Here is a 54,817-nt window from a genome sequence, read left to right on the forward strand (position 1 = left end):
CGCGTGGCAATACACCGTCACCACATTGACCGATATCACCACCAGCAAGATGCATGAGGTGCTGCAACGCCGTGTGCTGGAAGCCATGGCCCGCGATTGCCCGCTGGTGGAAGTGCTGGAGATGGTGTGCGAAGAGGTGGAGCGCATGGCGCCCGAGGTCACGGCCTCCGTGCTGGAGGTGGATGCGGACGGTAAGTTGCACCCCTTGGCCAGCCCCTGTCTGCCCGCGTCCTATTCCATGCAGCTGGACGGGGTGCCAATAGGCCCTTGTGTCGGGTCTTGCGGCACCGCCGCATGGCGCAACGAGCCTGTGGTGGTGCATGACATTGCCAGCGACCCTTTGTGGCAGGATTTCAAGCACCTGATTTTGCCGCTGGGCTACACCGCGTGCTGGTCGACCCCGATTGCGGGGGCCGAAGGCAAGCCGATTGGCACTTTCGCGTTCTATTACCGAGACCCAAGTACCGTAGTCGCCTCTGCTTACCACCAGCGTTTGGTGGATACCTGCATTGATTTGTGTGCTTTGGCCTTGGAGCGTGAAAAAGCGCGCTCGCGCATTCGCCAGTTGGCGTTCTACGATGGCTTGACAGGCCTGCCCAACCGCAGTTTGCTGCTGGCGCGGGCCGAGCAGGTGCTGGCCAGCGCGACCACGAACCAAGAGCGGGTGGCGGTGCTGTTTGTGGATTTGGATCGTTTCAAGCAGGTCAATGATTCTATGGGTCATCCTGTGGGTGACGAGTTGCTGTGTGCGGTGGCTGAGCGCATCAAGCTGGTGCTGCGCCATGCCGATACCGCAGGGCGCTTGTCCGGGGATGAATTTGTCCTCGTGCTGTCCGAGGGCGAGGCGGAGCAGGTCGGCCAAGTGATTGAGCGCTTGCAAGAGCAGTTGTCGGCACCGCTGACGCTGGGCGACACGTCGATGGTGATTTCCGCCAGCATCGGGGTGGCCATGTTCCCCGACGACGGGCGCGATATGGAAACCTTGCTGCACCGCGCTGACATGGCCATGTACCAGGCCAAGAGCGCCGGGCGCGGGCGTGTGAGCTTTTTCAGCAGCGAGATGAACCGCTTGGCCCAAGAACGCTTGGCGCTGGAAAAAGCCCTGCGCGAAGCCTTGCACAGCGAGCGCGGATGCCTGCATTTGCACTACCAGCCCCAGGTGGATTTGAAGACGGGCAGCTTGTATGGCGTGGAAGCCTTGGCGCGCTGGACGCATCCCACACTGGGCATGATTGCTCCCGCGCGCTTTATCCCGCTGGCGGAAGAATGCGGCCTGATTTCTGATTTGGGCCGCTGGGCCCTCAAAGAGGCATGCAGCCAATTGGCACAGTGGCGAGCGCAGGGGCTGGATGTGCCTGCTGTGGCGGTGAACCTGTCGCCCTCCAGCTTTCACAATCTGGATCTGCCGCGCATGATTTCTGCCACCCTGGACAGCAACGCCCTGCAGCCCCAGGACCTGACGCTGGAGCTGACGGAAAGCATCTTGCTGGACACCAATCCCAGCACCATGCAGACGATTCATGCGGTGCATGCCAGCGGTGTGCGCCTGTCCATGGACGACTTTGGTACCGGTTATTCCAGCTTGAGTTATCTGCGCCGCCTGCCGGTGAGTGAGCTCAAGCTCGATCGCAGCTTTGTCTCTGATCTGGAGCATGACGAAGCCGCGCAAGCGCTCAGTCGTGCGATTTTGGGTATTGGCCAGAGCCTGGACCTGACAGTGGTGGCCGAAGGCGTGGAAACCCAGGTGCAGCATGTCATGCTGCGCGACCAGGGCTACCCCGTGGCACAGGGCTACTTGTTTGCCCAGCCGATGGCGCCGCAAGATCTGGCACAGTGGCTGCAAACCCAGTCCCATATTGCCCCGCAAACGGCTGAAAAAGATGCAGCATAAAAATAGCTATGGGCGCATACTGAGTGTGCGCCCATAGCTATAAAAATTATTGGTTGCGCTGTCTGGCGTGCAGTATGCGGTGCGCGGCTTAAAGCAGCTGTGCCGCAATCGCTTTGCCGACTTCGGGGGTGGTGGCGCTGCCGCCCAGGTCCGGTGTTTTGGGCCCGGTTTTGATCACCTGCTCAATGGCCGCCACGATGGCATCGTGCGCGGCGCGCCACTGGCCTTGGCTGTGGCCCAGAAAGTCCAGCATCAGCGCACCCGACCAGACCATGGCGATGGGGTTGGCAATGTTCTTGCCGTAGATGTCGGGGGCCGAGCCGTGCACCGGCTCAAACAGCGATGGGAAGGTGCGTTCGGGGTTCAGATTGGCAGAAGGTGCCAGGCCGATGGTTCCGGTGGTGGCAGGGCCCAGGTCGGAGAGGATGTCGCCAAACAAATTGGTGGCAGCCACCACATCGAAGCGGCCGGGTTGCAGCACAAAGCGCGCGGTCAGGATGTCAATGTGCTGCTTGTCCAGCGTGACTTCGGGGTAGTGCTGGTGCATGGCGTCGGCCTGCTTGTCCCACCACGGCATGCTGATGGCAATCCCGTTGCTCTTGGTGGCCAGCGTCACATGCTTTTTGCTGCGGCTTTGCGCCAGGTCGAACGCGTATTTCAGCAGGCGCTGGGCGCCGTGCTTGCTGTAGACCGATTCCTGGATGCAGATTTCGCGGTCTGTGCCTTCAAACATGATGCCGCCCAGCGCGGTGTATTCGCCCTCGGTGTTCTCGCGCACCACGTAGTAGTCGATATCGCCGGGCTTGCGGCCCGCCAGGGGGCAGGGCACGCCTTCAAACAGGCGCACGGGGCGCAGGTTGATGTACTGGTCAAACTCACGGCGAAATTTCAGCAGCGAGCCCCACAGTGAGATGTGGTCGGGAACGGTGGCGGGCCAGCCCACCGCACCGAAAAAGATGGCGTCCATGCCCGCGAGCTGGGCCTTCCAGTCGTCGGGCATCATCTGGCCGTGTTCGGCATAGTAGTCGCAGTGCGCCCAGTCAAAGTGGTGGAACTCCAGCGGCAGGTTGAACTTTGCCGCCGCTGCCTCTAAAGCGCGCAGGCCTTCGGGCATGACTTCTTTGCCAATGCCGTCACCGGCGATCACTGCAATTTTTTTAGGGTGAGACATGGTGCAATCCAGTACAGAAATGAACAGAAGTGGGCGTGGTGTGGCGATTGTGCGCAAGAACGCTCTGCATACAATCAACGCTTTGTAGTTTGATTATTCACACAGCGTGAACAAAATGCCCTCTCCGGACGACTTGCGCGTCTTCATCACCGTGGTGCGTAAATCCAGTTTTGCGGCTGCCGCGCAGGCGCTGGATGCATCGCCAGCTTATGTCAGCAAGCGCCTTCGGTTGCTGGAGCAGGAGTTGGGCGTGAAGCTGCTGCACCGCACCACCCGCCGCGTGGTGGTGACCGAGGAGGGGGAGCGCATTTTTCACTGGGCGCAGCGCATCCTGGACGATATGGAGCACCTGCTGCAAGAAGTGGGGGTGACGCGCAAAGAGCCGCGCGGCCTGCTGCGCGTGTGCAGCAGCTTTGGCTTTGGGCGCAACGTGGTGGCACCTGCGTTTTCGCAGCTGGTGGCACGCCATCCGGCGCTGCAGGTGCGGCTGGAGGTGCTGGATCGGCTGGTGGACGTGGTGGCCGAAGGGTTTGACCTGGATGTGCGCGTGGGCGATGAGATTGCTCCGCAGCTGATTGCACGCAAGCTGGCAGACAACCACCGCCTGCTGTGCGCTGCGCCCCATTACCTGCAGCGCCGCGGTGTGCCCCGCAGCCTGGAAGAATTGGCGGCGCACGACTGTCTGGTCATCAAGGAGCGCGATCACCCGTTTGGCGTCTGGAAGCTACGTGCAGGCGGGCTGGAGCGCAGCGTGAAGGTGACGGGCCCGCTGTCGACCAACCACGGGGAAATGGCCGTGCAATGGGCGGTCGATGGGCATGGGGTGGTGCTGCGTTCGCACTGGGATGTGGCCGCGCAGCTGGCCGATGGCCGTTTGGTGCAGGTGCTGCCGGAGTGGCGCCAGGAAGCCAATATTTGGGCGGTCTACCCCACTCGGCTAGAACGCTCTGCCAAGGTGCGGGTGTGCGTGGAGTTTTTGCAGACCTTCCTGCAAGCGCAGCCGCTGGCGGCGAATGCCGCCGCGCTGCGCCACAAGGACTAAATAAGGCCACAGGCCACAAAGCCAAGGGCAAGAAGTCGAAGCCCAAGGCGCAGGTTTATGTCACCCAGTCAAAGCCGTCGCTGCGCGTATGGATGTGGCCAAAGCCCGGCAGCGGGAAGTGAAAACCGCCCACCCAGCCGCCTTCTTTGGCCAGCTGTGCCAGCAGGGCCTGGCGGGTAGCAGCGGCTTGCTCTGGGTTCATGTCGAACATGACATGCCAGCTGGGGTGGCGCACAAACAGGTAGGGGTAGTTGGTGGTGTCGGCAATGAAGGTAAAGCGATCTTTGCCGCTACCAATCGCAATCGCGGTATGCCCGGGCGTGTGGCCTACAGCGGGCAGGGTGTCGATCACGCCATCAATGCGGGTGCCGGGCGTAAACAGCTTGAGTTTGTCTTGAGGATAGCCGTTGAAGACGCGGCGTACATTCTGAAAACCGCCGCGTGCAGCCTCTGGCGCAGCTTGCATGCGTGCATCATCCCCCCAGAACGCCATCTCGGGCTGTGCCACGTACACGGTGGCCTGGGGGTAGACCAGCTCGCCGCTCTTACGGCGCAGGCCGTTGATGTGGTCGCCATGCAGATGGCTCAAGATGATGGTGTCAATCGATTCAGGGGGGATTCCGGCCGCCCGCAGGTGCGTGTGCAGCAGGCCGGTGCCTGCGCCGCCGTTGTCGGCAAAACCGGTGTCCAGCAAATAGCGCTTGCCTTGGGTTTCGATGACGTAGCAGGTGTAGGGCACGTCGATGTGGGTGGTGGGCAGCTTTTGCGCAGCCAATGTGGCTTGCACTTGCGCCAGCGGTGCGTTGCGCACAAAGCTGGCATCAAGCGGGCGGCGCGACACGCCATCGCTAACAGCGGTGATGGTGGCTGGGCCCAGGCGCTTGCGCTGAAAGCCTGTGCCGGCGGCATCTGCCGTACGGGCGCTACTGGCCGTGGTGGTGTGGGTGGCGCAGGCGCTCAAACCTGCGGTGGCAAGGGCAGCGCTGCCCCAGCGAAAACAATCACGACGGGTGAGGTGCATGTCTTCTCCTGAATGTGGAGCGCACATTGTGAAGAAACTGTCCGCCGCAGGCTAGAGAGGTGGCCGCAGTGTGTGGATATTAAAAAAAGAAGCTGCTAGCGCTTATGGAATGGGCATTTCAGATGGTTTTGTATCTGAAACGCTTGCTCAACCAGCGCTGGCAGCTTCTTTTTTATTAGGACTGGCAGCCATGAGAGGCTGCATCACCCCGTGCTTACTGGCTCAAGGCGGCCTTCACGGCGGCGGACACCAAGCCCATATCGGCCTTGCCAGCCAAGGTGCTCTTGACTTTGCCCATCACTTTGCCCATGTCGCCGGGGCCGGTGGCACCCACTTCGGCCACGATGGCTTGCACGGCGGCGGTGATTTCAGCTTCTGACATGCGCTCGGGCAGGTACACCTTGAGCACTTCGATTTCGGCCTTTTCCACGTCGGCCAGATCCTGGCGGTTGGCGGTTTCGTAGGCGGCGATCGAGTCTTTGCGCTGCTTGATCAGCTTGTCGACGATGGCGATGATGGCGGCATCATCCAGCTCTACGCGCTCGTCCACTTCCTTTTGCTTCATCGCTGCCTGCAGCAGGCGGATGGTGCCCAGGCGTACGCTGTCCTTGGCACGCATGGCGGTTTTCATATCTTCGGTGATCTGGGCTTTCAAGCTCATAGCTCTCTCCTGAGGGAATACCGTGGCGGTATGGATGCGGGCTTGGCCCATCGCGCGCTGGTCAGTACCTTACTGCCTGTGCGCGGGCCGCGTGTCCGCTCTATGGCGCCGTGGCTGTGGAGGTCACTGCAGCAGTGCAGTGGCCAGAAAACAAAAAACCCGCGCCTGGCGTCCCGAGCGCGGGTTGCGGCTTTTTTAAGGCCGGCTAGTCCTAATCAACGATTAGTACAGCTTCTTAGGCAGTTGCATGCTGCGAACGCGCTTGTAGTGACGCTTCACGGCAGCAGCCTTCTTGCGCTTGCGCTCGGCTGTAGGCTTTTCGTAGAACTCACGAGCACGCAGGTCTGTCAGCAGGCCCAGTTTTTCGATCGTGCGCTTGAAGCGGCGCAGGGCAACTTCATAGGGTTCGTTTTCTTTGACGCGGATAGTAGTCATTCAATTTCCAGATATATCTGTGCTGACAGCGGGTTCTCGGGAAGATCGGGCCTAAGAGCCATGTACAGCGGTTGTTCCCCGTCTCTATTAACTAGTATGGCCGACGGGGATTTGCCAGCAAAGTCGAGCATTATAGCGAGTTTTCAGCGCGTGTCTGAAGTTGGCGTATTCCCAACCCCGATAGTGGCGCTATGCGGCAGTGGCTGCGTGCTGCTGGGCCATGGCCTGTGCGCAGGCAAAGGCGCTGGCCCAGGCCCACTGAAAGTTGTAGCCGCCCAGCCAGCCGGTGATGTCCACCACCTCGCCAATCGCGTACAGGCCGGGTTGGGCTTTGCATTCCATGGTTTGCTGTGACAGCGCCTTGGTGTCAATGCCGCCCAGGGTCACTTCGGCTTTTTTGTAGCCTTCGGAGCCCGTGGGGGTGATCTCCCAGCGCTGGAGCTGCTCGGCCAGCTTGGTCAGCGCTTTGTCGCTGGCTTCGTTGATGGGGCGCTGCAACTCGGGTTGCTGGCTGGCCCAGGCATCGGCCAAGCGGGTCGGCAGGTGCGCGGCCAGCTCGTTGGCCACCAGTTTGCGCGAGTGGGTTTTGGCCGTTTGCAGCAGCGCCGCCATGTCGGTGCCGGGCAGCAGGTTGATGTGCAGCGGCGCGCCGTCTTTCCAGTAGCTGGAGATTTGCAGCACGGCCGGGCCTGACAGGCCACGGTGAGTGAACAGCAGGTCTTCATGGAACGTCATGCGTTCTTTTTTGCTGCCGGTGCTGATTTCCACTGGCAGGGCCAGGCCTGCCAGCTGAGCATAAGGCTGCCACGCAGCGCCATCAAACGTCAGCGGCACCAAACCGGCGCGGCGCTCCACCAGGGGCAGCTTGAATTGCTGGGCCAGTCGATAGCCAAAATCTGTGGCGCCAATCTTTGGGATGGACAGGCCCCCCGTGGCCAGCACCAGGCGCGGAGCGTGTACAACGCCACGGTCAGTATGAACTTCATAGCTGCCTGCGCTTGATGTGTCTGCGCTAGATGGCAAAAACACTACTTTTTTCACGGTGCAGGGCTGCCAGCGTGTGACGCCGCCGTCTGCGCATTCGGCCAGCAGCATGCGGATGATGTCTTCCGCACTGGTGGTGGCAAACAGCTGGCCTTTGTGCTTTTCTTCGTAGGGAATGCCGTGCTTGTCCATCAACGCGATGAAGTCGGCCGGGGTGTAGCGCGACAGGGCTGAGCGGCAAAACTGCGGGTTCTGGCCCACGTAGTGCTTGTGCGGCGCGCGCACATCCAGATCGCGGTTGGTGAAATTGCAGCGCCCGCCGCCGGAGATGCGGATCTTCTCGGCCACTTTCTCGGCATGGTCGATCAGCAGCACGTTTAGCCCCAACTGGCCTGCTTGCGCCGCACAAAACAGGCCCGCAGCGCCCGCGCCGATGATGATGGCGTCAAACGCTGTGGGAGAGTCAGTGGCAGTGGGTACAGGCATGGCGGAAGGTTGGGAATGTCAAAAAACAGGGGGCTGGCAGCGCGCAGCAAAAACAGAGCCGGCAGTGTAGCCAAGGGTGGAAGCCCCGCCATGGCCGTAGGTTGCATGCAAAGCTTTGCGCTCGATCAAAGTGCGGTTCTTACAATTGCGGCCCATGAATTTGCCTGAACACCAACTCAGCATGACCGTGCTGATGACCCCTGACATGGCCAACTTCTCGGGCAATGTCCACGGGGGTGCCATTTTGAAAAAGCTTGATGAAGTGGCGTATGCCTGTGCCAGCCGCTATGCGGGGCGCTACTGCGTGACCTTGAGCGTGGACCAGGTGATGTTTTTGCAGCCCATCCATGTGGGCGAGCTGGTGACTTTTCTGGCCAGCGTGAACTACACCGGCCACTCTTCCATGGAAATTGGCATCAAGGTGGTGGCCGAGCAAATCCAGGACAAGGTGGTGCGCCACGTCAACAGCTGCTTTTTCACCATGGTGGCGGTGGATGCCGATCGCAAGCCGGTGTCCGTGCCTGCGCTGCAGCCCTCTACCGAGGAAGAAAAGCGCCGCTGGAATGCGGCTTTGGTCCGCAAGGACATGCGCAAAGAAGTCGCGCAGCGTTTTGCCCTGACACGCACCCCCGCTGCAAAGCAGTAATCGCCGCATTTTTTGGCCGACGCAACAAAAAGCCGTGCAGGAGCGCACGGCTTTTTTGATGGTCTGGCTGCTGGGGCCGCCGGATTGGGCGGGGGCGCAGACCCGCGAACACCACCTTGCATACATCGTTGCTGCGCCTTGTCGTGCGCTTGTGCGGCCTGCGGCTCCGTGCTGCGCGTCTCCAGCGCACATCTGCGATTTGCTGGGCGGTGGGTGGTATCGGCGGTTAGAAAGTTTCCCAATCGTCTTCTGCGCCCCCAGCGGTGGCCGGTGGTGTGGCCGCCCGGGCAGAAGGGCTGGCCAAGCGCGCGGGCGCCACTGGTTGGGCTGGCGCCACCTTGGCAGGTGTTGCCACAGTCTGAGGCTTCGCTTTCGCGGCAGGTTCGGAGCGCAATGCGCTGGCCGTGCGGGCAGGCGCGCTGCGCGGTAGCTGGGCGGCGGACGCAGCGATGGCGCTGGTGGTTTTGAAGTGCGAGACCGCTTGCACCAGCTCTTGCGCCTGGCGTTTGAGGCTTTCTGCCGCTGCGGCGCTTTCTTCGACCAAGGCCGCATTTTGCTGGGTGGTGCTGTCCATCTGGGTAATGGCTTCACCCACTTGGCTGACCCCCTGGCTTTGCTCGGAGCTGGCAGCGCTGATCTCTCCCACCAAGTCCGTCACGCGGCGGATGGAGCTGACCACTTCTGTCATGGTGTGGCCCGCGCGATCCACCAAGGCGGTGCCGGCGGTGATGCTGTCTACGCTGTTTTTGATGAGCAGCTTGATTTCTTTGGCCGCCTCTGCACTGCGCTGGGCCAGGGTGCGCACTTCACCGGCGACCACGGCAAAACCACGGCCTTGCTCGCCCGCGCGGGCCGCTTCCACTGCGGCGTTCAGCGCCAAGATGTTGGTCTGAAAGGCGATGGAATCAATCACCCCAATGATGTCGGCAATCTTGCGGCTGCTTTCCGTGATGCCACGCATATTGGTCACCACCTCGCCGACCACGTCCCCGCCTTGCGCTGCGACCTGGGATGCACCCAGTGCCAGTTGATTGGCTTGCAAAGCGCTGTCGGCGTTTTGGCGCACGGTGGAGGAGAGCTGCTCCATCGACGCTGCAGTTTGCTGCAGCGCACTGGCTTGCTCTTCGGTGCGCGAAGACAAATCGGTGGTGCCGCTGGCGATCTCTTCACTGGCCATGGCCACCGATTCAGCGTTGTGGCGCACATGCTGCACCACGCTGTCGAGCTTGCTGCGCATTTGCTCCAGTGCCGCCATCAGCTGCCCCATTTCATCGTTGCCAGCAGGGGGGATGGCCTGGGTGAGGTCACCACTGGCAATTTGGCTGGCGGCCTGCACAGCTTGCTGCGCCGGGCGTGCCACAGAGCGGGTGACCAGCACGGCAAACAGTACGGACAGCAGCGCGCTCACGCCCATGCCCATGATGACCCACCATTGGGCAGAGCTGCGTACGGCATCGCCTTGCTGGCTCAGTGTGCGCGCATCGCTTTGGGTCATGGCCGCGAGTTTGCCCACGGTTTCTGCCAAGGCAGCAAAGCTGGGCTCGGCTTCTTCGCTGTACATGCGCTGCAGCAACTGCAAGCGGGTTTCATCGCTGCTGCCGCTTTGGTGCACGTCCAGGGCGGCCTGCACGAACTTGCGGTGCGCGCCCAGGTACGTGTCGCGGTGCTGCTGGTAAGCGCGCATGAGCTGCAACTCTTGCTCGGAATGGGGCAAGGTTTCGTAATTTTTTTCAGACTGCGTGATGGAAGTCAGTACCCCTTGCGCTTGCTGCAGCAGTGCTTGTGCGTTGCTGCTGGCTTGTGCTGGCAGCAAATGGCTTTCTAGCCGCCGAAAACGGTTCCACTGCGAGCGGATGTTGCCCGCTTCTGCCACGCTGGGCAGGGCACTGTTGCCCATGGTTTGCATGGCAAGGTGCATGCGCTCGAGTTGGGCCAAGGCAATGCCGCCAAGGCCGAGGGTGAGAACCAAGAGCAAGGCAAAAGCCAGGCCTAGTTTGGTGCCAATTTTGAGATTTGTAATGCGCATGAAATTGCATCCTGGTGTATGTGTGTGCAGGCTTGCTGGGGTGTGCCAGCCGCACAGATATTTTCATTCTTTCCAATGCGGTGGCATTTTCAGCGACACCAAAAAAATCAGGGAATGCTGGAGGGGTGCGCACAAGGCTTCATGTGCGTCGTCATACGAATGACTTGATAGCTTCATGCGCCTGTCACAAAGCTTGTCGACACTGCGCAGGCATTGATCTTTATGGGAAGAAAGCCAAGCCATGATGAATAGCCAGACCGCCGTTTTGGACAGTGAAGACCTGCCCACCAATCTGAGTGACAACCCGGAGTTTCAGACCGTGGTGGACAGCGCTGTGTCGCGCCGTGGTTTTTTACGCAGTGGCACTGGCCTGACAGCCGCCATGTTTTTGGGCCTGGGCGGGGGGCTGGCCGGGTGTGCCACCTCAGGTGGCCATACCAGCCAGCCTTTGTTGGGGTTCAAACCAATTGCGATTTCTACGGCAGATACGGTGCAAGTGGCTCCTGGCTACAGCGCCAAGGTGCTGGCACCGTGGGGCACACCTTTGGTGGATGGTGCAGCGAACTTCAAGGGCGATGGCAGCGAAGATGCTGCGGCGCAAGCCTTGCAGGTGGGAGATAACCACGACGGTATTCACTTTTTCGCGCTGGATGGCAAGAGCCACGAAGGCTTGCTGGTGATGAACCACGAGTACTGCACCGTGAACGAAAAAACCGGTGCCTACACGTGGCTGTTTGGCCGCAAGGGTGCCGATGCCCAGAAAAAGTGGAGCAAAGACCATGTGCACAAATCCATGAATGCACATGGGGTGTCGGTCATCCACATTCAAAAAAATGCCAAGGGGCAGTGGGACATCGTCAAGGGCAGTGTGTACAACCGCCGGATCACCGCTTTTTCTGCCATGGAAATGACAGGGCCGGCAGCGGGTGATGTGCTGCTGCAAACCAAGGGCGATCCTTCAGGCCGCCGTGCGCAGGGCACATTCAACAACTGTGGTAACGGCTTTACCCCTTGGGGCACTTACCTGGCCTGTGAAGAAAACTTCAACAACTACTTTGGCACCGGCGCTGGGGAAGACCGCCGCAACGCAGCGCAAAAGCGTTATGGCATCTCGGCCAAGGCCAGTCTGTTCCAGTGGGAAAGGCACGAAGCACGCTTTGACTATGTGCAAGAGCCCAATGAAGCCAATCGCTTTGGCTGGATTGTGGAAATTGACCCCTTCAATCCCGGCAGCATTCCCCAAAAGCGCACAGCGCTGGGGCGCTTCAAGCATGAGAACGCGGCGTTTGCGTTGACCAAAGACGGCCGTCCTGTGGTCTACATGGGCGATGACCAAGCCAACGACTACATCTACAAATTTGTCTCCAAGCACCCTTATGTGCCCGGCGGGAAAACCAGCCACCTGCTGGATGAAGGTGATCTGTACGTTGCCCGCTTTGACGCAGGCAAGGCCTCGGGCGACTTTGCGGGCACGGGCCAATGGCTGCTGCTGGACAAACAGCGCAACGGCAAGCTCCAGGCCGATGCGCAGTTTGCCAACCAGGCGGCCGTGCTGGTGCATGCGCGCATGGCCGGTGATGTGGTGGGCGCCACCAAGATGGATCGCCCCGAGTGGGTGGCGGTGCACCCTCGCACGGGTGAGGTGTATGTCACGCTGACCAACAACACCAGCCGCACGGTGGCGGATGCGGCCAACCCGCGCCCCAAGAATGTGTATGGCCAGATCGTGCGCTGGCGCGAAGCCGGTGGCGACGCCGCCGCCACCCAGTTTGAGTGGGATGTTTTTGTACTGGCGGGCAACCCCACCGTGCATACCGACCGCAAGAACTTGATGTCAGGCTCGGCCAATATCACGGCAGACAACACCTTCAACAGCCCCGATGGTCTGGCATTTGATGCCGAGGGCCGCTTGTGGATCCAGACGGATGGCAAGTACAGCAACAAGGGCGACTACGCGGCCCAGGGCAACAACCAGATGCTGTGTGCCGACCCTGTGACCAAAGAGATTCGTCGCTTTTTGGTAGGCCCCAAGGAGTGCGAGGTGACCGGCATTACCTTCACGCCAGACCACAAAACCATGTTTATCAACATCCAGCACCCCGGTGAAGAGGGTGACAGCCACTGGCCCGATGGTGGCACCAGCATTCCTCGCTCGGCCACTGTGGTGATCACCAAGGATGACGGCGGTGTGATCGGTTCCTAAGACATAACGGTTGGGACATGTGCACAGGGCTTAGGCGCTGTGCAGATGGCAAAGGCTGCAACGGTGGTGGACGTTGCAGCCTTTGTTTTTCATGGGGTTTATGCATGAAATTGGCCTCTGGCGCTTACGTGGCAAGCGCTAGAAGCTATCAATTGTTGTGATTTTCCATGATGGATGGCGTTAGCAGGCTGCTTGCAAGGGCGGAGTGGTACTTGCTTGCAAGGCCCATGCCGTAACGCCCTGCACCACATTGCCAATCACCAGCACGCTGGGGCTGGCCAGGTTTTGTGCATGCAGCGTATCAGCCAAATTTTGCAAATTGGTAATGGCATGGCGCTGCTGCGGCAAGCTGGCGTGTTGAATGATGGCCGCCGGGGTGAGGGCAGGCAGGCCGCCGGCTTGCAGCTCTGCGCTGATGTGATCGGCCGCGCTGACGCCCATGTAGATCACGAGGGTGAGTTTGGCCGCATGTGCCGTGCTGGCCAGAGCGCGCCAGTCAGTGCCGCTGTCTCCGGGCTTGGCATGGCCCGTAATAAACACCACCCCATGAGCGTGCTCTCGGTGGGTCAGAGGAGCGCCCAAGCTGCTTAACCCGGCCAAGCCTGCGGTGATGCCATTGATAACTTGCACCGCTATACCGGCGCGGCGCAGGTGCTCCACCTCTTCACCGCCCCGGCCAAAGATGAAGGGGTCCCCGCCTTTGAGCCGTACCACCCGCTCGCCCTGACGCACCTCGGCTTCCATCAGCTTTTCGATGAACGCCTGGGGCGTGCTTTTGCAGCCGCCGCGCTTGCCCACATAGACAATGCGCGCGGTGGGCGAGGCAAAGTTGACGATTTCTGGCGAGACCAGGTCATCCACCAGCAGCACGCTGGCGTTCTGGATGGCCTTGAGTGCTTTGAGGGTGAGCAATTCCGGGTCGCCCGGGCCTGCACCGACCAAGGTGCATGTGCCGGCGGTGTGCGTGGCGCTGGCGTTCATGCTTGCGCTCCTTGTGGGGCCGGTAAAGCGGCCAGTTGACGGTGTAAATCGCAAATGGCTTGCACCTGCGTGGTGATCGGTGCGGGCACTGGGCGCTGCCCTTGCAGCACCTCGCACGTCCATGTGGCAGTGGCAGTCACATCCAGCCCATTGGGTAGTTCGGGCATGACGGGCACAGCCCCAGTTTCTGCCTGCAAATCCAGTACCTTGCGCCCTTGGATGATGCCGCGCAGCGCAGGTTGGCGGCGCGGGTCTGCTACGGGCTCACCTTCCATACCGCGCAGCAGCAGGGCATGGCTGCCTGCTTCGGCATGGGTTTGCTCCATGCTGAGACGGTATTCCGGGTGGGTGTAGCAGCCAACCACCAAACTCTGTGTGCCACTGGCAGCCAGTGGGTTCAGGTGTTTGACCAGGCTGTGCGCTGGGTTGCGCAGCCCAATGGCAGCGCGGGCGTCGAGCAAATCAGCCAGGCCAGGCTGCAAAGTGCGGGCGTGCAGGTGCAGCAATTGCCCGGGCTGCGGGGTCTGCAAGGCAAGCGCAGTGGGGTAGCCCATGTGTTCCAGCACTTGTGCGGCAGTGATCCGTGTGCTTTCCGTGGTGCAGCCATGCAGCAGTACCGGTAAACCTTGGCGTACCAGCAGCAAAGCCAGCAAAGGGGTGAGCACCGGCAGGCGGCGTGCGCCGTTGTAGCTGGGCAAGATGATGGCCGGAGTTGCCGCGCTGGCGGTGACTGGCAAGCGTGCATGCACCGCATCCATGAAACCCGCCATCTCTTGCGCTGTTTCGCCTTTGATGCGCATGGCCAAACAAAAGGCGCCCACTTGCAAGGGTAGGGCTTGCCCATCGAGTATCCATCCCAGCAGCTCACAGGCCTGGGCACGCGAGAGCGCACGGGCACCATCTTTGCCGCGACCAATTTCTTTGAGGTATTGCTGGATATGCATGACTGATATGTGAATTTATTGTTATTTTCACAGGTCTTATATATAAATTCGATATATTGAAATGCAGGTCTAAAGCGGTGATGGGCTTTCGCTGGCAAATCGTGCAAAAAACACTGCCTCAGTCTGTGAAAGAGAGGGCGATGGCTCTGGCGTGCACAAAAAAACCTTCAAGGTGGCGCCTTGATGTGCAACAGCCGCCGTGGTCTACTTTCGAGGCAGGGTGGTTTTTTACCCGGAGGCTTTGCCAGCGTGCAAAGTAGGCGCTGGACTGCCGTTTGGGGCAAATTTTGGTTGAGGAGAATGGGCAATGAATACTTCGCCATCGATCGTGAATGAACTGCAGGCGCAACTGCAGGGAGCACCTATGCAGCACATGGCGCAGCAATTGGGGGCAAACAGCGAGCAAATCCAAACAGCGGTCAGTGCGGCTTTGCCACTGTTGTTGGGCGCACTGGGGAAAAATGCCGCTCAGCCCCAAGGCGCCGCAGATTTATTGGGTGCGCTGCAGCGTGACCACAGCCAAGCCCTGCCCCAAGGCTTGGGTGGGCTGGGGGGCCTGCTGGGCTCCATCCTTGGTGGCAGCACAGCCGATAGCGCGCAAAACCCGCTGGGCAATGGTGCAGCCATCTTGGGCCATATCTTGGGTGGCAGCCAGCAAAAAGCAGAGGCCAGCCTGGGGCAGGCCACGGGTTTGGGCGGCCAAGGCGCTGCGCAACTGCTGTCTATGCTGGCGCCCATCGTGATGGCTTTTTTAGCCAATCGCGCGAAATCTGCGCACTGGGATGCAGGCAGTCTGAGCCAGACGCTGGAGCAAGAGCGCGCCCAAGCGCAGCAGCAAGGCGGGCTTGGTGGTGATTTACTGGGAAGCCTGCTGGACCAAAACGGCGATGGCAAGCTGGATGTGGGCGACCTATTCAAGCTGGGCAGCAGCTTGTGGAGTGGCCGCCGCTAAGCCGCGAGCAACACCCACGGAAAAGCACCGGCTGGTGCTTTTTTCTTGCCTCGCATGCAAGGCTTTTTGGACGCCTGACGTTGCTGGTGCTACCACAGACCTACACTTGCAGGCTATGAGTCAGCTGATTTTGGGTATTGAATCGTCGTGTGATGAAACGGGCGTTGCTTTGGTGCAAGTGCCCGCAGATGGCCGCGTGCCTGTGCTGCTGTCACATGCCTTGCACAGCCAAATTGATATGCACCGTGCGTATGGCGGTGTGGTGCCTGAGCTGGCCAGTCGTGACCATATTCGCCGCGTGTTGCCTTTGACGAAACAGGTTATGCAAGATGCGGGCAAAACTTTGCAAGATGTGGATGTGGTGGCATTTACACGCGGGCCAGGCTTGGCGGGCGCGTTGCTGGTTGGCGCAGGTGTGGCATGTGCGCTGGGTGCGGCGCTGGACAAACCGGTACTGGGCGTGCACCACCTGGAAGGGCATTTGCTTTCTCCCTTTCTGAGTGAAGACCCGCCTGAGTTTCCGTTCATCGCCTTGCTGGTTTCAGGGGGGCATACACAGCTGATGCGGGTCGATGGTGTGGGCCGCTACGAAATCCTGGGCGAAACGATTGATGATGCTGCTGGCGAAGCTTTTGATAAGTCTGCCAAGGTGATGGGCTTGCCCTATCCGGGGGGGCCTATCCTGTCGAAGCTGGCGGAGAGTGGAGATCCTGAAGCGTTCAAGCTGCCTCGCCCTTTGCTGCACAGCGGAGACTTGGATTTTTCGTTTGCAGGCCTGAAAACAGCCGTGCTGACGCAGGCCAAAAAGCTCGGCGGTGAGATGGAGATGCGCAAGGCAGACTTGGCAGCAAGTACCCAGGCGGCCATCGTCGATGTGCTGGTGAAAAAAACCATCAATGCCCTAAAGCAAACGGGCATGCACCGTGTCGTGGTTGCGGGCGGCGTGGGGGCTAACCGACTGCTGCGCGACCAGTTGAACAAAGAATGCGCCAAACGCAAAATTCGCGTGCATTACCCGGAATTGCATTTGTGCACCGACAACGGGGCCATGATTGCCATGGCAGCGGCCATGCGTATCCAGGCCGGGCAGCAGATGCCCCATAAGACCTATGCATTTGACGTGAAGCCGCGCTGGCCGCTGGATGCGATTGTGGAAACCATCGTCTGAGCATGCTGCGCACGGACTGACCAAGCCCTCGAAAGAGGGCTTTTTTGATGGATTTCCTAGCAGTCCGGCCATCGGGCTTTACCAAAGCTTCACGTGGCTTTTGCTGTGGCCCTACATGGGGTCTGCACAATCTGGGGGTAGAAACAGGCTATTGCGATTTTTCGTCCCCAGCATGTACCAGAACTCCAGCACCATTTTTTTGCGACCTTTGCCGCGTTTTTGGGCGATGCCCATTGCTGTGGCATGTAGCGTATTTATTGCAGGTTGTACGCACACCTCTCGTTTTGATGGGCAAAGCACGACTGTGGCTGTGCCAACGCAGTGGAGCAGTACGGCGGCCCAGCCTCAGCAGCGCACGCCGGAAGACCTCAGTCGCTGGTGGCAGCGGTTTGGTGATGCACAGATGACAGCGTTGATTGAGCAGTCACTGCATGCCAACCCCAGTGTGCAATCGGCCCAATCATCATTGCGCCAAGCGCGGGCGCAGCTGGATGTACAAGCAGCCTCTCGCATCCCCAGCGCAAGTGCTGGCTTTGACCGAGGGCGTAGCTGGGAAGGTGGAGACAATGGCAGCAATAGCTATGCAGCACGTGTCAGCGCCAGCTGGGAGGCTGATTTGTGGGGACGCCAGGCGAATGCGGTGCAGGCTGGGGAGGCCAATGTCCAAGCAGCCGTGGCGGCGCTGGAAGGCGCGCATGTGTCACTGGCGGCAGAAGTCGCGCTCAACTACATTCAATTGCGTAGCCTGCAAAACCGGCTAAGGATTGCCCAGGACAACGTGGGCATTCAGCGGGAGAACCAGCAAATCACCGAATGGCGTGTGCAGGCAGGGTTGGCCACTTCGCTGGACGCGGAGCAGGCGCGCTCTTTGACGGCGCAAACGGCTGCACAAATTCCGGCGCTGGAATCTTCGCTGGCCCAAACACGCCATGCCTTGGCCATTTTGACGGGCCAACCACCTTCGGCCTTGGATGCGCAGCTGCTGGCAGCGCAACCCTTGCCAGTGGCGCCTGACAGTCTGGCCATGACGCTGCCTGCAGACACCCTGCGTCAGCGCCCGGACGTTCGCGCACAGGAGCAAAAAGTGATAGCAGCTGTGGCTAATCTGTCATCGCAAGAGCGTGCCAATTTCCCGACGCTGCGCCTGTCGGGTTCGCTGGGGCTGAATGCTTTGACATTGGGGGCTCTGAGCGGAGCCACAGTGGCCCAAAACATTGCCGCAGGACTGGCTGCGCCTTTGTTTGATGCCGGGGCGAATCGTGCTCAGATTCGTGTGCAACAAGCGTTGGTGGAACAGGCGCGGATCAGCTACCGCTCGACGGTGCTGACTGCCTTGCAAGAGGTCGAAGATGCCTTGGTGCAGTTGCAAGGCGATAAAGACCGCTTGGTGCAACTGAAGATTGCCGAAGAGGCCGCACGTTATGCCCAACTGCTTGCCAACCAGCGCTACAGCAGCGGCCTGGTGGATTTTCAGACTGTGCTGGATACCCAGCGCACTTTGCTGTCATCCCAAGACAGTGTGGCCACGGCACAAGCCTCTATCAGCACGGATTACGTGCGCCTGTACAAAGCGTTGGGGGGCGGCTGGCAACCCCTGAATGCCGAGGGCCAGGTCATCGACACTGCTGCGGCACAGCCTTAAAGATTCAACGGAAAACAAACAATGCGTAAAAAAACATCCGCCAGTACCGCCCAAGACGTGCACGAACTTTTAGGTGATGGCCTTGCCCGCAAGTGGTGGCAGAACCCCACCATTTGGATTGGCGCTGTGGCGGTAGCAGGTGCCATTGGTGGCTATTTCATGTGGCAAAACCATCAGGCTGCGAATGCCAAGCCCGTGTATGTTTCCCAAGAGGTCAAGCGCGGCAATCTATCAATCACGGTGGCGGCTAACGGTACCTTGCAGCCTACGCGTACGGTGAATGTGGGGTCTGAATTGTCCGGTACCGTGCGCAATGTGCTGGTTGACGTGAACGACACGGTGAAAAAAGGCCAGGTGCTCGTGGAGCTGGATACCGACAAGCTCAACGCACAGCTCAACCGCTCCAAAGCATCGGTTGCTTCCGCGCAAGCACGCTTGCAGCAATCCCAAGCGACGCTGAAAGAGGCGCGTTCCAATTTGGCCCGGCTGGAAGAAGTGCACCGAATTTCGGGGGGGAAAGTACCTTCTGCAGCAGAAATGGATACGGGGCGTGCCGTGGTTGACCGAGCAATTGCAGATGAGGCCGCGTCTCGTGCTGCGGTAGATGATGCCCGGGCTGCGCTAAAGAACGACGAAACCAACTTGTCCAAGGCCTCGATCAAATCGCCCATTGATGGCGTGATCCTCACGCGCAGCGTAGACCCGGGCAATGCGGTGGCAGCTTCATTGCAAGCCGTGACCTTGTTCACCGTTGCCGAAGACCTGAAGCAATTGCGACTGGAAGTCTCGGTGGATGAGGCTGATATTGGCCAGGTCAAAGAGGGCCAGCGCGCCAGCTTTACGGTCAGTGCCCATCCCTCACGCATCTATCCTGCCAAAGTGACGCGTGTGGACTACGGCTCTACCAAGACCGATAACGTGGTGACTTATTTGGCGCGCCTGGAAGTGCGCAATGAAGACTTATCACTGCGCCCCGGCATGACGGCCTCTTCGACCATTCGCTCCAATGAGCGCACAGATGTGCTGCTGATCCCGAATGCGGCGTTGCGCTTTACCCCGGTGGGAATGACAGCCCCCGTTGCAGCAGATGCAGCAGCACCCGATGGGCGTCCTTCAGGTGCTGCGGGCGAGCGGGGCACGCGCCCCCAAGGTGCTGGCAGCGCAGGCAATAGCGGCATCATGGGGCAACTCTTGCCACAACGCCCTCGCATGAGCCGTGGTGGTGCCGGCGGCAGCCAAGCGCTGGGTGCGGGTCAAACCCGTTATGTATGGGTGCTGGAAGCGGGCACGCCCGTGGCGGTGCAAGTCAAGACGGGCCTGAGCGATGGCCGCATGACTGAGGTGGAGAGCGAAAAGCTCAAGGAAGGCGCGCAAATCATTACCGACCAGCGCAGTGGAGCCGTGCGATGAGCGATGCCGCCCCACAAGCCAGCAGCCCTGTGCCCCTGATTAGGCTGCGCAACATCGTCAAGGTATATGGCGAGGGTGGGCTGGCATTCAAGGCGCTCAAAGGCTTTGATCTTGATATCGAGCAAGGGGACTTTGTGGCCATCATGGGCCCCAGCGGCTCGGGCAAGTCCACGGCCATGAATACCTTGGGGTGCCTCGATCGCCCCACGTCTGGCGAGTATTTGTTCAAAGGCGTGCACGTCGAAGACCTGGCCCGTGATGAGCGCGCGCGTTTGCGCCGTCGCTATTTCGGGTTTGTGTTCCAGGGGTTTCACCTGCTGCCACGCACCACAGCACAGGAAAACGTGGAGCTGCCGCTGCTGTACCGTGGAGAGACCAACGCAGCGCGTCGCGAAGCGGCTGCCAAGGCTTTGGAGGCCGTGGGCTTGAAAGGCTGGGAGCACCACACGCCCGCAGAGCTATCGGGGGGGCAGCAGCAGCGCGTGGCGATTGCACGGGCGATTGTCAGCAATCCGGTGGTGCTGCTGGCGGATGAGCCCACGGGCAATTTGGATACCCAGCGCAGCGAAGAAATCATGGAGTTACTCTGGAAGCTCAACAGCGAGCAAGGCATTACGGTGCTGATGGTGACCCATGAGCCGGAGATGGCTGCCTATGCACGGCGCATTGTGCGTTTCAAGGATGGTTTGCTCGACAGTGATACGCGCAACGAACCCTTTATGCTGCGCCGAGCCGCCCGCAGTGCGCCAGTGCAGCCGCAGGAGGGGCATTGATGTTTTTGAACACCATTCTTTTGGCACTGCGCTCCATTCGCCGCAATTTGCTGCGTTCATTCCTGACCATTTTGGGCATTGTGATTGGCGTGAGCGCCGTGATCACCATGGTCACTTTGGGCAATGGCGCCACCATGGCCGTGCAGTCGCAAATTCAAGGGCTGGGCACCAACTTGCTGCAAATCCGTGCGGGGCAACGCATGGGGCCGGGCGCTGCACCGGCACCAGCGTTCAAGGATACGGATGCGAATGTCATTGAGCAGCAAATCGGAGGCATTGCCGCCGTGGCACCCGAGGCGCGCTCCAGCGTGACGCTGGTGGCTGATGGCCGCAACTGGTCTTCCAGCGTGATTGGCAGCACCAATGCTTGGTTGCAAACCGGCAACTGGACGCTGGCGCAAGGCCGTGCATTCTCGGACGAAGAGCTGCGTGCTGGTGCGCCGGTGTGTGTGATTGGCTCAACCTTGCTGCGTGAGTTGTACCAAAACAGCGCCGATGTTCTGGGGCAGCAGCTGCGGGTGAAGGCATTTTCCTGCACCATCATTGGTGTGCTGGAATCCAAAGGCCAAGGTGCGTTTGGTAACGACCAGGACGATATGGTGCTGATCCCGCTGAAAACTTTGCAGCGCCGCGTGACGGGCAATACGCGGGTGAATACCTTGCTGGTTTCGATGGCAGACGATAGCGACCCAGAGCGTGTGAAAAGCAGCTTGCGAGACCTGCTGCGCGAGCTGCGCAAGCTGGCGCCGATGGACGAGGACAACTTCAACGTGCTCGACACCAAACAGCTGGCTGACACCATGGCAGGTACCACCAAGGTGATGACCACCTTGCTGGGCGCGGTGGCTGCCGTGAGTTTGCTGGTGGGCGGCATCGGCATCATGAACATCATGCTGGTGAGTGTCACGGAGCGCACGCGCGAAATTGGCTTGCGCCTGGCGATTGGGGCGCTGGAGCGCGAAGTGCTGCTTCAGTTTTTGATTGAAGCGGTGGTACTGGCAGCGCTGGGTGGTTTGATTGGGATTGCAATTGCGGCGGCTGCATCGGTGGGCTTGGCGCAGGTGATGCAGGTGCCTTTCATATTCAATCCCACGGTGAATGTGCTGTCCTTTGTGTTCTCGGCTGCGATTGGTGTGGTGTTTGGCTATTTTCCAGCGCGCCGGGCGGCGCAGCTGGATCCCATTGAGGCGCTGCGCCACGAGTAAGCACAAGGTTGCCGCAACTGAAAAAAAGCCGGAGCGCACCAGCGACTCCGGCTTTTTGATGGGCGAGTGGCTGGGGTTTAGGCCGCAGCACCCAAGCGCTTGCGCATTACAAAGCCATAGGACAAGCCTGCGATGGCTGCCGCAGCAGAGGCGCCCAGAATGCCCATCTTGGCAGCGGCCAGCAATTGCGGATCGGTAAAGGCCAGTCCGCCGACAAAAATGGCCATGGTGAAACCGATGCCAGCCAGCAAGCCCACCAGCAGTACGCCTGGCCAAGTCACCCCTTGGGGCAGTTGGCACAGGCCGGTTTTGACCGCCAAAAACGTGGCAAGGAACACGCCCACAGGCTTGCCCAGCAGCAGTGCCAGCATGATGCCCGAGGCCACCGTCGCGGGGCCCACGGCACTCAAGTCCACGCCACCAAACTGCACGCCGGCATTGGCCAACGCAAAGACCGGCATGACGGCAAAAGCCACCCAAGGGTGCAGCATCATTGGCAAGCGAAAGACAGGGGGGAGCAGATCACGCTGGGCACGGGTGGCAATATGCAGTTCTTCATACAGCACATGCGCATCAAAACTGCCGCTACGGGCATGCACTTGCACGCGCGAGAGGGCTTGTTGTGCGGCTTCCAAATGGTGGCGGGGTGCGGGGCGCATGGCGACAGGAGTCATCAGCCCCAGCACCACGCCCGCGAGCGTGGGGTGGGCCCCCGTTTGCAGCAGGCCGAACCACAGCACGGCACCGGGGAAGACGTACAGCCATGCTGAGGCCACGCCCATGCGGTTGAACAGCAGCACCAGCAGCAGACCGACAAAGGCAATCCCAAAGCCGCTGTAGTCCAGGCCGCCGGAGTAAAAGAAGGCGATGATGAGCACCGCCACAATGTCATCGATGATGGCCAAGGCCAGCAAGAAGATGCGCAAGGGGCCGGGAATGGATTTGCCCAGCAGTGCCAGCACGCCCACGGCAAATGCAATGTCGGTGGCCGTAGGGATGGCCCAGCCGTTGAGCAGTTCGGTATCGCCCGCCGCAATCGCCACATAAATCAAAGCGGGCACCACCACGCCGCCCACGGCGGCAACCACGGGCAGGCTTGCCTGGCTGAGGCTGGAGAGCGCGCCGTTGTGCATCTCGCGGCGAATCTCCATGCCCACGACCAGAAAGAAGATGGTCATCAGCACATCGTTGACGACAAAGTGCAGATCGGTATTGACCGTCCATGGGCCCAGGGTGAGGGACAGCGGGGCATGCCATGTGTCGAAGTAGCTTTGTGCCCACGGAGAGTTGGCCCAGAGCAGGGCCACGGCTGCGGCGATGAGCAGCACGATGCCACTCATGGACTCGATATGCAGCATCCGGCTAAAGCCAGCGCTGGCACGCTCGGCCGCAGTTTGCAGCGCAGGAATGTGGTTGCTGGGGGCTGGAAACTGCGGGTGAAGGGGAAATTGCTTGGGTGAATCCACGTATGCGCTTTCTCTTGGTTGGGAAAGTGCCGCAGCGATCGCTTTGGCAAGCATACGCCCAGGCTCAAGCAAGCACGGGAGCGCCTGTGTCAGCGCGGGCTGAAAGCAGGCGTGGGTGGTATGGCAAAACGGGTGCGTACGGCACGATTGTGTGCAGGCGGCCCGACCTGCACGAAACACCTGCCATCACCACTGCATGTGGTGGGCACCCGGCACCAAGTGTACCGAAACACGGCTGATCTCCTGCGTGCTAAATCGGAAGAGGCACAAGGATATTTAAAAATAAGAGCGGTTAGCGCTTTATTTGCATGGGTTTGAGATTGAAAAGAGTATTAAAGCCATGTTTATTGAGCGCTAGGTGCTCATTTTTTAAAGTGCATCAGCACAAAAAAAAGCCCCTGAGGCTTTCGGCACTCAGGGGCTGGGAGGGGGCTGTTGGACAGGCTTATTTGGCCATGGAGTCTTGCAAAGCCTTCATGGGATCTTCGTCGGCCGTGTCAGCGCTGGGAGCGTTTTGTTGTTGCTGCTGTTCCATGAACGGATTGTCAAAATCCACCGGCGCAGGCATTTCGGCTTCCATTTGCTCGCGAATGGCATCCAAGTCGTACACGACCTTTTCATCCAGGCCGCTGGACACGATGCCGGGGAAGGCAATGATCAGGCCCACCATCAGCAACTGAATGCACAGGAACGGAATGGCGCCCATGTAGATCTGGTTGGTGGTCACCGGGGCAATGCGCTTTTTGGTGAGCTTGTCGGTGTATTCCTTGTCCGGGGCGACCGAGCGCAGGAAGAACAGCGCAAAGCCGAACGGTGGGTGCATGAAGGAGGTCTGCATGTTCACTGCCAGCAACACGCCAAACCAGATCAGGTCAATGCCCAGCTTGTCGGCCACGGGGGCCAGCAGCGGCACGACGATGAAGGACAGCTCAAAGAAGTCCAGGAAGAACGCCAGGAAGAACACCATGATGTTCACCAGGATCAGGAAGCCCAGCTGGCCGCCCGGCAGGTCCGACAGCAAGTGCTCCACCCACAGTGGGCCGTCTACGCCCTGGAAGGTCAGGCCGAACACGGTGGCGCCAATCAGGATGAACAGCACAAAGCACGACAGCTTGGTGGTGCCGACCAGGGCCTGGCGCAGCAACTGATAGCTCAGGCGCTTGCGGCTGACGGCCAGGATCATGGCACCCAGGGCACCCATGGCGCCGCCTTCGGTTGGCGTGGCAATGCCCAGGAAGATGGTGCCCAGCACCAAGAAGATCAGTAGCAGCGGGGGAATCAGCACAAAGGTGACTTTTTCCGCCACGTGCGACAGCAGGCCCATGCCCGTGATGCGGTTGATCGACGCGGCCACGAAGGCCAGCGCCACGCCAAAGCACATCGCGAAGACGATGGTCTCGTCCTTTGCCACTTTTTCCACCACTTCACCGGTCAGCCAGCTGTGGATGGTCGTCATGTTGTGGGCAGCAAACACCGATACGCCCACGCACAGGATGGTCAGCACCAGCAGCGACATCAGTCCGCTGGAGCCGTCCTTTTCCTTCAGGCTGCGCGCTTCAGGCGGTAGGGCCGGCACCATGGCTGGCTTGAAGATGGCGATGGCGAAAACCATCAGCATGTAAAAGCCCACCAGCATGAAGCCTGGCAGGAAAGCACCCTTGTACAGGTCGCCCACGCTGCGGCCCAACTGGTCGGCCAAGATGATCAGCACCAGCGATGGCGGAATGATCTGCGCCAGCGTGCCGGAGGCGGCAATCACGCCCGAGGCGATGCGGCGGTCATAGCCGTAGCGCAGCATGATGGGCAGCGAAATCAAACCCATCGAGATCACGGAAGCCGCCACCACACCGGTGGTGGCCGCCAGCATGGCACCCACCAAAATCACCGCGATGGCCACGCCACCACGGATGGGGCCAAACAACTGGCCCACGGTGTCCAGCAGGTCTTCCGCCATACCGCTGCGCTCCAGGATCAACCCCATGAGCGTGAAAAACGGAATGGCGAGCAGGGTTTCGTTTTGCATGATGCCGTAGATGCGCAGCGGTAAGGCCTGCATCAGGGCTTCGGGCAGCACGCCCAGCTCAATCCCCACGACGGCGAAGAACAGGCCGCAGGCACCGAGGCTGAATGCCACCGGGAAGCCCAGCAGCAAGAAGCAGATCAGACCCGCGAACATGATCGGGGCCATATTGTTTGCAATGAATTCCATAGCTATGTCTCCCTGTGCACTCAGGCGCTTTTAGCGGCGTTGCGCGCGGCTTCTTCTTCGGCCTTGCGGATGACTTCGGCCAACTCTTCTTCCGGTGTTTTTTCCAGAATCTTGACGGTTGGGTCGTCGATCAAGCCCATCAGGAATGCAATGCGTTTGATGAGCTCGGACAGGCCTTGCAGCATCAGCAGACCAAAGCCCAGGGGCATCATCAGGTACACGGGCCAGCGGATCAGGCCACCAGCATTGCTGGACATTTCGCTGGTGTTCCAGGCCTGCAGGAAGAAGGGCACGCCGTGATACAGCACGATCAAGCACATGGGCGTGAGGAACAGGGCGAAGCCCACTACATCAATCCAGACGCGGGTGCGCAGGCTGAGTTTGGCGTTGATCACGTCCACTTTGACGTGTTCTTTTTCCAGCAGCGTGTAGCCGGCGGCCAGCAGAAAGGAGGCGGCAAACAAGTACCACTGCACTTCCAGAAAAGCGTTCGAGCTGGTGTGTAGCACCTTGCGCACCACGGCGTTCACGCCGCTGATGACGGTGGCCGCAAGAATGAGCCAGATGACGTATTTACCGACCCAGGCGTTGAGCTGGTCGATACCCCGTGAGAGTCGTAGAAGTGCTTGCATGGTGTCTCCAAAAAGCGCGATATCTGCCGCAGGTACAGCGTATGGCGTGTGGCCACACGGCCCTGCAGGCTTGTAAGAATGCACAGTCGCGCGATTCTACGGAGCGCCCTAAGTACTTGCTGACGGCTTTGTGACGGAGGTGTAAAAATTCAGCACTTTTGATGTGTTTTTGGGTGTCAATAAAGGGTTTTTACTAGGTGATGTCGATGCTGTGGGGTTGATCTTGCGCATGGTGCGAACAGTTTTTTGACCACCAAGGCAGACGCTCATGCAGCAAGCCGACGTCGCCGCTGCCCGTACAGTCATGGCCGCCCAGGGCCTGCATGCTCTGGCGCCAAGCCACAGAGCGCAGCATGCTGCACAGCGCCTGCATCGCAGGGTGCTGTAGCAAGTTGGCGTGACAGACCAGCAGATCATGCTCTTGGCATAGCGCCACAAAATCCAAGCCCTTGGCCAAGGCTGCGGAGGCAATGCCGAGTCCCACATCTGCTTGCCCTTGTGCGACCGCTTGGGCGACAGCGTTGTGGCTGGGTTCTTCGTCATCAAAACCTACGATGTCCTCCGGGTGCAGATGCGATTGCGCCATCAAGTCGGCCAATACAACGCGGGTGCCCGTGCCTAAAGGGCGATTGACAAACTGTGCCTTGCGCTGGGCCACGTCTTGCAAGCTGCGTAGCTGTAAAGGGTTGCCCGCAGCAACGATCAGGCCTTGCGCGCGGCGCCCCAAACTGATGCAGCGGTGCTGTACCACATCCAGCAGGGGTTGATAGATGTGGGCAGACATCGAGTGTTTGCCAGCCGCCTCCAGCACATGAAAACCTGCCAGTGCTGCCCGGCCTTCATTCAGGGCGCGCAAGGCATCAACACTCACACAAGGAGTCAGGTCGAGATGCACGGCCAGAGGGCCTTGCATGCTGGCAAATTGACGCAGCACGCTATAGGCACTGTCATAGCTGGCATGCAGCGAAAGGACGGGGGTGCGCTCGTCATAACTCAGTGCAAAACTGCGCTCCAGCTCCGCTTGAATGGCTTCGATATGCGGTGCCAAGCGTGCTTGGGCTTGGCGCTCAGTGAGCAGCAGGCGCTGGCCAAAAGGGCTGAGCTGGGCGGTATGACCCTTGCCCCACAGAATGACTTCGCGGCCCAGTTGGTCCTCCCACTTTTTCAGGGAGCCCCACACATGGCGGTAGGAAAGCTGTAATGCGCGTGCTGCGCCAGAAATAGAGCCTTCCTGTGCGATGGATTCCAGCAATGCCAGCAAGGGGTGGTGAATGACACTGCTTGATGGTGCTTCTTGCAGCGTGTAGTGAAGTTGGATGCGTTGCACGGAGGAAAGGCTGCTGAAAACTCGAAGAAGGGGCTGCCACCATAGCGGCAAGCGCGTTCCACGTCAGGAGAAGCCTTATGTCCACCATGTAATTCGATGTTTGCAGCCTCGGTGTAACCACGCACAAAGGGCGATCTGGATGGGAAGAAGCGGGCGGCAGGAGGTGTCCATAGCCCGCCATAGCCGCTACATCACCATGCAGCAGACGCAGAAAAAGTGGTTGGCTTAAAGCGCCAAGTGCTCTTTTTCAACATGCTGCAAAACGCCTTGGCAAGCATCTTCAATCAGGTCGAGCACATGTTCAAAACCTTGGTCGCCGTCGTAATACGGGTCGGGCACGACAGGGCTGCGCATGTCGCGGCAGAACTCCGTCAGGCGGTGCAGCTTGTGGCGCTGCCCAGGTGGGCACAGCGTTTGTGCTCGGGCCATGTTTTCATGGTCCATTACCAGCACCAGGTTGTGGCCTTCGAAATCTTCACGCGTGAGCTGGCGTGCGCGCAAATCACTCAGGTCGTAGCCGCGTAGCAAAGCGTGTTTTTGGCTGCGGCGGTCGGGAGCCTCTCCGACATGGTGCGTATGTGTGCCGCAGGAGTCGACACTGAACCAGCTGCTCCAGCCACGGGCGTGCACCATGCTGCGCATGACGCCATGGGCGCTGGGGCTACGGCAAATATTGCCCATGCACACCACGAGCACGGAGAAAGAGGCAGGGGGCGGAATGAGAGTCATGGATGGAGCGCGAGGGAAATTTCAATAAGATGGTGCAACGTATCAAACCATACCTGCGGTGCGATGATTGGAAATCAGGAGCTGCCAGCCTTGAGGCAGAAGCAATCTTGTGCGAGCCAGCAGCTTAGGTGAGATTTTGCGTGCAAATGTAAAAAAACAGGTTTTGGAAATAGCTTGCACTAGGATGAAAAACGCTGGTGGGCAATCTCTCTAATGCTGTGTAGCTGTGGAGCAAACGTGGTTTCAGCTGAAGATGGCCTGCCAAGCATTTATCTAACAGGAGGTGCGCTATGTACAACCCAGCAGATTTCACGCTAGAAGGACAGGTGGCAGTTGTGACCGGCGCCGGCGCCGGTATTGGGCGCGCTATCGCAGAAACTTTTGCAGCAGCAGGGGCTGCAGTGGTTGTCAGTGATTTGCAGCAGTCCACGGCTGAAGCAGTGGTTCAAGCTATTGCGCGCAAAGGCGGGCGTGCAGTGAATATTCCGTGTGATGTGACCCAAGAGCACAACCTCGAAACCTTGGTGCAAGAGACCGTGAAGCACCTTGGCAAGCTCACAATTTTGGTGAGCAATGCGGGCGGCGGCGGGCCAAAACCATTTGATATGCCGATGACTGACTTTCGGCGCGCGTTTGATCTCAACGTCTTCTCGCTTTTTCGGCTGGCGCAACTGGCAGCACCCGAGATGGAAAAAGCGGGCGGCGGTGCCATTTTGGCAATCACTTCCATGTCCGCAGAAAACAAAAACAAACGCATGGCTGCCTACGCATCGTCCAAGGCTGCCACCAGTCATTTGGTACGCAATATCGCATTTGACTTGGGAGATAAGGGGATCCGAGTCAATGGAATTGCGCCTGGCGCAACGCGCACTGCGGCATTGGAGTCGGTTTTGAGCCCAGAAATTGAAGCAAGGATGCTGAGCCACACACCGATTCACCGCTTGGGAGAGCCGCAGGATATGGCAAATGCTGCACTTTTCCTGTGTAGCCCCGCTGCTGCGTGGATCAGTGGGCAAATCCTGACGGTTTCAGGTGGCGGAGTGCAAGAGCTGGACTGATGGGCACAACGTCCACATCACAGTTGGTACCCAAAGCTAGACCGGGTTTGTCTACCTGGCTAGGGACAGCCCAGTGTGCTGTACAACAGTTTTTTGGGATCAAGTGGGGCGGTGTTAAGATAGCGCGGTTGCTAAATATTTGCCCGCTGTAGATGCATAATTTATAGCGTTTTCTTTCTTGAAAACAAGGGCAGAGCAAATGCGGGTGTAGTTCAATGGTAGAACTTTTGCTTCCCAAGCAAATAGCGTGGGTTCGATTCCCATCACCCGCTCCATCTCAAGCCCGCTCGCGGCATTGATCTCTCTTATTCCAACCCAAACTTCTGGCCCAAGGCCTCGCCAAAAGCCGCATTGCCCGTCAACGTGAGGGTGAGCGTGGTGTGGCTGCCCGGCTGTGGCACTGCGGCGTCTGGCTGGCCCGATTGCGTATTCCAGCGAATAGCGATGGCGTGGCCATGGTCATCGTCTTGGGCGCTCAAGTCATAGTCCCAGTCACCGCCTTCCTCCAGTGGTGCGCGGCGGCCATAAAAGTCTTGGTGCGCCCACAGCAGGACTTGGCGCACTTCAGCGAGCAGGGCGTGCCAGCGGTTGTCCGCTACGCTGGCCATGGCATCCCAGGTGCCGTTGCCGTCTTCGTCTTCGCTGTATTCAAAATCCAGGTAATCCAAGGCCATGAGGTTCTTTCGCTAATTAGCTAAAAGAATAGCTAGTAGCGCCTGTTTATATTGAGTTTCAAATACAAAACGCCTTGAAAACAAGGTTTTATGAGCGCAAGCAGCTTCTTTTTTAGGACTTGCTGTGTTTGGCTGCGGCCACTTGCAGGTTCAACAGGCTCGCTTCGATCGCGGCTGCGGTCATGTGAGGTTGTTCCATGGGGAAGAGGTGGCTGCCGTCCACCAGCATGGTGCGCCGATGGGTGATGCGCAGCGTCATGTCCATGCCAACTTGCTTCATTTCTTGGGAATAAAGGCCGCCAATAAACGCAGCAGGGCAGCGCAGCGGGTGGCGGCGCAGCATGGCGTTCAGGTTGTGGGGCAGGGTGTTGTAGATGGCGGTTTCTTCTTCGCGCGTGAAGTGCAAGGTGAAGCGCCCGTCGTTGGTGGCGACAAGACCGTGCGCTACATAGTCTTGCAGCACTTGGGGGTGCCATTGCGCGAACGATTTTTTGCTTTGGAACAGAGCCAGTGCTTCTTCCCGGCTGTTCCAGAGATTGCGGCGTTTGCGGCTGATTTTGCCAGGGGAGACATTGCCCACCAGCTGGGTGCGCTTGGCCATTTCCAGTGACGTGGCACGCCAGCCGCTGATCAGGGGGGAGTCCAGCAGCAGCACACCAGATGCCAGATGGGGATGCTGGGCGGCGGTCATGGCGCTCAGGAAACCGCCCAGCGAGTGCCCGACCAAATACGCCGGTTGTCCCCAGCGCTGCACCAAGGGCGCGGCGAAGTCGGCCAGTTGCTGCGCCAGGTGTGGCCAGTTGCTGGTGACGGGGTAGCGCGCATCGTGACCAAAGCGGTCAATCGCATGGACGTCAAAACCACGTTCACGCAGCAGGGCAAACAGCAGGCGGTAGGTGCCAGCAGGAAAGCTGTTGGCGTGCGAGAAGATCAAGGGTTGCATGCGCGGGGTGGTGGTGCACGCAGGCCTGCCTGCCCTACACCAGCTTTTCTTCGGGAGTGGTGATTTTCTTGATGGGGCTGGGTTTGTCCATCACCAGCGGGACGGTGCTGTTGCCACCGAACCACTGCGGGTCCTCAATGCTGTCGAAGGCCGCGCGCAGGCGCTCGCCCCAGTTGCTGCGCAGCATTTGAAAGTAGGGGTTGTGTTCGTCAATGCACACCAGCTTGTTGCAGCTGAAGCGGTCTACCTCGTACACCGCCAGATCCAGGGGCAAGCCGACGGAAAGATTGGATTTGAGCGTGCTGTCCATGGACACCAGCGCGCACTTGGTGGCTTCCTCCAGCGGCAAGTCTGCGGTGAGCACGCGGTCCAGCACGGGTTTGCCGTACTTGGCCTCACCAATTTGAAAGTACGGGGTTTCTGCCGTGGCTTCAATGAAATTGCCTGCCGAGTACACCTGAAATAGGCGCATGCCTTCGCCCTGAATTTGGCCGCCAAACAGCATGGAGACATTGAAATCCACCCCGGCACGCTTGAGGGCCACGCCATCACGGTCATACACATGGCGCACGGCAGCGCCCAGCACGCGGGCGGCATCAAACATGCTCTTGGCGTTCCAGATGGTGAGCACCTCGCCTGTGGCGTCGTCGCGCACCGTCATGGTTTGCAGCAGCTCGCGCACGGACTGCGAGATGGACAAATTGCCCGCCGACAGCAGTGCCATAAAGCGGTCGCCCGTTTTCTCGTAAATCATCATCTTGCGAAAAGAGTTGATTTGATCGAGCCCTGCATTGGTGCGAGAGTCCGACAAGAAAACAAGGCCCGCGTCGAGCTTGATAGCGATGCAATAAGTCATGAAATTTCAGGCAGAAAGCCGCGGTGGCAAGCAAGTGTAGTGCCCGCTGGCGGTGGCAGCATGTCAGAAAGCACGCACGCAGCGTTCACGCGCGTTGCGCCAGTTTTTTCAGCTGGTACAGCGCCTCCAGCGCTTCGCGGGGGCTGAGCGCATCGGGGTTGATGTTGGCCAGCGCATCCTCAACGGGTGTGGCTTGCAAGGCCGAGGCGGGCATGGGTGGGGCGGTAAACAAATCCACTTGGTCCACGCCAGTGGATTCGCGCGCTTCCAGCGCTTCGAGTGTGTGGCGGGCGTGGTTGAGCACTGCCGCCGGCATGCCGGCCAGCTTGGCTACTTGCACGCCGTAGCTGCGGCTGGCCGGGCCGGGCTGGATCTCGTGCAAAAACACAATATCGCTGCCAGATTCGGCCGCGCCCACGTGCACGTTCACGGCGGCTTTGGCCTTGGCAGGCAGCTCGGTCAGCTCAAAGTAATGGGTGGCAAACAGCGTGAACGCCTTGGTGCGGTCATGCAATTGTGTGGCAATGCCGGAGGCCAGCGCCAGGCCGTCAAAGGTGCTGGTGCCACGGCCGATTTCGTCCATCAGCACCAGACTGTGGGGCGTGGCGGCGTGCAGGATTTGCGCGGCTTCGGTCATCTCCATCATGAAGGTGGACTGTGCGTTGGCCAAATCGTCCGCTGCGCCAATGCGGGTGTGGATGGCATCAATCGGGCCAATGCGGCAGGCGCTGGCGGGCACATAGCTGCCCATGCTGGCCAGCAGCACAATCAAGGCGACCTGGCGCATATAGGTCGATTTACCGCCCATGTTGGGGCCGGTGATGATCTGCATGCGCGTGTTCACGTTCATGCGCGTGTGGTTGGCGATGAAGCTGCCGCTGGAGGTTTCGGCCATGCGCGCTTCCACTACGGGGTGGCGGCCGCCCTCAATCTCAATACAGGGCACGGAGCTGAACTCCGGCTTGCTCCAGTTCAGCGTGAGCGAGCGCTCGGCCAGCGTGCACAGCACGTCCAGCGCCGCAATTGCCTGCGCTACGCGCGTGAGGCCCGGCACATGGGGTTGCAGCTGATCCAGAATTTGCTCGTACAGCAGCTTTTCGCGTTGCAGGGCGCGCTCGTTGGCTGAGAGTGCCTTGTCTTCAAAGGCTTTGAGCTCGGGCGTGATGTAGCGCTCGGCGTTCTTCAACGTTTGGCGGCGCTGGTAGTGCGCGGGCACCATGTCTTTGTAGCTGTTGGTGATCTCAATGTAGAAACCGTGCACCTTGTTGAACTGCACGCGCAGGTTCGGGATGTTGGTGAACAGCTTTTCTTTGGCTTCCAGCTCTAGCAGGAACTCGTCGCAGTTTTCCTGAATGCCGCGCAGCTCATCCAGTTCGGCATCAAAGCCACGCGCAATCACGCCACCGTCGCGCACCAGGGCTGCGGGCTCTTCCATGATCGCGGCGGCCAGCAGGTCGGCGCAGCCTGCGGGTGGTAACAGGTCTTTGAAGATTTGGTTCAAATAGGCCGCTGGTGCTTGCGGAGTGTGCGCGAGTAGCTGCGCTTTTTGTAGTGTTTTGCCCAAAGCGACCAACTCGCGCGGGCGCACCTGGCGCAGCGCGGTGCGCGCGGTGATGCGCTCCACATCGCTCACGCCCTTGAGTTCAGCGCGCAGCGCCTGCCAAGGCATGGTGCCACCCAGTGCATCGTTGCCGCGCAGCACTTCGGTGGCTTGCAGGCGCGCCATGGCGTCTGCAGGGTCGCGCTTGGGCTCTAGCAGCCAGCTTTTGAGCAGGCGACTGCCCATGCCGGTCATGCAGGTGTCCAGCAGCGAGAACAGTGTGGGGCTGTCTTCGCCGCGCAGCGTTTTCACCAGCTCCAGATTGCGGCGCGTGGTGGGCGGCAGGTTGATGAGCTGGTCATCGCGCTGCACGCGGATGCTGTGGATGTGCGTGAGGTTGCGGCCCTGTGTGTGCTCGGCATAGCTCAGCAGCGCGGCGCTGGCGGCGTGGGCCAGCGGCAGCTCTTCGGCCTCCCACGCCTTGAGGCTGGCAGCGCCTAGCAGCTCCAGCAGCTTGCGCTCACCCAGCCCCGTATCAAACTGCCAGTCGGGGCGGGGGGAGAGCGGACAAGCCACCGTGCCGCTGTGCTTGAGGGCAAACAGGCTTTGTTCAAAGCGCTCAGTCACGCCGGCGCTGTAAATCACTTCGCTGGGGCCAATGCGCGCCAGCCATTCGCCCAATTCATCTTGCGCGCATTCAGCCAGGTGGATGCGGCCTTGGGTCACGCTCATCCACGCCAGACCGCAGCGCTGGCGACCTGCGGTGTGCAGCGACACCAACATGGCTTCGGCCTTGTCGTTGAGCAGCTCGGCATCGGTCAGCGTGCCGGGGGTGACGACGCGCACCACTTTGCGCTCCACCGGGCCTTTGCTGGCGCCCACTTCTCCAACCTGCTCACAGATCGCTACCGACTCGCCCATCTTGATCAGGCGTGCCAGATAGCCTTCCAAGGCGTGAAAGGGGACGCCGGCCATGGGAATCGGAAACCCCGCAGATTGACCGCGTGCGGTCAGGGTGATGTCCAGCAGGCGTGCGGCTTTTTCGGCATCGTCCCAAAAGACTTCGTAGAAGTCGCCCATGCGGTAGAGCACCAGGGTGTCGGGATAGTCTTTTTTGATACGAATGTACTGCGCCATCATCGGCGTATGTTGCTCGATGGGTGCTTCAAAAGGGCTTTGATATTGTTCGAGTTTTTCTGACATTACTTTTTAGATCAACAGCTTGGGCTGTTAATGCTTGATTGGTTTGCCCTCGCCTGCACTCGGATACACTCGCCTACACTTGGTGGTTTGGCGTAGGTTTTTGGCGTTAGGTTTTGCGAACCTACGCCGTGTTGCATCTGGTCTATCAGAAAACCTACGCCACCTTACGCTGGAGGTGGTGGTGGTATTTGATGCACGCAAGGCCAAAGCCTTAAAGGCTGGCGAACACATTATTGTCGATGAGGCTCCGGGGCTGCGCTTGGTTGCCAGCAACACCCGTATGACCTGGACGTACAGGTACAAGAACGATGAGGGGCGTATGAAGCAGGTGGCCATGGGGCATTGGCCTGCCATGTCTTACGCCGCTGCTTTGGGTAAGTGGGATGAGTTACGCCAGCAGCGCGGTGCTGGGCAGGACTTGGCCAAAGAAAAAAAGTTAGCCACAGCCAAGGTGCGTAGCACGCGCTCGCGTCAGGCCGATCAGTACCTGGTGGCCAACCTGCTGGATGAGTACCTGGAGGGCCACGTCAAGCGCAACCGCAAACCCAAAGGGTACACAGAGACTGCGCGGCTGCTCAGTCACTTGTACACAGCGCCCATTCGTGGATTGCCACCGGCTGCGGTCAAACGCGTGCACGCATTTGAGCTGCTGGAGACCTTGGGTGCACGTGCGCCGGTGCTGGCCAACAGCTTGCGCACTGAGCTGGGTGCCGCGTGGGAGTACGCGCTGGATGCGGGGCGCATACCGGAGGAAACACCCAACTGGTGGCGGCAGATCCTGCGGGGCAAGTTGCGTAGCCGTGGCTTGATTGTGAATGGCGAACATCAGGGGCGCGTGCGGCGTGTGCTGGATGCGCAAGAGATGGCCACGCTGATTAAGTTTTTGCCCAACTTCAGCCAGCTCATCGATGACCTGCTGACCATGTACATCTGGACTGGTGCGCGTGGTGCGGAGATTGTCCAGATGGAGGCCAGTGAGGTTGGCCAAGAGGCTGATGGATGGTGGTGGACGGTGCCGCGTGAAAAGCTCAAGACCGGGCGGCATGACTTGGCGGTGGATTTTCGCGTGCCGCTGATAGGGCGGGCGCTGACAGTGGTGCAGCGGCGGCTTGCTCTGTACCAGAAGGGCTATCTATTCCCATCGCAAAACGCCAACGCACGATCGCCGCACGTAGAGCAAAAGATTATTGGTGTGGCCACGTACTGGGTGCGGCCTGAAACCTGCAACGCACGCTTGCCTGCTGACCGGCTGAAGCTGCTGCACCTGAAGCCCTGGGCGCCTCACGACTTGCGCCGCACGGTAAAGACAACGCTGGCCAGCATGGGCTGCCCTGAGGAAGTTTCTGAAGCGGTGCTGGGCCACATGCCGCCTGGGATTGTTGGTGTTTATAACCGGCACACGTATGACAAAGAACGCAGGCTGTGGCTCACGCTGCTGGCGGAGCATTGGGAGGGGTTGGTGCGCACTTAAAGTGGTGAGAACTGTGTGACGAATGCCTCGTAGGCTGTGTATATGCCGTACGCGAAAAGAATATATCCGCTGCCCGCCAGTGAGATTGAAGCTAGGTTGAGGGCATTTCCGATTTTTATTCGTCCGTGCCCATAGCAAAACTGCGTCACATAGCGGACGGCTAAGCTTAGAGACCCTGCAAGAACGCCAGCACCGAAAGAAAGTATCGATGGAGTTAGGTGTAAGCCGAGTTCTGCGGGTAGTCCTTTGGATATGGTCGCTCCAAGGAATCCCAGTAGTGCTACGACTGCCCCTCCGTTAATCAAAATTAATGCATTGAGTGCTTCGCGCCCTGCTTCAATAACGGATTTGAAAAGCTCAATTTCGTGCCTTGTTCGCACGTCTAGGTGAGCTAAGAATTGTTGTTGTTCAAGCTTGGTGTGTTCAAGGGCTCTGTCTGGTTGATCAGGGCTTAACCCTGTCTCAATGTATTTTTGTAGCGCCTCGATGTCAACTGTGCTCTGTCCGCTGGAGCGAATCTTTGCTAGGTCTTCTTGAAGTGAGTTTAAAAGCTTGGAGTATTCCACGTTGTCTCTTTGAAGAAGCGTTGGTCTTCGGTTGGAGGTGTAAGGCTCTATTATGTTTTTTTTGCCTCGCGGGGCTTCTTAGCCCCCGTGTTCTCCGGTGGCAACTGATCGCTAATCGGGCAAGAAAACAGCCACGCATCCAGCTCAGCGCGCAGCCATGCCACGCGGCGGCCTGCAACTTGGCGGGGTTGAGGGGCGCGGCGCTCGCGTACCTCTTTCTCAAATGTGGTGAGGCTCAGCCCCGCATAGGCTGCGGCCTGGTCGCGCTCCAGCGCGGCGGGGGCGAATTGCATCACGACGTAGCTCATGCCGTGGCTCCTTCTGTCTCTCGGTAAATCTCAGCGCCTGCGATCGCATGAGGGTTCAGGCGGTCGTTCAAAATGTCCTGGCACAGGGCTTGGCATGCCGGGGCGGCTGCCAGGCCGATTTGGGGATAGTCCTGTGCCAGCTGGTGGGCTGCCTCCAAGTCTTCGGCAATCACGAGCGCGTTGGCTTTCCTCCAGAGGCAGCCGTCCAAAGCCATTTGCGTGATGGTGCGTAGCGTGCCGTGCAGGCGTCTGGCCACGGGGTGGCCTTTGTTGACGTGCACGGCTATCTCTGCGCCGATGCCGATGATGGCTGCCAGGTTGGCCAGCAGCTCGCGGTGTTCCTGTCCATCGTCGGCCAGTGCCACCAGCACGCCCAAGTCCAGGTTGAGCTGGCGTTGCTGTTCAATGGCCACTGCAGCCGTCACGGGGTTGGGCCCACGGTATGGCTTGCGCCGTGGCTGGGGTGGGGTGAAGCGTGGGCGTGCCATTACGCTGCCTCCTGCTCTGCCACCAGATCCAACTCGCTCACGTGAAAGCTCAGGATGATGGGTGCGCAGCCCTTGGCGCGGGGGATGCTGACAATCACTGCCTCTGGCCCACAATGCGCCGTGGCGGTGCCTTCGTAGTTAACCCAGGGCTTTTGTTTCTTTTGCGTGGCATTCGCGTTGATGCGTACCACTTTGCCCACCAGCTCAGCGGCAGTCAGCACGGCCTTGGCTTTCTTTACTGCTGCCCCTGTCTTTGCGGATGCACCATCCTGGCCATGGTCCACTGATTCGCCTGTGCCAGCGGCAGCAGGCGTCTGCTCACGAATCGTTTTTTCGGTGGCAAACGTGATTCCAGCAGAGGGCGGCAGAGCCTGCGCAACGTTAGTTGCGACTGGCTCTGCTACGTTGCCTTGCGCGGCCGCAGCCGCGCCTAGTTCTGGTTCCCCTGGCAAAGCCTGCAGCGCGGCAGCGATGCTGGCTGCAGCCGCATTAGCGCTTAGCTTTTTCCCACCACCGCCAGCCAGCGCAGCGGGGCCTTGTTGGCTTTTGCCTTTGGCCTTGCCACCACCCACACCCTTTTGAGTGTGCGCAGCGGGGGTAAGGGGTGTATTTGCTTTTGGAGCCTCAGATTTATCAGGGGATGCGGCGGCTTTCTTGCCCATCTCAGCCCGCAAATTGGCTTGCACGTTGGCTTTGACAGTGTTCACACCGATGTTGCATGCCTCCGCTAAATCCATCAGCGTGGGGTTGTGCTTGCGGTCGGGGTATTGCTCATACAGCCAAGGGGTGTAGGCGCAATCGCGCAGCACCAGCACGGCGGCAGCCGCGTTCACCGGTTGCGCGTGGTCTTTTACGTAGTCTTTCAGTGCATCCAGTGGGGCAACCTTGCCCAAGTCCAGTGCCTGTGCCAGCTGCGTGGCTTCATCTTTGTTGAGCGTGCTGATGATGTGGGTGGCCACCATGCGCTCTGCCAGCATGTCAATGTGGCTGCTGGTGCGCTCACCGGTTACGGCCTTGATGGTGGACACGGCCAAGGCCTTGCGCCATTCGCGCTCAAATCGGTCGGCGGCAAGCTTGGCATCTTGCTTGGCCTTGGCCTCCGCATCGGCCTTGGCGTCTTCGCGCAGCTTGGCCTCAGCGTCGGCCTTGCCTGCCATCTTCAGCAGCTCAGCGGCTTGCTCCTGGGGCACCACGGCAATCAGCTCATTCTTGGCGTGGGGGTTCTCAATCAGCGTGGGGGTGATGCCTGCTTGCTCCATCACGCTACCCACCACGGCACGCAATGGCTTGCCCTTCACTGGGCTGTCAGTGGCCACGTCCAGCCGCACATAGCCTTCAATGCTGCCGCTGTAGGCGGTGGGGATCAGTGCCTTGGCCTCGCGCCCGGTGATGATGTGCGCGCCCATGGCCTGGGCACGTTCGCGCAGCTGGGCGGCGTGGGCGTCTTCCTTGGCGTGGTAGCAGGGCGGGTTGGTGCACACGTCTGCACTGTCCACGTCGGTGAACAGGTCGGGGTTTGCGCCGGTGCGGTTGGGGCAGGCGCTGCAGCTGCCCGCGTTGGGGCACAGGTTGGCGTCTTCACGGTCAAACTTGGCGTGTTTCAGATCCAGCATGAACTCACTGCGCACCATGCGCTGCACCTCACGGGCGCTCATACGGTCGCCCTGGAAATCGGTGTCGGTGGCTTCCTCCAGCGCCTTGAGCTGCAGTTGCTCATTGGGAATGCGGGCAATAGGCAGCGCGCAGCTAAAGTCCAGCTTGCCTTCGCGCAGCAGCTGGCGGCCATGCTCGCACAAGTCCAGCACCTTCAGGCGGGCGAAGATGTAGCTGCGGCTGCGGCCCACCTCTGCGGCAATTGCGTCGGCAGAGCTGCCTTCGCTATCCATCAGGGCGCGGTAGCTCTCTGCCTCTTCCAGCTCGGTCACGTCTTCGCGCTGCAGGTTTTCAATGATCTGGGCCTTCAATGCCTGCGCATCGGTCATGGGGCGAATCAGCGCTGGAATCTCAGTAAGCCCTGCCATCTGGCTGGCGCGCCAGCGGCGTTCACCGGCTACCAGCTCGTACTCAGGTGCAGCCTGCTTTTGGGCGCGGGCAGTGTGCAGTGTGTCTTGCAGCCGGTGGGTGGGCAGAGGGCGCAGCAAGATGGGCTGGTGCACGCCGCTGGCCTTGATGCTGTCTGCCAGCTCCTGCAGCTTGGCCTGGTCAAAGTGCTTGCGCGGGTTGGTCAGGCTTGGGGCAATCGCCGTCAGTGGCACGTGCAGCATGCGCGGGCCTGCACCGGGTGTGGGCAGAGCTTGGGTGCTGGTGTCTTTGGAGTCGGTCATGCTGCACCTCCTTCATTAATCAACGCTGCACGCTTTTGCGCAGCTTTGGGTGTGGGGTAGATTTCGATCACGTCACGATCAGGCGTGCTGATGACGACTTCCCAGTGCTGCATCTGCAGGCCTTCGCTGGTGGGGTGGTAGTAGGGGCGGACGGCGGCGGTCATGCTGCAGCTCCCTGCTTGGCTTGGGCTGCGATGCGTTTCTGCTCGGCCAGTGAGGAATGCAGGCTGCCAAAGCGGTCGTACTCCGAAAATTCGTAGCCGATGATCTGCGTGTAGTGACACTGGCGGCGACTGCCAGTCTTGGTGTTGGTGCCGTAAACGTGCCCTTCGTGGTAGCTCCTCGTACTGAAAGAACCCACTTCGATTTCCACGGGCGCTCGGCCGATAAAGACCTCCACGACAGTGCCCACCGGGATGATTTCCTTCATAGCCTCAGCCCATGCTTCACGGGTTGCTTGCACGCCAGCGTACAGTTCGTTGATTACTGACATCACACACCTCCCTGCTTGGCTGCTTGGGTGGCGCGCCAGTCACCATGCTGCTGATCGCACCATCCATCGCTGTAAGCATCTTTGGCCCACTGCGGCCATTGCTGGCGGTCTTGGCCAAGCCACATAGGTTTTCCATGTGAAGCGGCGCGCGCCCCTGCTGCATAAAACCAGCGCTTACCTGATAGCGGTTTCTTAGCCATTTGCTTGCTCTCCCTGCTTGGCTTGGGCTGCAAGGGCGGCGCGGTGCTCTGCGTCTCGCTCTGACTGCATCTTGAATGGCAGTTCTCGCGCCAAGCTCCAGTTATCCAGGACATAGCTGCCGAACGCAGTGATGCTGTATCGACCAAAGCCGTGCGAATTCAGGCACCCAAAGTGCGTGAGTCGCTGGATGGCTTCTTTGCCAATGTCGTAGCTTTCATCGTCCTCGGACGTTTCTGCAAAACGCTCCAGTGCTTCAAAATCATGCTGTTGCAGCCACTGGCGCGCATCCAGCCCCTGCTGGGTGGGGTGCTCGGTGATGGCTGATGCAGTATGCAAACCGCCATACACAAACCCAGCCACCGCAGGCTGCTTACCCAGCCAGCCCAGTGCGTCGATAGCCAGCGCGTGCGCCGGGGTTTCCAGACGCATGCCGGGCGTGGGCGTAGGAATGTTGACCTGCACCTGAGCGCGTGCGCCTGGCAGGCTTTCAATAATCAGGGTGATGCGTTCAAACTGCGGCATGCTTAGCCTCTTGGATTGGGGTTGCAGGCACGGCGTGGATATGCGCCGTGACGGGGAAGTGGCACTCCATCAGCTCCATGGCCACCTGCACCTTGATGCGCATGCCAGTCTTGAGCGTGGCGGCGCGGGCGTGGGCAGCGGCGTGCTGGCCGATGGGGAAGATTTGCTCGCAGGTAAAGCTGCGGCCATTGGTGGGCTTGACGGTGTTCACCCGCAGGCAAAGCACGGGCATGGGCTCGCCCGTCTCGCCCACGGGCTTGGTGCGCACCACGGGGCGCTCGGCCACGGTGCCTTCAATCTCAAGCAGCGCGCCAAAGCCGGTGGCGTCAAAGGTGGCGGCGCTCATTGGGGCACCTCAGCAGCTGTCCAAACCACCGCGGCAATCAATGCCAGCACCCAGGTCAGCAGCGTGCGCAGCGCAGCGCTAAAGGTGGTGATGCGTTTGCTTTTCATGCTGCACCTGCCTTGCGGGCGCTGATGCCGCCCAGGTCATGCTGCAGGTGTTCCATGGCGCGGCAGATGGCATCGCACACGCTGGTGGCCAGCACGGTAATGCTGTTGGGGCCTTGGGTGACGGTGTAAGGGGTCAGCATGTGCCCACCTTTAGGTGTTTGAGTGTTCGCTGCAGGTTGAGCTCGCTGATCTCATCCGCAAGCGCTATTGCCTTGGGGCTGCAGTAGTGCAGCAATGCACCGCACTGCATGACTTGCTGCATATGGCTTTCTGCCAAGCGCTTCAGTTCCCAATAGCCACACCACAGGGCATCGCGGTAATCACTGTTTTTGAGGGTGCGATGCTTGCCCAGCAGTAGCTGTGCTTTGTCATGCTCTTCGGCGGCGCTTGCCAAATAGACACTTGCACGGGCTGCTGCCGGTGCATCTGCGGGTGTGCACACGTGTGCACTGAGGGGAACTCTCCAAGCTGTCGTCATAACCACCACTCCTAAAGCTAGAGCTATTAGCGCCCGCTGTGCCTGCGTTAGCTGGCAATTTGGGCAATCAATTCAGGGCATCAGGTTTGCAACTGTTTTGCCCGGCGCTTTTTCGCGTTGATGTAGTTTAGTTAAAGCGAAACCAATAAGTCAAGCCAAGGCTAAACTATTTGGGCAAATAAAAACCGCCAAACGGTTGGCGGCTTTCGGTGGTGTGTGAATTTATAGGGCTTGTATCGCGGTCAGCCAGTCGCTTTCACGCACGATGCGGATGTGGTGACCATCTTCGCGCAGTTCCATAGCGCGTCTGATTTTGGTTCCGTAGGCTGCATTTACCCAGTCTGGTGAGGCATGCGTGCCGACAATGACGGCATATACCTTTTTGGACACAGCTTTGGAGGGTTCTAGCCGTGCTTTGATGGCTAGTTTTTCGCAGGCGTTGCGGGTGCCGTACAGAAAATCACCTGTCAGGCAAATGCGAAAGCCTTCTTCAAAGTTTAGCTCTGTGGTGTCATAAGGAAGTTTAGCGACGCCGGTATCAACACTGCCTGTTTCTGCGAAATCGCTACCCACCAAAGCCTGTAGCTCTGTGAGTAGGTGGGTGCGCTCGGCTTCATCAATGCGGCCATCGGCAAGAACTTCTTGCAGCAGTCTTGCGATGGCGTTGCCGGGCCATGTACGGGTGGCTGCTTCGTTAGCGCTCAGCCATGTGCTGAGCATTTGTACTTCTGCGTTGTGAAGGTGCCCATCTGCCACGATGCCGGTGATGATGCCGGTTAGTACTTGGGAGGCTTTCACAAGAGCGCGTTGATCGAGTGATGCACGAATGGCGAATTCGGACATGGTTAGTCTCCGTCGTTGGCAGATGCTGCCCAAATCTTTTGCGTGTCTCCTGTGTAAGTCACGGGGACGCCGGTGCGGGTGCAAACCAGTGTGGTTTCTTGCGTGGTGTCTAGCCGCAGGTCTTCGCCACGAAGGCCCTGCCATGCTGCCAAGTAAGCCAGCGCACCAATTTTGTTCTGCGCCTTGATGGCTTTTTGCACGCCACCCCTAAAGGGCAGGGGTGGTAGCTCGCCAGCAGCAGCTTTGGCGGCAAGTTCAGGGTCTGTAGTGCGCTTGTGGATGCCAACTAGCCATGAATTGATTAATCCGCAGTCTGGGCCGTTGATGCGGGTGTCAAAGTTGCTATCAATCTCTGGTGGGTTGGCGGCAAGCGCAGTGACAAGCATGGCGATTGGTTAGAAGTGTTCGCTCTTCCACACCGTCAGCACCTTGCCCAGCACTTCAAAGTGTGGGTTGTGGGGTGAGATGTCGAAGGGCAGGTAGTCTGGGTTTTTGCTGATGGCCCGGATGACGAAGCCGGGGCCGTCGAACTCTGGCACGCGTTGCAGCAGCTTGATGTAGCCCTCTTCGCCTATGCGAAAGAAGTAGGGGGCGTCATGTGAAACAGTCTTGCACCCCATGTCCACCAAAAGCGGATCGCCTGGGTTGTACATGCCGATCATGCTGGGGCCAAACCCGGTCACGATGGCGAGGTTTTGAACGCCAGAGTGCGTAGGGATGTTTTGGCGTAACCAGTCGTGGTTGACGCGCCAGCTTTTGATGATGCCTGGCTGGTCGCTAAGCAGTAGTTTTGCGCGGCCCATCCCACCGCCCACATCGTATTGGTGGATCACCAAGTCTCCGTTCTCGGGTTCTTTTTCTTCGTTGACTTCTGGTAGTACGCCATGGCTTGGCAGGTGATAGATGGCCGCGCCCTCGTTCACTGATTTTTTTTCAGTGGCAGGGCGTACCGTGCGCCGTTCTCTGGCTTCTTCTTTTGGTGTTGGCCATTCGTGGTTGAACCAGTCTTCATGCAGACCTAGTTCAACTGCCAGCTTACGTGCCGCACCCTCGCCAAACGGTTCTTTGCTACCTGTGATTTGAGATACCCGGCCTTTGCTAATGCCTGTGGCAGAGACGAAATCGGCTGGCCGACCGTAATCGGTGGCTATGAGGTGGCGAAGGCGGTTTTTGCGGTGCGTGTCGTTCATGGCTTGTTTAGGTAATCATAAACTTTCACTGTTTAGCTTTAGCTTGACTTATTAGTTTCGATAAAGCTAAACTACGCGCCATATGACTGAACTTAAGACATGGTTGGCGCAGGAGCGGGGGCGTGCAGTGGCTTTGGCTGCGCACCTCGGTGTTGGCAAAGCACGCGTAAGTCAGATTGCGGCAGAGGGCGTGCCCAAGCACTTCATGCTGAAAGTGCGCGACTTCACGAAGGGTGAAGTAACTCTGGAGTCCATGCTGAATCCTGTTCAGTCACCAGTGGATGAGGCAAATGCCGCTGGTTCTTGATTCCCCCCATCACCACCCCTCTAACGGTCACGCCGCCGGGGTTGCTGTCTCCCACCTCTTTCATGGTGCTGCGCGTCATAGCCATCGCGTGCAGCTTGCGTGGCAGGTGGTGATGGGCTTTTTCTTGTTGCATGGGGGCAGTGTCTGCCGCCACGGCTTGGGGCGAAAGCCTGAAATTTTCCAGATTCAAGGGGGTTGCCAATGACCTGTTATCTGTCGCCCACGGATTGGCGTGATGTTCTTTACAACGCGGTGCGCAATGCACCGGGTGGTGTGGCTGCTGCAGCTGCGTTCTTGGCGCAGCGCCGGGGCCGCTCGATGCACACCGAGACTTTGCGCGCCCGCCTGCGCGGTGTGGATGGTGAGTGGGTGAATCTGGAGATTTTGGAGCTGCTGAGCGAGTGGATGCAAGACAGCAAGCACCCCGATGCTTTGTCGTGGCTGTCTGCTTTGAACAACCGTTTTGGCCTGGTGGCGTTGGAGCTGCCGCCTCCGCCCGCTGGTGGCTGGGCCTGTGAGGCTGCAGCCCTGCGCGAAAAGGCGCTGCAGCTGGGCGTGGAAGGTGGGCACCTGACGCAGTTGGTGATGCGTGCCACGGATGACCAGCGCATTTCAATTGCAGAGGCGGATGAGATCACCGCGCAGGCCATGGCTGAGATTGAGCTGCTGTACCGCACGGTGCGCAATGCCCGCCGCGCTGCTGGCTTGGAGGTGCAGCCATGAGACCCGCAGGCGAAGTTTCTAAGGCGCTGCTGCAGGCTGTGCAAGAGCTGGCAACGCCGGAGCGTGCGCCCATTCTGAAAGAGCTGGCAGCCCATGCCCAGGTGGCTGAAGCCGTGGCACTGCAGACGCTGAAAGATATGAAGCGCTATGGCCGTGTGTGCATTGCCCGCAAGCGCACGGTGTCGTGGTGCACGCGCCCGGTGGCTGAGTGGTGCTTGCCCATTGCAGGCAAGGCTGCAGCGAACGATGCAATGGCTGATGGTGGTTTTGCGGCTTTGGCGCGCGCTTGGGGATAGTTGATGGTGAATGAACACGCTGCCGGTGTTGCGGACGCTGGCGTGGATCTGGTCTTTGTAGTGCGTGCAGGAGGTGCTGTATGACCCAGCGCCGTGAAGAGCTGCCGCCGATTCAATTTACAGCTTTGGCGGCAGCGTTGCTGCCTATGGCTGAGACGTTGCTGCCCAAATGGTTGCGTGGTGGCCGCCGTGAGCGCCACGAGTGGGTGTGCGGCAGCCTGGCAGGTGAGCCGGGCAGCAGCTGCAGCGTTAATGTCAATAAGGGCGCGTGGAAAGACTTTGCGACGGGCGAAGAGGGCCGTGACCTGCTGAGCCTGTATGCCGCCATTCATGGTTTGAGCATGGCCAAGGCAGCGGTGCAGGTGGCCCGTGAAGAAAAACTGGAGGATGTGGCTGGCCTGGTGAAAACCGCTGCAGGTGCCACCGTGGTGCCTGCAGCTAACCCACGGCCCATGCCAGCCCCCAAGCCAGCCCCTGAGAAAGAAGGCTGGGCCACGATGCGCCCGGTGCCGAAGTGGGCTCCCCCGCCTACTTTTGTGCACCACTACCGCCAGCCTCAAGATTTGATGCACACCGGTGAGTACCGTGTGGGCGATGATTTGCATGGGTATGTGGTGCGCTTTCGCACCAGCGACGGCGGCAAAGACACGCTGCCCTATACCTTTTGCCAAAGTGCCAAGGACGGTGCCAGCAAGTGGCACTGGAAGCAGTGGGATGAGCCCCGGCCTTTGTTCTTTCCAAACTTTGCGTTGCCCAATGGGCTGACCGTCATTTTGGTGGAGGGTGAAGTCAAGGCTGAGGTGCTGCAGCAGCTGCTGGATGCACACAGCCCCGGCGTGTATTGCGTGTGCAGCTGGCCCGGCGGCAGCAATGCCTGGCAAAAGGCCGATTGGAGCTGGCTGGCTGGCAGCACGGTGCTGCTGTGGCCCGATTGCGATGCCATGCGCGAAAAGCTGACCAAGGCTGAGTTGGCTGAGGTAGGTGCTGATGCTGCCGCCAAAGAGGCGCTGCAGGCAACGAAGCCTTTGTTGCCCGAAGCCAAGCAGCCCGGCATGAAAGCGCAGCTGGGCATTGGCGCGCTGCTGCGTGATACGCATGGCTGCACCGTCAGCCTGCTGCCCATTCCAAAGCCGGGCGAAAAGCCCAGCGGCTGGGACTGCAAGGACGCGATTGTTGACGATGGCTGGACGTTTGATGACGTGCTTGCTTTGTTTGGCCGGGCGCAGCCGTTGTTAGCGGTGCAAGCGGACGAATCTGCAGCAGAAACTGCGGCCCCGAAAAAAAATTCGCGATCCCCCGTTGGCACAAAAGGGCGTGAAGCCGCTGGTGATGCGCCTGACGGCGACGACGATGACGACGCACCCGCTGGCAAGGATGAGACGCCGCCGCCCAAAGGCACGCCCTGGTGGCTGAAGCCGTATTGGGACAAACAGAAGGCGCGCTGGAACATTAGCCGCAAGACGGTGATTGCCGCCTTGGAAAACGATGAGGCGTTGTACGGTGTAGTGGCCTTCAATGAGCTGACAAACAGCGTGCAGTGCCGCAAGGCCTGGCCGTGGCCACATTCGCGCCCTGGTGAGATCAAGGGTGCCGACGGGCTGCTGCTGGGCAAGTATTTGACGGATTACTACAACCTGCCCAGCGTGAGCCGTGCCGCGTTGGAAGAGGCCGTGCAGACGGTCGCTTACACGGAGCGGTTTCACCCCATTCGTGAGTGGCTGCTGGATTTGAAGTGGGACGAAAAGCCCCGTTTGGATAACTGGCTGATTTATGTGCTGGGCGAAACGCCCGAGTCGTTAAACCCTGCGCTGCGTGAATACCTGCAGCTGGTGGGCCGCTTTTGGGTGCTGGGCATGGTGAACCGGGTGATGGAGCCTGGTTGCAAGTTTGACTATTGCCCGGTGCTGGAAGGTGTGGGCGGTTTGCGCAAGTCCACCCTGGTGGAGGTGCTGTGCGGCAAGGATTACTTCAGCGATACGCCGTTTGACATGAGCCGGGGCAAAGAAGCCCAAGAGCAAGTGCAAGGTATTTGGCTGTATGAGATTGCAGAGCTGAGCGCCATGAGCAAGGCGGACGTGAACGCGGTGAAGGCGTTTATCAGCTCCAAGGTGGATAAGTACCGCCCGGCCTACGGCACGACGGTGGAGAGCTACCCCCGCCAGTGCGTGCTGGTGGGCACGACCAACGATGACCAGTACCTGCGCGACCGCACGGGCAATCGCCGCTTTTGGCCGGTGCCGGTGCGCCACCAGATCAATACGGAGTGGGTGCAAAAGTACCGCGCCCAGCTGCTGGCAGAGGCGTTTGTGCTGTACCAGCAAGGCGAGCCGTACACGCCGACCAAAGAGCAGGAAGACCGCTTGTTTAAGCCCATGCAGGACAGCCGCTTGATTGAGACGGCGGTGGAAAGCCGGTTGCTGGAGCTGCTGACGCGTGATGCACATGGTGCGCAGGCAGTGGCTTCCGGGGTGCATGTGGATGCGCAGTTTGTACGCATGGATCAGCTGGTGGTGGAGTTGGGCTCGGACGTGGCCAAGTCTTCGGCGGCGTTGGAAAACCAGATCCGTGGCTGGCTGAAACAGCAGGGCTGGGAGCATGGCAAGAAACAGGTGGCAGGCAAACGGTCAAGCGGGTACTGCCGCCCGGCGGTGTGGCCACCTGAAGGCGTGGTGGTGGGCCTGGATCAGCTTGACCGCGATAGCGGGGCCATAGATGACAGCGCACCACCCCCAGCACCTTCTGGCCAAGCGCCAGCTGAGACTGATGCGCCGCTGAGCCCTGCTGCTCAGTTCCTTCGAAACAAAGCCGACGATGAGCCTTTTTAAGCCATGACGTTGTGCTTGTTCTTTCAACCCATGTCAGCGCCTGAAACGCGCTGCACTGCCCACACAGGGGGAGGCGTGATTCGCGCCTGTGTGGTGGCCAGGGCGATGGTGCGCCCGGCTTGCGGTGCAGTGGCGGGGATGGGGCTGGCTGCGCCCATGACGTAGCGGCAAGTGTCCATGTGTCCACCCTGTCCGGCGTTTTGCTGGGAGTGTGTGGGTAATGCCAATTCCTGATTTTGTGGAGTTGAAGCCGCTGCATTGCCCAAACGACACGTAACCCCCTGTCCACGTAGGTTGCGGTGCGGGCGTGGGCAGGCAGGCGCACATAGCAGGCACAGGCGCGCGTGCGCGAGCCTTGGGCGCGGCTTCCCGCGATCTCTATATAAAAAGGGTGGACAGTATGGACAGTAGGACACTTCAAAAGCAGCAAGGGGCAGCAGTGAATGAGGGCGATGTGCTGTTGATGATTAAGACGGCCATGCCTCAGACCTATCAAGCCATTCAACGTAAGGCTGGGCAGTTTGGAAATGATGTGTACCGCTTGGTTCGCTTGGGTATTCGCGGCCAGGCCAATTGCTTTTATGCGTGGGAAGGTGGCCGGGTGGTGGGCACGCCCTTTGCCAGCACGCACCCGGTGATGGCGGTGGTGGCACAGGGCTTGGTGCAGTTTGGTTGTGCACACGTGTGCATCATTGCTGAGCCTGCCAAGGCGGAGGGCTAAGGCATGGCACGGCTGGAACACATCAAGCAACGTTTGAATAACTGGGCACTGTGGCGTGCCCGCCGTGATAGCCATGGGCTGGGCTTTGCCACCCGCAACATGCTGGCCAACTGGATGGCAAGTGCTGGGGAGGTGAGCCGGTATGGGCGGGAGTCCACCATTCCTGTGCTGCACCTGGAGGCGGAAGAGATTGAGGATGCGGTGCAAGCCATGAAGCTGGGTGCAGGCCATCTGCATGTGACGGTGATGTGCGTCTACATCAAGGACTTGGGTGTGACGGGCACGGCCCGGCAGATGCGCCGCCAGCCCAGCACTGTGCATGCCCAGCTGGAGCAGGTTGACCGCTGGATTGAGGCGTGGTTGCAAGCCAAGCAGGAAGCCAAGGATGCGCAGCTGCAGCGTGTGTCTGCCAGGTTGTCACAGCGTCCGTAACAGTGCATGGGTGTGCGTGGGAGTTTTCCACCTTGGAGGGTTGCGCTACATTTCAGGCAACTTGCTGTTGGTGTCCGCAACCACCCGCAGTGAGCCAGAAAGCCCCGTCAGTCCACCACTGCACGGGGCTTTTGCATTGGTGGGTTGGTACGGCGCATGCTGCCCACCATCTAAATAGCGAGGCCATGCAATGTGGCCAGCCGGGTCGCAACCGGCACTAATTCAATGAAAGGACACGACTGTGCCATCTGCTGCTCCACGCCCCTGCTCGCATCCGGGCTGCGGCGTCCTGGTGCGCGATGGCACAGGGCGATGTCCCAAGCACCCGGCCAAGGTGTGGTTGAAGAAACCAACGGCGGCCAAGCGCATCACTGGGCGCAAGCTGCAGCAGCTGCGCAAGGAATTGTTTGAGCGTGAGCCACTGTGCCGGCCTTGCTACAAGGCTGGGCGCGTGACGGTGGGCACGATGCGTGACCACATCGTGCCGCTGGAGGAGGGTGGCACGGATACAGAGGACAACGTGCAGAACATCTGCGCTGATTGTCACGACGAAAAGAGCAAGGCCGAGCGGGCACGTGGTGTGAAGCGTGCCTGGTCGAACTATCGAGGTTGAAGGGCTTACTTCTTAGGTTTGAAAAACTTTAATGTTGAATCAAACATACCTCTGTTAGGGTTTAGTTTTGCATCTGCTGCAGCGGCAGCGGCAGTGAGTGAACCGCCAATAGATGTGGCTAATGCGGCAATTGGTTCCAGTGCTCCGAAGAAAAGAGCTTCAGGAAACTCCGTGTGTAAGAAGAAACAGACGACCCCTAGGGTGATGGTTGCTACACCTATTCGAATGCTCATGATGTAAGCGTCTTCAGGATTAGAGCGCGAATACCTAGGGTATGGAACAAAGCTATATGAGTAGATGATGCTGGCGAAAATGCCAACCACGAACCATAAGTAGACAACAAGGCGTTCGACGGCCTTTGCTGATATTTGATACTTTACGAAGTAGATACCAACAGAAATGGCTACAAGTATGAGCAGGCTGATTGATATGTAGATCCAGACCTTGTTGTCCTTATCCTTTCTTGTGTCAGATCCTCTCTCTAGAAAAATCATAAAAAAAGCAATCGCTGCTATTGCTATTAAGTCCCCGGCCATGAGCTTTGTCATTTCAGTCTCCAAGGCTGAGGATCGTAACAACGGTGGGTAGGGGGTATCCAAACTTTTGAAACCACCCGCCGGAAACCGAGCGCCCAGTGTCTTTTTTGTGCGCGCAGGTTTTAGAGGGGGGGGTACCCCGAAAGGAATGAAGTTATGGGAACACGTGGCCCAATGCCAAAGCCTTCGGCGCTCAAAGCACTGCAGGGCAACCCCGGAAAACGCACCACCAGCGTGGGCGATGGCGTCAATCCGGTGATTGAAATTCCTAGTGCACCCAGGCATTTGAGTAAGGAAGCTGCCAAGGAATGGAAGCGCATCACGCCGCTGCTCGAAGAGCTGGGCCTGATCTCTGGTCTTGATCGCACGGCACTGGCCCTGTACTGCCAAGCGGTAGGCCGCCTGACTGAGTTGGAGGAAGCTTTCAACGGCCAGGTCAAGCGCCTGATGACAGACAAGGGGTTCGATTACCCCACGGCTGTATCCGAAGCCAGCCAAAGCACCACCCCCAGCGGCTATGTGCAGCAGTCGGTGATGGTGCAGCTGATTAAAAACCACCGCGAGCAGGTGAACCGTTACCTGCAGCACTTTGGCCTCAGCCCTGCAGCGCGTGGCCGTGTGCAGCCCAGCAACTTTGTGCAACCCACGCTGCCGGGAATTGAACCGCCCAAGCCTGCGGCTGCAGCTGGGTTTGCCCAGTTTGCACCCGGTCTATCGGGGCACCCTCTTCAGTAATTTGCTATGACTCATCGCTACGTTGAAGCCGCCCAGCGTTATATGAACGCCGTGGCCAGCGGAGCTGTACCCGCCTGCAAGTGGACAAAGCTGGCAGTTGAGCGCCAGCAGCAAGACCTGCTGCGGCCTCTGTCTGCAGATTGGCCGTACGTCTTTGACGCCGAACGCGCCGAACGCCCCTGCAGGTTCATTGAGCTGCTGCCCCACATCAAGGGCAAGTGGGCGCGTGAAGGCCGCCTGATTGAGCTGGAAGACTGGCAGTGCTTCATCATCACCACCGTCTTTGGCTGGGTGCATCACGCCACGCGGCTGCGCCGGTTCAAAGAAGGCTATGTGGAGGTGCCGCGTAAAAACGCCAAGTCCACACTGTCCAGCGGTTTGGCGCTGTACATGCTCAGCGCAGATGGTGAGCAAGGCGCGGAAATCTACAGCGCGGCCACCACGCGTGACCAGGCACGTATTGTGTTTGATGACAGCAAGGCCATGGCCGATCGCACGCCGGGCTTGCGCACCCACCTTGGGGTGGTAGTGCTACAGCACAGCATCACCGTGGCGGCCACGTCCAGCAAGTACACACCGCTGGCCTCAGAAGGCAGCACGCTGGATGGATTGAACGTGCACTTTGCCGTCATCGATGAGCTGCACGCCCACAAGACCCGCGCCGTGTATGACGTGATTGACACCGCACGCGGCGCACGTGAGCAGTCACTGCTGTGGAACATTACCACTGCAGGTACTGACCGCAGCGGCATCTGCTATGAGCGCCGCACCCACAGCACCAAGGTGCTGGAGCGCGTGATTGAAGACCCCGCCATCTTCGGCATCATCTACACGATTGATGATGCTGACGACCCATTCAAGCCTGAGAGCTGGGCCAAGGCCAACCCTAACTGGGGCAAGTCGGTGCTGGAAGATGACATGGTGGCTGCTGCCCGCAAGGCGGAAGCCATGCCCAGTGCGCTTGCCAACTTTCTGACCAAGCGCCTGAACGTCTGGGTCAACGGAGAAAGTGCATGGATGGACATGCGCGCTTGGGAGCGCTGTGCCAAACCTGGCCTCTCATTGGCCGATGTGCCACGCGACACCCCTGTGTGGATGGGCTTGGACTTGGCGCAAAAGCGCGACTTTGCTGCCCTAGTGGCTGTGTTTCAGATGGATGGCGTGTGGCATGTGTGCACACGTCTGTACTTGAATGAGCTGGCTGTGCAGGAAAGCGGCAACGCCCATTTGAGCGGCTGGGCGCGGCAAGACTATGTGCAGGTCACTGACGGTGACATCACTGACTTTGACGTGGTGGCCGAAGACCTGCGCGCCATCTGCCGTGACCACAACGTGCAAGAAATTGCCTTTGACCCGGCGCTGTCCATGTACTTCGCCACCAAGCTGATTGAAGAGGGCTTGCCACTGGTGGAAATCACCCAGCGTGCCCTGTTCTTTACCCCGCCACTGATCCAGGTGGAAAACCTTGTGCACGAGCACAAGCTCAAACACGATGCCAACCCCGTCATGAGCTGGATGGTCAGCAACCTGGTGGTCAAGGTCTCAAAGTTCAATGAACTGCGGGCCCCTACCAAAGAGCGCCCAGAGAACAAGATCGATGGCCCGATTGCTATGCTGATGGCGTTGGGCCGGGCCATGGCAATGGCTGAGCCGCCGCCCAAGTCACAAACCTTCTGGGCATCGTTTGCAGAGGAACCGACGCAATGAACATCATCCGCCGCGCTCTTCTGCACACTGCAGGATGGGCGCTCAAAGGTGCAGGGCTTAGCCTGACTGATCCCGCTGGGTGGCACACACTGGGTGTCGGTCCAACATGGGCCAAGATCAATGTGCGCGACACCACGCAACTGCAGATCACCACCGCGTGGTCTGCCGTGCGCTTGATCGCGGAGACGGTTGGCACCTTGCCCTTGCACCTGTACCGCACCACCACCAGAGGCCGTGAGCGGGCCAAGAATGACCCGCGCTACGAACTGGTGCGCTACCAGCCATGTGACTACATGACGGCGCCTGAGTGGAAAGAAAGCATGGTGGTCAGCCTGGCCACTATGGGGCAGGCCTACAACCCGGTTGCGCGCATGGAGAGCACGGGGCGCATCATCAGCATCCAGTCGGTGCACAAAAGCCGCGTGAGGCCTGAGGTGCAGCGTGATGGCTCCATCATCTGGTGGCTCACCGATCGCAATGGTCAAAGCCGTGCGTGCACCCGCCGTGACGTAATGCCTGTGCGTGGTTTTGGTGGGCCTGGTGAGCTTGAAGGCTTTGCCCCCCACCAGATCCACAGCAACAGCTTGGCACTGAGTGTGGCTATGGAAAAGTACGCTGCCGAGTTTTTTGGCAGCGGTGGCCGCCCGCAAGGCATCTTGAAAACCAAAGCAGAGTTTGGTGAGCAAACCCGTGACCAGATCCGGGCTGGCTTTGCCAAGTATCTGAGCGATAGCCGAGCCAAGGGCGAGCTGCCTGTGCTGGATGGGGAAACCGACTATCAGCCGATCAGCACACCCAACAACGAAGCGCAGTTTATTGAAAGCCGCAAGCTGCAGATCGCTGAGATTGCCCGCATCTACCGTGTGCCATTGCACATGCTGATGGAAACGGAAAAGGCCAGCTACAACAACACTGAGCAGGCCAACAAGCACTTCTTGGACTACACGCTGTTAGCGTACCTCACGAAGATTGAGGCCAGCCTCAACACCTGTTTGCTAGAGCCTGCGGAGCGTTCTCAGGGCATGTACTTTGAGTTTGACGTCAACAGCCTGCTGCGCGGCGACAGCACGCAGCGTGCGGACTACTACCTCAAGATGCGCCAAGCCGGTGGCATTTCGCAAAACGAGATCCGCCAGCGAGAAAACATGCCTTTGGTGGATGGAGCAGATGACTTGCACGTGCCGCTCAACATGGCACCCAGCGACATGCTGCGTGACTACTTTAAAAAGGACGGTGAATAAATGGATCGCCTGATTGCACCCATTGAAATCAAGTCCACCAAAGAAGATGGCAGCTTCACTGGCTACGCCGCAGTCTTCAACAACGTGGACTTGGGGCGAGACGTCATCCTGCCCGGCGCCTTCAAGAACGTGAAGACCACCAGCGACGGGCAGGTGCGCATCGCCATGAACCACAACCTGCACCAGCTGGCGGGCAAGGCTAAGTTTGAGCAGGATGAGCGCGGCCTGCGCGTGGAGGGGCAGCTCACCCTGGGTGTCAGCTATGTGCGCGATGCGTATGAGCTGATGAAGGCGGGCGTGCTCGATGGCCTGAGCGTAGGCTTTGACATTCCCTACGGCGGCGCCTCTTACGAAGACCGTGATGGTGACTACGTGCGCATCATCAAGGAAGCGGTGCTGTGGGAATTCTCCCTGGTGCCCTTTGGCATGAACCCCGAGGCGTTGATTGAAAACGTCAAAACCATTCGAGATTTCGAGGCGCAGCTGCGTGGCCTCGGATACAGCCAGCGCGAGGCCAAAGCCTTGGCGTCTGGCGGCTTCAAGTCGCTGGGTTACCGAGATGGCGCCCCAGACAGCGAGACGCTGGCAGACGAACTCAAGAACCTCACGCAAGCATTTGATTGGAAATAAATCTATGAGCACACAACGCAAGATTTTGACGGCCACCTTTTTAGGTGGCCTTTTTGTTTTGGCCGTCTTCGCCCTGGCTGGCGCGCCACTGATCCCACCAGACGTTTGGGTCGCGCTGGCCGCAGCTGGTGCCATGCCCATGGCTCTGACTGGTGAGACTGGTGGCGATGTGCGCAAGATGCTGGAGCAGCTGACTGACACTGCCAAGGCTGCCAAAGCCACGGTGGAAGAGGTGAAGGCCGCACATAACAATCTGGATGGCCGCGTCACCAAGATTCACGAAGAAATGAAGGGCATGGGCCTCGATGCCACCACTAAGGCTGCCTACCAGGACGCGGTAGAAAAAGTGGCACTGCACGAAAAGAGCCTGGATAAGCTCAACTTGGAAGTGACCGAGCTGGCCAAAAAAGCAGCCAACCTGCTGGGAGGCGGCGGC

The 54,817-nt window shown here is 59.5% G+C and carries 56 protein-coding genes and 1 tRNA gene (2 of these 57 cut by a window edge); 25 read left to right on the forward strand and 32 right to left on the reverse strand.

Annotated features, from left to right (window positions below; genetic code table 11):
• On the forward strand, nucleotides 1-1,891 hold the 3' portion of the coding sequence (locus B3R00_RS06270) for a bifunctional diguanylate cyclase/phosphodiesterase (protein WP_286998088.1). It extends 707 nt beyond the left edge of the window; the window shows 1,891 of its 2,598 coding nt (coding positions 708-2,598); its start codon lies off the left edge, out of view; its stop codon occupies nucleotides 1,889-1,891.
• An 88-nt stretch (nucleotides 1,892-1,979) separates the two neighbouring features.
• Here B3R00_RS06270 and B3R00_RS06275 read toward each other — a convergent pair whose 3' ends face one another.
• The gene (locus tag B3R00_RS06275) at nucleotides 1,980-3,062 is read right to left on the reverse strand and encodes a tartrate dehydrogenase (protein WP_286998090.1); all 1,083 of its coding nucleotides are present in this window, start codon (nucleotides 3,060-3,062) and stop codon (nucleotides 1,980-1,982) included.
• A gap of 115 nt (nucleotides 3,063-3,177) precedes the next feature.
• Here B3R00_RS06275 and B3R00_RS06280 point away from each other — a divergent pair, with 115 nt between their 5' ends.
• The gene (locus tag B3R00_RS06280) at nucleotides 3,178-4,104 is read left to right on the forward strand and encodes a LysR family transcriptional regulator (protein ID WP_286998092.1); all 927 of its coding nucleotides are present in this window, start codon (nucleotides 3,178-3,180) and stop codon (nucleotides 4,102-4,104) included.
• A gap of 55 nt (nucleotides 4,105-4,159) precedes the next feature.
• On the opposite strand, the gene B3R00_RS06285 is transcribed toward B3R00_RS06280, so the two are convergent.
• From B3R00_RS06285 to B3R00_RS06300, 4 genes are all read right to left on the reverse strand, one after another.
• Nucleotides 4,160-5,125 carry an MBL fold metallo-hydrolase gene (locus tag B3R00_RS06285; RefSeq protein WP_286998094.1) on the reverse strand — a complete coding sequence of 322 codons (966 nt, stop codon included), beginning with the start codon at nucleotides 5,123-5,125 and terminating at the stop codon, nucleotides 4,160-4,162.
• Between the two features lie 214 nt (nucleotides 5,126-5,339).
• Entirely contained in the window at nucleotides 5,340-5,786 is a 447-nt protein-coding gene (locus tag B3R00_RS06290) for a GatB/YqeY domain-containing protein (protein ID WP_219162439.1), read from the reverse strand.
• Between the two features lie 222 nt (nucleotides 5,787-6,008).
• Entirely contained in the window at nucleotides 6,009-6,221 is a 213-nt protein-coding gene (rpsU, locus tag B3R00_RS06295; RefSeq protein ID WP_003052999.1) for a 30S ribosomal protein S21, read from the reverse strand.
• 189 nt (nucleotides 6,222-6,410) lie between these two features.
• Complete coding sequence (locus tag B3R00_RS06300; protein WP_286998096.1) at nucleotides 6,411-7,691, reverse strand: NAD(P)/FAD-dependent oxidoreductase; 1,281 nt, start codon at nucleotides 7,689-7,691, stop codon at nucleotides 6,411-6,413.
• 154 nt (nucleotides 7,692-7,845) lie between these two features.
• Here B3R00_RS06300 and B3R00_RS06305 point away from each other — a divergent pair, with 154 nt between their 5' ends.
• On the forward strand, nucleotides 7,846-8,337 hold the full coding sequence (locus B3R00_RS06305) for an acyl-CoA thioesterase (protein ID WP_286998097.1): 492 nt from the start codon (nucleotides 7,846-7,848) through the stop codon (nucleotides 8,335-8,337).
• 226 nt (nucleotides 8,338-8,563) lie between these two features.
• Here the strand turns inward: B3R00_RS06305 and B3R00_RS06310 are convergent, their stop codons facing one another.
• Nucleotides 8,564-10,363 (reverse strand): methyl-accepting chemotaxis protein, encoded by a 1,800-nt coding sequence (locus tag B3R00_RS06310; RefSeq protein WP_286998098.1) that lies wholly within the window; start codon nucleotides 10,361-10,363, stop codon nucleotides 8,564-8,566.
• Between the two features lie 241 nt (nucleotides 10,364-10,604).
• On the opposite strand from B3R00_RS06310, the gene B3R00_RS06315 reads away from it, so the two are divergent.
• The gene (locus B3R00_RS06315; protein ID WP_286998100.1) at nucleotides 10,605-12,566 is read left to right on the forward strand and encodes a PhoX family protein; all 1,962 of its coding nucleotides are present in this window, start codon (nucleotides 10,605-10,607) and stop codon (nucleotides 12,564-12,566) included.
• 180 nt (nucleotides 12,567-12,746) lie between these two features.
• Here B3R00_RS06315 and cobA read toward each other — a convergent pair whose 3' ends face one another.
• Nucleotides 12,747-13,547: a uroporphyrinogen-III C-methyltransferase gene (gene cobA, locus B3R00_RS06320; RefSeq protein WP_286998102.1), complete on the reverse strand. Its 801-nt coding sequence runs from the start codon at nucleotides 13,545-13,547 to the stop codon at nucleotides 12,747-12,749.
• Nucleotides 13,544-14,491, reverse strand: a complete 948-nt coding sequence (ybiB, locus tag B3R00_RS06325; protein WP_286998104.1) for a DNA-binding protein YbiB — start codon at nucleotides 14,489-14,491, stop codon at nucleotides 13,544-13,546. Before ybiB ends, cobA begins: the two co-directional genes overlap by 4 nt.
• Nucleotides 14,492-14,798: 307 nt before the next feature.
• Between ybiB and B3R00_RS06330 the strand changes: the two genes are divergently transcribed.
• The 6 genes from B3R00_RS06330 (at nucleotide 14,799) to B3R00_RS06355 (ending at nucleotide 21,641) form a co-directional block, all read left to right on the forward strand.
• Nucleotides 14,799-15,443, forward strand: coding sequence for a DUF937 domain-containing protein (locus B3R00_RS06330; RefSeq protein WP_286998125.1), 645 nt, complete (start codon nucleotides 14,799-14,801; stop codon nucleotides 15,441-15,443).
• A 115-nt stretch (nucleotides 15,444-15,558) separates the two neighbouring features.
• A complete protein-coding gene (gene tsaD, locus B3R00_RS06335) occupies nucleotides 15,559-16,611 on the forward strand; it encodes a tRNA (adenosine(37)-N6)-threonylcarbamoyltransferase complex transferase subunit TsaD (protein WP_286998127.1) in 1,053 nt (350 codons plus the stop codon).
• Nucleotides 16,612-16,837: 226 nt separating this feature from the next.
• Nucleotides 16,838-18,253 carry an efflux transporter outer membrane subunit gene (locus tag B3R00_RS06340; RefSeq protein ID WP_286998224.1) on the forward strand — a complete coding sequence of 472 codons (1,416 nt, stop codon included), beginning with the start codon at nucleotides 16,838-16,840 and terminating at the stop codon, nucleotides 18,251-18,253.
• A 21-nt stretch (nucleotides 18,254-18,274) separates the two neighbouring features.
• Nucleotides 18,275-19,663, forward strand: coding sequence for an efflux RND transporter periplasmic adaptor subunit (locus tag B3R00_RS06345; RefSeq protein ID WP_286998129.1), 1,389 nt, complete (start codon nucleotides 18,275-18,277; stop codon nucleotides 19,661-19,663).
• Nucleotides 19,660-20,436 (forward strand): ABC transporter ATP-binding protein, encoded by a 777-nt coding sequence (locus B3R00_RS06350; RefSeq protein ID WP_286998131.1) that lies wholly within the window; start codon nucleotides 19,660-19,662, stop codon nucleotides 20,434-20,436. The genes B3R00_RS06345 and B3R00_RS06350 overlap by 4 nt, the downstream gene beginning before the upstream one ends.
• Nucleotides 20,436-21,641, forward strand: coding sequence for an ABC transporter permease (locus B3R00_RS06355; RefSeq protein WP_219162428.1), 1,206 nt, complete (start codon nucleotides 20,436-20,438; stop codon nucleotides 21,639-21,641). The genes B3R00_RS06350 and B3R00_RS06355 overlap by 1 nt, the downstream gene beginning before the upstream one ends.
• A gap of 77 nt (nucleotides 21,642-21,718) precedes the next feature.
• On the opposite strand, the gene nhaA is transcribed toward B3R00_RS06355, so the two are convergent.
• From nhaA to B3R00_RS06380, 5 genes are all read right to left on the reverse strand, one after another.
• Nucleotides 21,719-23,107, reverse strand: coding sequence for a Na+/H+ antiporter NhaA (nhaA, locus tag B3R00_RS06360; protein ID WP_286998135.1), 1,389 nt, complete (start codon nucleotides 23,105-23,107; stop codon nucleotides 21,719-21,721).
• 445 nt (nucleotides 23,108-23,552) lie between these two features.
• A complete protein-coding gene (locus B3R00_RS06365) occupies nucleotides 23,553-25,316 on the reverse strand; it encodes a TRAP transporter large permease (RefSeq protein WP_286998137.1) in 1,764 nt (587 codons plus the stop codon).
• 20 nt (nucleotides 25,317-25,336) lie between these two features.
• The gene (locus B3R00_RS06370; protein WP_174863141.1) at nucleotides 25,337-25,948 is read right to left on the reverse strand and encodes a TRAP transporter small permease subunit; all 612 of its coding nucleotides are present in this window, start codon (nucleotides 25,946-25,948) and stop codon (nucleotides 25,337-25,339) included.
• Between the two features lie 193 nt (nucleotides 25,949-26,141).
• Nucleotides 26,142-27,275: a substrate-binding domain-containing protein gene (locus B3R00_RS06375; RefSeq protein ID WP_286998140.1), complete on the reverse strand. Its 1,134-nt coding sequence runs from the start codon at nucleotides 27,273-27,275 to the stop codon at nucleotides 26,142-26,144.
• 225 nt (nucleotides 27,276-27,500) lie between these two features.
• Complete coding sequence (locus B3R00_RS06380) at nucleotides 27,501-28,004, reverse strand: low molecular weight protein-tyrosine-phosphatase (protein WP_286998142.1); 504 nt, start codon at nucleotides 28,002-28,004, stop codon at nucleotides 27,501-27,503.
• 290 nt (nucleotides 28,005-28,294) lie between these two features.
• Between B3R00_RS06380 and hdhA the strand changes: the two genes are divergently transcribed.
• Nucleotides 28,295-29,062: a 7-alpha-hydroxysteroid dehydrogenase gene (gene hdhA / locus B3R00_RS06385; protein ID WP_286998144.1), complete on the forward strand. Its 768-nt coding sequence runs from the start codon at nucleotides 28,295-28,297 to the stop codon at nucleotides 29,060-29,062.
• A gap of 201 nt (nucleotides 29,063-29,263) precedes the next feature.
• A tRNA-Gly gene (locus tag B3R00_RS06390) sits at nucleotides 29,264-29,337 on the forward strand.
• A 30-nt stretch (nucleotides 29,338-29,367) separates the two neighbouring features.
• Here B3R00_RS06390 and B3R00_RS06395 read toward each other — a convergent pair.
• The 4 genes from B3R00_RS06395 to mutS form a co-directional block, all read right to left on the reverse strand.
• Nucleotides 29,368-29,736 carry a hypothetical protein gene (locus B3R00_RS06395; protein ID WP_286998146.1) on the reverse strand — a complete coding sequence of 123 codons (369 nt, stop codon included), beginning with the start codon at nucleotides 29,734-29,736 and terminating at the stop codon, nucleotides 29,368-29,370.
• 112 nt (nucleotides 29,737-29,848) lie between these two features.
• Nucleotides 29,849-30,679 (reverse strand): alpha/beta hydrolase, encoded by an 831-nt coding sequence (locus B3R00_RS06400; protein ID WP_286998149.1) that lies wholly within the window; start codon nucleotides 30,677-30,679, stop codon nucleotides 29,849-29,851.
• 34 nt (nucleotides 30,680-30,713) lie between these two features.
• Nucleotides 30,714-31,535 carry a proteasome-type protease gene (locus tag B3R00_RS06405; RefSeq protein WP_219162355.1) on the reverse strand — a complete coding sequence of 274 codons (822 nt, stop codon included), beginning with the start codon at nucleotides 31,533-31,535 and terminating at the stop codon, nucleotides 30,714-30,716.
• Nucleotides 31,536-31,620: 85 nt separating this feature from the next.
• The gene (mutS, locus tag B3R00_RS06410; RefSeq protein WP_286998225.1) at nucleotides 31,621-34,215 is read right to left on the reverse strand and encodes a DNA mismatch repair protein MutS; all 2,595 of its coding nucleotides are present in this window, start codon (nucleotides 34,213-34,215) and stop codon (nucleotides 31,621-31,623) included.
• 244 nt (nucleotides 34,216-34,459) lie between these two features.
• Between mutS and B3R00_RS06415 the strand changes: the two genes are divergently transcribed.
• Nucleotides 34,460-35,749 carry a tyrosine-type recombinase/integrase gene (locus B3R00_RS06415; RefSeq protein WP_174862691.1) on the forward strand — a complete coding sequence of 430 codons (1,290 nt, stop codon included), beginning with the start codon at nucleotides 34,460-34,462 and terminating at the stop codon, nucleotides 35,747-35,749.
• Here B3R00_RS06415 and B3R00_RS06420 read toward each other — a convergent pair.
• The 13 genes from B3R00_RS06420 to B3R00_RS06480 form a co-directional block, all read right to left on the reverse strand.
• A complete protein-coding gene (locus B3R00_RS06420; RefSeq protein ID WP_284214584.1) occupies nucleotides 35,746-36,315 on the reverse strand; it encodes a hypothetical protein in 570 nt (189 codons plus the stop codon). The genes B3R00_RS06415 and B3R00_RS06420 overlap by 4 nt on opposite strands.
• Before the next feature lie 50 nt (nucleotides 36,316-36,365).
• Entirely contained in the window at nucleotides 36,366-36,623 is a 258-nt protein-coding gene (locus B3R00_RS06425; protein ID WP_174862674.1) for a helix-turn-helix transcriptional regulator, read from the reverse strand.
• Complete coding sequence (locus B3R00_RS06430; protein ID WP_286998152.1) at nucleotides 36,620-37,111, reverse strand: hypothetical protein; 492 nt, start codon at nucleotides 37,109-37,111, stop codon at nucleotides 36,620-36,622. Before B3R00_RS06430 ends, B3R00_RS06425 begins: the two co-directional genes overlap by 4 nt.
• Nucleotides 37,111-39,435: a ParB/RepB/Spo0J family partition protein gene (locus B3R00_RS06435; protein WP_286998153.1), complete on the reverse strand. Its 2,325-nt coding sequence runs from the start codon at nucleotides 39,433-39,435 to the stop codon at nucleotides 37,111-37,113. The genes B3R00_RS06430 and B3R00_RS06435 overlap by 1 nt, the downstream gene beginning before the upstream one ends.
• A complete protein-coding gene (locus B3R00_RS06440; protein WP_286998155.1) occupies nucleotides 39,432-39,599 on the reverse strand; it encodes a hypothetical protein in 168 nt (55 codons plus the stop codon). Before B3R00_RS06440 ends, B3R00_RS06435 begins: the two co-directional genes overlap by 4 nt.
• Nucleotides 39,596-39,928, reverse strand: coding sequence for a hypothetical protein (locus B3R00_RS06445; protein ID WP_286998157.1), 333 nt, complete (start codon nucleotides 39,926-39,928; stop codon nucleotides 39,596-39,598). Before B3R00_RS06445 ends, B3R00_RS06440 begins: the two co-directional genes overlap by 4 nt.
• Nucleotides 39,928-40,053, reverse strand: a complete 126-nt coding sequence (locus B3R00_RS06450) for a hypothetical protein (protein WP_286998158.1) — start codon at nucleotides 40,051-40,053, stop codon at nucleotides 39,928-39,930. The genes B3R00_RS06445 and B3R00_RS06450 overlap by 1 nt, the downstream gene beginning before the upstream one ends.
• Nucleotides 40,054-40,120: 67 nt before the next feature.
• A complete protein-coding gene (locus tag B3R00_RS06455) occupies nucleotides 40,121-40,651 on the reverse strand; it encodes a hypothetical protein (protein ID WP_286998159.1) in 531 nt (176 codons plus the stop codon).
• Entirely contained in the window at nucleotides 40,638-40,997 is a 360-nt protein-coding gene (locus tag B3R00_RS06460; protein ID WP_286998161.1) for a hypothetical protein, read from the reverse strand. Before B3R00_RS06460 ends, B3R00_RS06455 begins: the two co-directional genes overlap by 14 nt.
• Before the next feature lie 103 nt (nucleotides 40,998-41,100).
• Nucleotides 41,101-41,244 (reverse strand): hypothetical protein, encoded by a 144-nt coding sequence (locus tag B3R00_RS06465; RefSeq protein ID WP_286998162.1) that lies wholly within the window; start codon nucleotides 41,242-41,244, stop codon nucleotides 41,101-41,103.
• Nucleotides 41,245-41,804: 560 nt separating this feature from the next.
• Nucleotides 41,805-42,425 (reverse strand): hypothetical protein, encoded by a 621-nt coding sequence (locus tag B3R00_RS06470; protein ID WP_286998163.1) that lies wholly within the window; start codon nucleotides 42,423-42,425, stop codon nucleotides 41,805-41,807.
• Nucleotides 42,426-42,427: 2 nt separating this feature from the next.
• Nucleotides 42,428-42,811, reverse strand: a complete 384-nt coding sequence (locus B3R00_RS06475; RefSeq protein ID WP_286998164.1) for a hypothetical protein — start codon at nucleotides 42,809-42,811, stop codon at nucleotides 42,428-42,430.
• Between the two features lie 9 nt (nucleotides 42,812-42,820).
• Nucleotides 42,821-43,615, reverse strand: coding sequence for a S24 family peptidase (locus B3R00_RS06480; protein ID WP_286998165.1), 795 nt, complete (start codon nucleotides 43,613-43,615; stop codon nucleotides 42,821-42,823).
• 82 nt (nucleotides 43,616-43,697) lie between these two features.
• Here B3R00_RS06480 and B3R00_RS06485 point away from each other — a divergent pair, with 82 nt between their 5' ends.
• From B3R00_RS06485 to B3R00_RS06500, 4 genes are all read left to right on the forward strand, one after another.
• Nucleotides 43,698-43,922, forward strand: a complete 225-nt coding sequence (locus B3R00_RS06485; RefSeq protein WP_286998166.1) for a hypothetical protein — start codon at nucleotides 43,698-43,700, stop codon at nucleotides 43,920-43,922.
• Nucleotides 43,923-44,123: 201 nt separating this feature from the next.
• Nucleotides 44,124-44,645, forward strand: coding sequence for a hypothetical protein (locus B3R00_RS06490; protein ID WP_286998167.1), 522 nt, complete (start codon nucleotides 44,124-44,126; stop codon nucleotides 44,643-44,645).
• A complete protein-coding gene (locus B3R00_RS06495; RefSeq protein WP_286998169.1) occupies nucleotides 44,642-44,941 on the forward strand; it encodes a hypothetical protein in 300 nt (99 codons plus the stop codon). Before B3R00_RS06490 ends, B3R00_RS06495 begins: the two co-directional genes overlap by 4 nt.
• Before the next feature lie 80 nt (nucleotides 44,942-45,021).
• The gene (locus B3R00_RS06500; RefSeq protein WP_286998170.1) at nucleotides 45,022-47,766 is read left to right on the forward strand and encodes a VapE domain-containing protein; all 2,745 of its coding nucleotides are present in this window, start codon (nucleotides 45,022-45,024) and stop codon (nucleotides 47,764-47,766) included.
• 23 nt (nucleotides 47,767-47,789) lie between these two features.
• On the opposite strand, the gene B3R00_RS06505 is transcribed toward B3R00_RS06500, so the two are convergent.
• Nucleotides 47,790-47,945 (reverse strand): hypothetical protein, encoded by a 156-nt coding sequence (locus B3R00_RS06505; protein ID WP_284214577.1) that lies wholly within the window; start codon nucleotides 47,943-47,945, stop codon nucleotides 47,790-47,792.
• A gap of 221 nt (nucleotides 47,946-48,166) precedes the next feature.
• Between B3R00_RS06505 and B3R00_RS06510 the strand changes: the two genes are divergently transcribed.
• The 3 genes from B3R00_RS06510 to B3R00_RS06520 all read left to right on the forward strand — a co-directional run bounded on the left by B3R00_RS06510 (nucleotide 48,167) and on the right by B3R00_RS06520 (nucleotide 49,532).
• The gene (locus tag B3R00_RS06510) at nucleotides 48,167-48,487 is read left to right on the forward strand and encodes a hypothetical protein (RefSeq protein ID WP_284214576.1); all 321 of its coding nucleotides are present in this window, start codon (nucleotides 48,167-48,169) and stop codon (nucleotides 48,485-48,487) included.
• Between the two features lie 3 nt (nucleotides 48,488-48,490).
• The gene (locus B3R00_RS06515) at nucleotides 48,491-48,919 is read left to right on the forward strand and encodes a hypothetical protein (protein ID WP_286998171.1); all 429 of its coding nucleotides are present in this window, start codon (nucleotides 48,491-48,493) and stop codon (nucleotides 48,917-48,919) included.
• A gap of 241 nt (nucleotides 48,920-49,160) precedes the next feature.
• Nucleotides 49,161-49,532, forward strand: coding sequence for an HNH endonuclease (locus B3R00_RS06520; protein ID WP_286998172.1), 372 nt, complete (start codon nucleotides 49,161-49,163; stop codon nucleotides 49,530-49,532).
• 5 nt (nucleotides 49,533-49,537) lie between these two features.
• On the opposite strand, the gene B3R00_RS06525 is transcribed toward B3R00_RS06520, so the two are convergent.
• Nucleotides 49,538-50,080: a hypothetical protein gene (locus B3R00_RS06525; protein WP_286998173.1), complete on the reverse strand. Its 543-nt coding sequence runs from the start codon at nucleotides 50,078-50,080 to the stop codon at nucleotides 49,538-49,540.
• Nucleotides 50,081-50,242: 162 nt separating this feature from the next.
• On the opposite strand from B3R00_RS06525, the gene B3R00_RS06530 reads away from it, so the two are divergent.
• The 5 genes in view from B3R00_RS06530 to B3R00_RS06550 are tightly spaced (at most 6 nt apart) and all read left to right on the forward strand, a layout consistent with a single transcriptional unit that may run on beyond the window.
• Nucleotides 50,243-50,803 carry a phage terminase small subunit P27 family gene (locus B3R00_RS06530; RefSeq protein ID WP_284214572.1) on the forward strand — a complete coding sequence of 187 codons (561 nt, stop codon included), beginning with the start codon at nucleotides 50,243-50,245 and terminating at the stop codon, nucleotides 50,801-50,803.
• Nucleotides 50,804-50,809: 6 nt separating this feature from the next.
• Complete coding sequence (locus B3R00_RS06535; protein WP_286998174.1) at nucleotides 50,810-52,510, forward strand: terminase large subunit; 1,701 nt, start codon at nucleotides 50,810-50,812, stop codon at nucleotides 52,508-52,510.
• Complete coding sequence (locus B3R00_RS06540) at nucleotides 52,507-53,751, forward strand: phage portal protein (protein ID WP_286998175.1); 1,245 nt, start codon at nucleotides 52,507-52,509, stop codon at nucleotides 53,749-53,751. Before B3R00_RS06535 ends, B3R00_RS06540 begins: the two co-directional genes overlap by 4 nt.
• Nucleotides 53,752-54,381, forward strand: a complete 630-nt coding sequence (locus tag B3R00_RS06545) for an HK97 family phage prohead protease (RefSeq protein WP_286998176.1) — start codon at nucleotides 53,752-53,754, stop codon at nucleotides 54,379-54,381.
• A gap of 4 nt (nucleotides 54,382-54,385) precedes the next feature.
• Nucleotides 54,386-54,817 carry the 5' end (the start) of a phage major capsid protein gene (locus B3R00_RS06550; protein WP_286998177.1) on the forward strand. 981 nt of this gene lie beyond the right edge of the window, so 432 of the gene's 1,413 nt are visible here — the first part of the coding sequence; the start codon lies at nucleotides 54,386-54,388; the stop codon falls past the right edge of the window.

This window comes from Comamonas sp. UBA7840 (assembly GCF_002501455.1).
In the GTDB taxonomy this organism is placed as follows: domain Bacteria; phylum Pseudomonadota; class Gammaproteobacteria; order Burkholderiales; family Burkholderiaceae_C; genus Comamonas; species Comamonas jiangduensis.

What these genes read in the sequence shown, in the direction of transcription:
- B3R00_RS06275 (WP_286998090.1), bottom strand. Translation starts at nt 3,062, where the DNA reads ATGTCTCACCCTAAAAAAATTGCAGTGATCGCCGGTGACGGCATTGGC.
- B3R00_RS06280 (WP_286998092.1), top strand. Translation starts at nt 3,178, where the DNA reads ATGCCCTCTCCGGACGACTTGCGCGTCTTCATCACCGTGGTGCGTAAA.
- B3R00_RS06285 (WP_286998094.1), bottom strand. Translation starts at nt 5,125, where the DNA reads ATGCACCTCACCCGTCGTGATTGTTTTCGCTGGGGCAGCGCTGCCCTT.
- B3R00_RS06290 (WP_219162439.1), bottom strand. Translation starts at nt 5,786, where the DNA reads ATGAGCTTGAAAGCCCAGATCACCGAAGATATGAAAACCGCCATGCGT.
- rpsU (WP_003052999.1), bottom strand. Translation starts at nt 6,221, where the DNA reads ATGACTACTATCCGCGTCAAAGAAAACGAACCCTATGAAGTTGCCCTG.
- B3R00_RS06300 (WP_286998096.1), bottom strand. Translation starts at nt 7,691, where the DNA reads ATGCCTGTACCCACTGCCACTGACTCTCCCACAGCGTTTGACGCCATC.
- B3R00_RS06305 (WP_286998097.1), top strand. Translation starts at nt 7,846, where the DNA reads ATGAATTTGCCTGAACACCAACTCAGCATGACCGTGCTGATGACCCCT.
- B3R00_RS06310 (WP_286998098.1), bottom strand. Translation starts at nt 10,363, where the DNA reads ATGCGCATTACAAATCTCAAAATTGGCACCAAACTAGGCCTGGCTTTT.
- B3R00_RS06315 (WP_286998100.1), top strand. Translation starts at nt 10,605, where the DNA reads ATGATGAATAGCCAGACCGCCGTTTTGGACAGTGAAGACCTGCCCACC.
- cobA (WP_286998102.1), bottom strand. Translation starts at nt 13,547, where the DNA reads ATGAACGCCAGCGCCACGCACACCGCCGGCACATGCACCTTGGTCGGT.
- ybiB (WP_286998104.1), bottom strand. Translation starts at nt 14,491, where the DNA reads ATGCATATCCAGCAATACCTCAAAGAAATTGGTCGCGGCAAAGATGGT.
- B3R00_RS06330 (WP_286998125.1), top strand. Translation starts at nt 14,799, where the DNA reads ATGAATACTTCGCCATCGATCGTGAATGAACTGCAGGCGCAACTGCAG.
- tsaD (WP_286998127.1), top strand. Translation starts at nt 15,559, where the DNA reads ATGAGTCAGCTGATTTTGGGTATTGAATCGTCGTGTGATGAAACGGGC.
- B3R00_RS06340 (WP_286998224.1), top strand. Translation starts at nt 16,838, where the DNA reads ATGCCCATTGCTGTGGCATGTAGCGTATTTATTGCAGGTTGTACGCAC.
- B3R00_RS06345 (WP_286998129.1), top strand. Translation starts at nt 18,275, where the DNA reads ATGCGTAAAAAAACATCCGCCAGTACCGCCCAAGACGTGCACGAACTT.
- B3R00_RS06350 (WP_286998131.1), top strand. Translation starts at nt 19,660, where the DNA reads ATGAGCGATGCCGCCCCACAAGCCAGCAGCCCTGTGCCCCTGATTAGG.
- B3R00_RS06355 (WP_219162428.1), top strand. Translation starts at nt 20,436, where the DNA reads ATGTTTTTGAACACCATTCTTTTGGCACTGCGCTCCATTCGCCGCAAT.
- B3R00_RS06365 (WP_286998137.1), bottom strand. Translation starts at nt 25,316, where the DNA reads ATGGAATTCATTGCAAACAATATGGCCCCGATCATGTTCGCGGGTCTG.
- B3R00_RS06370 (WP_174863141.1), bottom strand. Translation starts at nt 25,948, where the DNA reads ATGCAAGCACTTCTACGACTCTCACGGGGTATCGACCAGCTCAACGCC.
- B3R00_RS06380 (WP_286998142.1), bottom strand. Translation starts at nt 28,004, where the DNA reads ATGACTCTCATTCCGCCCCCTGCCTCTTTCTCCGTGCTCGTGGTGTGC.
- hdhA (WP_286998144.1), top strand. Translation starts at nt 28,295, where the DNA reads ATGTACAACCCAGCAGATTTCACGCTAGAAGGACAGGTGGCAGTTGTG.
- B3R00_RS06395 (WP_286998146.1), bottom strand. Translation starts at nt 29,736, where the DNA reads ATGGCCTTGGATTACCTGGATTTTGAATACAGCGAAGACGAAGACGGC.
- B3R00_RS06400 (WP_286998149.1), bottom strand. Translation starts at nt 30,679, where the DNA reads ATGCAACCCTTGATCTTCTCGCACGCCAACAGCTTTCCTGCTGGCACC.
- B3R00_RS06405 (WP_219162355.1), bottom strand. Translation starts at nt 31,535, where the DNA reads ATGACTTATTGCATCGCTATCAAGCTCGACGCGGGCCTTGTTTTCTTG.
- mutS (WP_286998225.1), bottom strand. Translation starts at nt 34,215, where the DNA reads ATGATGGCGCAGTACATTCGTATCAAAAAAGACTATCCCGACACCCTG.
- B3R00_RS06425 (WP_174862674.1), bottom strand. Translation starts at nt 36,623, where the DNA reads ATGAGCTACGTCGTGATGCAATTCGCCCCCGCCGCGCTGGAGCGCGAC.
- B3R00_RS06430 (WP_286998152.1), bottom strand. Translation starts at nt 37,111, where the DNA reads ATGGCACGCCCACGCTTCACCCCACCCCAGCCACGGCGCAAGCCATAC.
- B3R00_RS06435 (WP_286998153.1), bottom strand. Translation starts at nt 39,435, where the DNA reads ATGACCGACTCCAAAGACACCAGCACCCAAGCTCTGCCCACACCCGGT.
- B3R00_RS06440 (WP_286998155.1), bottom strand. Translation starts at nt 39,599, where the DNA reads ATGACCGCCGCCGTCCGCCCCTACTACCACCCCACCAGCGAAGGCCTG.
- B3R00_RS06445 (WP_286998157.1), bottom strand. Translation starts at nt 39,928, where the DNA reads ATGTCAGTAATCAACGAACTGTACGCTGGCGTGCAAGCAACCCGTGAA.
- B3R00_RS06450 (WP_286998158.1), bottom strand. Translation starts at nt 40,053, where the DNA reads ATGTGGCTTGGCCAAGACCGCCAGCAATGGCCGCAGTGGGCCAAAGAT.
- B3R00_RS06455 (WP_286998159.1), bottom strand. Translation starts at nt 40,651, where the DNA reads ATGCCGCAGTTTGAACGCATCACCCTGATTATTGAAAGCCTGCCAGGC.
- B3R00_RS06460 (WP_286998161.1), bottom strand. Translation starts at nt 40,997, where the DNA reads ATGAGCGCCGCCACCTTTGACGCCACCGGCTTTGGCGCGCTGCTTGAG.
- B3R00_RS06465 (WP_286998162.1), bottom strand. Translation starts at nt 41,244, where the DNA reads ATGCTGACCCCTTACACCGTCACCCAAGGCCCCAACAGCATTACCGTG.
- B3R00_RS06470 (WP_286998163.1), bottom strand. Translation starts at nt 42,425, where the DNA reads ATGTCCGAATTCGCCATTCGTGCATCACTCGATCAACGCGCTCTTGTG.
- B3R00_RS06475 (WP_286998164.1), bottom strand. Translation starts at nt 42,811, where the DNA reads ATGCTTGTCACTGCGCTTGCCGCCAACCCACCAGAGATTGATAGCAAC.
- B3R00_RS06480 (WP_286998165.1), bottom strand. Translation starts at nt 43,615, where the DNA reads ATGAACGACACGCACCGCAAAAACCGCCTTCGCCACCTCATAGCCACC.
- B3R00_RS06485 (WP_286998166.1), top strand. Translation starts at nt 43,698, where the DNA reads ATGACTGAACTTAAGACATGGTTGGCGCAGGAGCGGGGGCGTGCAGTG.
- B3R00_RS06490 (WP_286998167.1), top strand. Translation starts at nt 44,124, where the DNA reads ATGACCTGTTATCTGTCGCCCACGGATTGGCGTGATGTTCTTTACAAC.
- B3R00_RS06495 (WP_286998169.1), top strand. Translation starts at nt 44,642, where the DNA reads ATGAGACCCGCAGGCGAAGTTTCTAAGGCGCTGCTGCAGGCTGTGCAA.
- B3R00_RS06500 (WP_286998170.1), top strand. Translation starts at nt 45,022, where the DNA reads ATGACCCAGCGCCGTGAAGAGCTGCCGCCGATTCAATTTACAGCTTTG.
- B3R00_RS06505 (WP_284214577.1), bottom strand. Translation starts at nt 47,945, where the DNA reads ATGGACACTTGCCGCTACGTCATGGGCGCAGCCAGCCCCATCCCCGCC.
- B3R00_RS06510 (WP_284214576.1), top strand. Translation starts at nt 48,167, where the DNA reads ATGGACAGTAGGACACTTCAAAAGCAGCAAGGGGCAGCAGTGAATGAG.
- B3R00_RS06515 (WP_286998171.1), top strand. Translation starts at nt 48,491, where the DNA reads ATGGCACGGCTGGAACACATCAAGCAACGTTTGAATAACTGGGCACTG.
- B3R00_RS06525 (WP_286998173.1), bottom strand. Translation starts at nt 50,080, where the DNA reads ATGACAAAGCTCATGGCCGGGGACTTAATAGCAATAGCAGCGATTGCT.
- B3R00_RS06530 (WP_284214572.1), top strand. Translation starts at nt 50,243, where the DNA reads ATGCCAAAGCCTTCGGCGCTCAAAGCACTGCAGGGCAACCCCGGAAAA.
- B3R00_RS06535 (WP_286998174.1), top strand. Translation starts at nt 50,810, where the DNA reads ATGACTCATCGCTACGTTGAAGCCGCCCAGCGTTATATGAACGCCGTG.
- B3R00_RS06540 (WP_286998175.1), top strand. Translation starts at nt 52,507, where the DNA reads ATGAACATCATCCGCCGCGCTCTTCTGCACACTGCAGGATGGGCGCTC.
- B3R00_RS06545 (WP_286998176.1), top strand. Translation starts at nt 53,752, where the DNA reads ATGGATCGCCTGATTGCACCCATTGAAATCAAGTCCACCAAAGAAGAT.